This is a genomic window from Microlunatus spumicola (assembly GCF_039536445.1).
Lineage (GTDB): Bacteria > Actinomycetota > Actinomycetes > Propionibacteriales > Propionibacteriaceae > Microlunatus > Microlunatus spumicola.
Window position 1 is genome coordinate 319012 of the sequence record NZ_BAAAYR010000002.1, and the last position, 57671, is coordinate 376682.

At 74.5% G+C, this 57671-nt stretch carries 51 protein-coding genes, 1 pseudogene and 1 riboswitch (2 of these 53 only partly in view); of the genes and pseudogenes, 25 read left to right on the plus strand and 27 right to left on the minus strand.

Translation table 11 applies throughout. The features are described 5' to 3' along the window. The 4 genes from ABD665_RS10465 to ABD665_RS10480 form a co-directional block, all read left to right on the plus strand. Positions 1-97 carry the 3' portion of a precorrin-8X methylmutase gene (locus tag ABD665_RS10465; protein ID WP_425562141.1) on the plus strand. The gene continues 584 nt to the left of window position 1, outside the view, so only the last 97 of its 681 coding nucleotides appear in the window; its start codon lies off the left edge, out of view; it ends in the stop codon at positions 95-97. Continuing rightward, a complete protein-coding gene (locus tag ABD665_RS10470; RefSeq protein ID WP_344742225.1) occupies positions 94-1632 on the plus strand; it encodes a precorrin-2 C(20)-methyltransferase in 1539 nt (512 codons plus the stop codon). Before ABD665_RS10465 ends, ABD665_RS10470 begins: the two co-directional genes overlap by 4 nt. A 534-nt stretch (positions 1633-2166) precedes the next feature. Further along, complete coding sequence (locus ABD665_RS10475; RefSeq protein WP_204910709.1) at positions 2167-3993, plus strand: histidine kinase; 1827 nt, start codon at positions 2167-2169, stop codon at positions 3991-3993. Further along, positions 3984-4637 (plus strand): response regulator, encoded by a 654-nt coding sequence (locus ABD665_RS10480; protein WP_204910708.1) that lies wholly within the window; start codon positions 3984-3986, stop codon positions 4635-4637. The genes ABD665_RS10475 and ABD665_RS10480 overlap by 10 nt, the downstream gene beginning before the upstream one ends. A 21-nt stretch (positions 4638-4658) precedes the next feature. On the opposite strand, the gene ABD665_RS10485 is transcribed toward ABD665_RS10480, so the two are convergent. The 7 genes from ABD665_RS10485 to ABD665_RS10515 all read right to left on the minus strand — a co-directional run bounded on the left by ABD665_RS10485 (position 4659) and on the right by ABD665_RS10515 (position 15364). After that, positions 4659-5369, minus strand: coding sequence for a hypothetical protein (locus ABD665_RS10485; RefSeq protein WP_204910707.1), 711 nt, complete (start codon positions 5367-5369; stop codon positions 4659-4661). Positions 5370-5380: 11 nt separating this feature from the next. Further along, entirely contained in the window at positions 5381-10924 is a 5544-nt protein-coding gene (locus ABD665_RS10490) for a DUF6531 domain-containing protein (RefSeq protein ID WP_204910706.1), read from the minus strand. Between the two features lie 220 nt (positions 10925-11144). Next, complete coding sequence (locus ABD665_RS10495; protein ID WP_204910705.1) at positions 11145-11432, minus strand: pyrophosphorylase; 288 nt, start codon at positions 11430-11432, stop codon at positions 11145-11147. A gap of 164 nt (positions 11433-11596) precedes the next feature. Further along, positions 11597-12286: a GAP family protein gene (locus ABD665_RS10500; protein WP_204910704.1), complete on the minus strand. Its 690-nt coding sequence runs from the start codon at positions 12284-12286 to the stop codon at positions 11597-11599. 184 nt (positions 12287-12470) lie between these two features. Next, on the minus strand, positions 12471-13274 hold the full coding sequence (gene cobM, locus ABD665_RS10505; protein WP_204910703.1) for a precorrin-4 C(11)-methyltransferase: 804 nt from the start codon (positions 13272-13274) through the stop codon (positions 12471-12473). Next, entirely contained in the window at positions 13271-14497 is a 1227-nt protein-coding gene (cbiE, locus tag ABD665_RS10510; RefSeq protein ID WP_204910702.1) for a precorrin-6y C5,15-methyltransferase (decarboxylating) subunit CbiE, read from the minus strand. The genes cobM and cbiE overlap by 4 nt, the downstream gene beginning before the upstream one ends. 9 nt (positions 14498-14506) lie before the next feature. After that, entirely contained in the window at positions 14507-15364 is an 858-nt protein-coding gene (locus ABD665_RS10515; RefSeq protein ID WP_204910701.1) for an NmrA family NAD(P)-binding protein, read from the minus strand. Between the two features lie 82 nt (positions 15365-15446). Here ABD665_RS10515 and ABD665_RS10520 point away from each other — a divergent pair, with 82 nt between their 5' ends. The 13 genes and pseudogenes from ABD665_RS10520 to cobA all read left to right on the plus strand — a co-directional run bounded on the left by ABD665_RS10520 (position 15447) and on the right by cobA (position 31207). Further along, positions 15447-16163, plus strand: coding sequence for a TetR family transcriptional regulator (locus ABD665_RS10520; RefSeq protein WP_204910700.1), 717 nt, complete (start codon positions 15447-15449; stop codon positions 16161-16163). 28 nt (positions 16164-16191) lie between these two features. Beyond that, the gene (locus tag ABD665_RS10525) at positions 16192-17871 is read left to right on the plus strand and encodes a hypothetical protein (protein WP_204910699.1); all 1680 of its coding nucleotides are present in this window, start codon (positions 16192-16194) and stop codon (positions 17869-17871) included. 277 nt (positions 17872-18148) lie between these two features. Next, positions 18149-19300, plus strand: a complete 1152-nt coding sequence (locus ABD665_RS10530) for an ABC transporter substrate-binding protein (RefSeq protein WP_344742234.1) — start codon at positions 18149-18151, stop codon at positions 19298-19300. A 56-nt stretch (positions 19301-19356) separates the two neighbouring features. After that, positions 19357-20214 carry an ABC transporter permease gene (locus ABD665_RS10535; protein WP_344742236.1) on the plus strand — a complete coding sequence of 286 codons (858 nt, stop codon included), beginning with the start codon at positions 19357-19359 and terminating at the stop codon, positions 20212-20214. Further along, positions 20211-21095 carry an ABC transporter permease subunit gene (locus ABD665_RS10540; RefSeq protein ID WP_204910698.1) on the plus strand — a complete coding sequence of 295 codons (885 nt, stop codon included), beginning with the start codon at positions 20211-20213 and terminating at the stop codon, positions 21093-21095. Before ABD665_RS10535 ends, ABD665_RS10540 begins: the two co-directional genes overlap by 4 nt. A 61-nt stretch (positions 21096-21156) precedes the next feature. Further along, a complete protein-coding gene (locus ABD665_RS10545) occupies positions 21157-22227 on the plus strand; it encodes an ABC transporter ATP-binding protein (RefSeq protein WP_344742238.1) in 1071 nt (356 codons plus the stop codon). Between the two features lie 49 nt (positions 22228-22276). Then, complete coding sequence (locus ABD665_RS10550; RefSeq protein WP_204910697.1) at positions 22277-23080, plus strand: GDSL-type esterase/lipase family protein; 804 nt, start codon at positions 22277-22279, stop codon at positions 23078-23080. 258 nt (positions 23081-23338) lie between these two features. After that, complete coding sequence (locus ABD665_RS10555; protein WP_204910696.1) at positions 23339-24406, plus strand: PD40 domain-containing protein; 1068 nt, start codon at positions 23339-23341, stop codon at positions 24404-24406. A gap of 97 nt (positions 24407-24503) precedes the next feature. Beyond that, positions 24504-24595: riboswitch (adenosylcobalamin (AdoCbl) riboswitch) on the plus strand. 49 nt (positions 24596-24644) lie between these two features. Continuing rightward, the gene (locus ABD665_RS10560; protein WP_204910695.1) at positions 24645-26801 is read left to right on the plus strand and encodes a VWA domain-containing protein; all 2157 of its coding nucleotides are present in this window, start codon (positions 24645-24647) and stop codon (positions 26799-26801) included. Then, the gene (cobO, locus tag ABD665_RS10565) at positions 26801-27415 is read left to right on the plus strand and encodes a cob(I)yrinic acid a,c-diamide adenosyltransferase (protein WP_204910694.1); all 615 of its coding nucleotides are present in this window, start codon (positions 26801-26803) and stop codon (positions 27413-27415) included. Before ABD665_RS10560 ends, cobO begins: the two co-directional genes overlap by 1 nt. A gap of 208 nt (positions 27416-27623) precedes the next feature. Beyond that, positions 27624-30101, plus strand: a complete 2478-nt coding sequence (cobBC, locus tag ABD665_RS10570; RefSeq protein ID WP_204910693.1) for a bifunctional hydrogenobyrinic acid a,c-diamide synthase/histidinol phosphate aminotransferase CobBC — start codon at positions 27624-27626, stop codon at positions 30099-30101. After that, a pseudogene (locus ABD665_RS10575) lies at positions 30098-30376 on the plus strand (NAD(P)-dependent oxidoreductase); the annotation flags it as partial. The gene cobBC and the pseudogene ABD665_RS10575, both read left to right, overlap by 4 nt. A 3-nt stretch (positions 30377-30379) precedes the next feature. Beyond that, positions 30380-31207 carry a uroporphyrinogen-III C-methyltransferase gene (gene cobA / locus ABD665_RS10580; protein WP_344742411.1) on the plus strand — a complete coding sequence of 276 codons (828 nt, stop codon included), beginning with the start codon at positions 30380-30382 and terminating at the stop codon, positions 31205-31207. On the opposite strand, the gene ABD665_RS10585 is transcribed toward cobA, so the two are convergent. Genes ABD665_RS10585 through ABD665_RS10610 form a run of 6 tightly spaced genes read right to left on the minus strand, consistent with a single transcriptional unit; the run spans position 31122 to position 36585 of the window. Then, the gene (locus ABD665_RS10585; RefSeq protein ID WP_204910691.1) at positions 31122-31886 is read right to left on the minus strand and encodes a two pore domain potassium channel family protein; all 765 of its coding nucleotides are present in this window, start codon (positions 31884-31886) and stop codon (positions 31122-31124) included. The two genes, cobA and ABD665_RS10585, sit on opposite strands and share 86 nt — an antisense overlap. 53 nt (positions 31887-31939) lie before the next feature. Next, positions 31940-32281, minus strand: coding sequence for a 4Fe-4S dicluster domain-containing protein (locus tag ABD665_RS10590; RefSeq protein WP_204910690.1), 342 nt, complete (start codon positions 32279-32281; stop codon positions 31940-31942). Continuing rightward, positions 32278-33975 carry an FAD-binding protein gene (locus ABD665_RS10595; RefSeq protein WP_204910689.1) on the minus strand — a complete coding sequence of 566 codons (1698 nt, stop codon included), beginning with the start codon at positions 33973-33975 and terminating at the stop codon, positions 32278-32280. The genes ABD665_RS10590 and ABD665_RS10595 overlap by 4 nt, the downstream gene beginning before the upstream one ends. Next, positions 33972-34697, minus strand: a complete 726-nt coding sequence (locus ABD665_RS10600) for an ATP-binding cassette domain-containing protein (RefSeq protein ID WP_204910688.1) — start codon at positions 34695-34697, stop codon at positions 33972-33974. Before ABD665_RS10600 ends, ABD665_RS10595 begins: the two co-directional genes overlap by 4 nt. Beyond that, positions 34697-35563 carry an ABC transporter permease subunit gene (locus tag ABD665_RS10605; RefSeq protein WP_204910687.1) on the minus strand — a complete coding sequence of 289 codons (867 nt, stop codon included), beginning with the start codon at positions 35561-35563 and terminating at the stop codon, positions 34697-34699. The genes ABD665_RS10600 and ABD665_RS10605 overlap by 1 nt, the downstream gene beginning before the upstream one ends. Further along, positions 35560-36585, minus strand: coding sequence for an ABC transporter substrate-binding protein (locus tag ABD665_RS10610; protein WP_204910686.1), 1026 nt, complete (start codon positions 36583-36585; stop codon positions 35560-35562). The genes ABD665_RS10605 and ABD665_RS10610 overlap by 4 nt, the downstream gene beginning before the upstream one ends. A gap of 337 nt (positions 36586-36922) precedes the next feature. Between ABD665_RS10610 and ABD665_RS10615 the strand changes: the two genes are divergently transcribed. From ABD665_RS10615 to ABD665_RS10625, 3 genes are all read left to right on the plus strand, one after another. After that, on the plus strand, positions 36923-37909 hold the full coding sequence (locus tag ABD665_RS10615; RefSeq protein ID WP_344742248.1) for a ribose-phosphate diphosphokinase: 987 nt from the start codon (positions 36923-36925) through the stop codon (positions 37907-37909). A 116-nt stretch (positions 37910-38025) separates the two neighbouring features. Then, positions 38026-39174, plus strand: coding sequence for a nicotinate-nucleotide--dimethylbenzimidazole phosphoribosyltransferase (gene cobT, locus ABD665_RS10620; RefSeq protein ID WP_344742412.1), 1149 nt, complete (start codon positions 38026-38028; stop codon positions 39172-39174). Between the two features lie 2 nt (positions 39175-39176). After that, complete coding sequence (locus ABD665_RS10625; protein WP_204910685.1) at positions 39177-39944, plus strand: adenosylcobinamide-GDP ribazoletransferase; 768 nt, start codon at positions 39177-39179, stop codon at positions 39942-39944. Between the two features lie 23 nt (positions 39945-39967). On the opposite strand, the gene ABD665_RS10630 is transcribed toward ABD665_RS10625, so the two are convergent. Next, on the minus strand, positions 39968-40549 hold the full coding sequence (locus tag ABD665_RS10630; RefSeq protein WP_204910684.1) for a bifunctional adenosylcobinamide kinase/adenosylcobinamide-phosphate guanylyltransferase: 582 nt from the start codon (positions 40547-40549) through the stop codon (positions 39968-39970). 5 nt (positions 40550-40554) lie between these two features. Between ABD665_RS10630 and ABD665_RS10635 the strand changes: the two genes are divergently transcribed. Genes ABD665_RS10635 through ABD665_RS10645 form a run of 3 tightly spaced genes read left to right on the plus strand, consistent with a single transcriptional unit; the run spans position 40555 to position 42655 of the window. Then, a complete protein-coding gene (locus ABD665_RS10635) occupies positions 40555-41613 on the plus strand; it encodes a cobalamin biosynthesis protein (RefSeq protein WP_204910683.1) in 1059 nt (352 codons plus the stop codon). Beyond that, positions 41610-42365, plus strand: coding sequence for a cobalt-precorrin-6A reductase (locus ABD665_RS10640; RefSeq protein WP_204910682.1), 756 nt, complete (start codon positions 41610-41612; stop codon positions 42363-42365). Before ABD665_RS10635 ends, ABD665_RS10640 begins: the two co-directional genes overlap by 4 nt. Further along, complete coding sequence (locus ABD665_RS10645) at positions 42362-42655, plus strand: Dabb family protein (RefSeq protein WP_204910681.1); 294 nt, start codon at positions 42362-42364, stop codon at positions 42653-42655. Before ABD665_RS10640 ends, ABD665_RS10645 begins: the two co-directional genes overlap by 4 nt. An 18-nt stretch (positions 42656-42673) precedes the next feature. On the opposite strand, the gene ABD665_RS10650 is transcribed toward ABD665_RS10645, so the two are convergent. Beyond that, positions 42674-43219 carry an SbtR family transcriptional regulator gene (locus ABD665_RS10650; RefSeq protein WP_204910680.1) on the minus strand — a complete coding sequence of 182 codons (546 nt, stop codon included), beginning with the start codon at positions 43217-43219 and terminating at the stop codon, positions 42674-42676. 106 nt (positions 43220-43325) lie between these two features. Here ABD665_RS10650 and ABD665_RS10655 point away from each other — a divergent pair, with 106 nt between their 5' ends. Beyond that, positions 43326-44066 (plus strand): SDR family oxidoreductase, encoded by a 741-nt coding sequence (locus tag ABD665_RS10655; protein WP_344742252.1) that lies wholly within the window; start codon positions 43326-43328, stop codon positions 44064-44066. 17 nt (positions 44067-44083) lie between these two features. Here ABD665_RS10655 and ABD665_RS10660 read toward each other — a convergent pair whose 3' ends face one another. The 12 genes from ABD665_RS10660 to ABD665_RS10715 form a co-directional block, all read right to left on the minus strand. Next, positions 44084-45976: an ABC transporter ATP-binding protein gene (locus ABD665_RS10660; protein ID WP_344742254.1), complete on the minus strand. Its 1893-nt coding sequence runs from the start codon at positions 45974-45976 to the stop codon at positions 44084-44086. Continuing rightward, positions 45973-47787 (minus strand): ABC transporter ATP-binding protein, encoded by a 1815-nt coding sequence (locus tag ABD665_RS10665; RefSeq protein WP_344742256.1) that lies wholly within the window; start codon positions 47785-47787, stop codon positions 45973-45975. The genes ABD665_RS10660 and ABD665_RS10665 overlap by 4 nt, the downstream gene beginning before the upstream one ends. A gap of 72 nt (positions 47788-47859) precedes the next feature. Then, the gene (locus ABD665_RS10670; RefSeq protein ID WP_204910678.1) at positions 47860-48564 is read right to left on the minus strand and encodes a DUF6882 domain-containing protein; all 705 of its coding nucleotides are present in this window, start codon (positions 48562-48564) and stop codon (positions 47860-47862) included. A 25-nt stretch (positions 48565-48589) separates the two neighbouring features. After that, positions 48590-49159: a DciA family protein gene (locus tag ABD665_RS10675; protein ID WP_204910677.1), complete on the minus strand. Its 570-nt coding sequence runs from the start codon at positions 49157-49159 to the stop codon at positions 48590-48592. After that, positions 49152-50291 carry a DNA replication/repair protein RecF gene (gene recF, locus ABD665_RS10680; protein ID WP_204910676.1) on the minus strand — a complete coding sequence of 380 codons (1140 nt, stop codon included), beginning with the start codon at positions 50289-50291 and terminating at the stop codon, positions 49152-49154. The genes ABD665_RS10675 and recF overlap by 8 nt, the downstream gene beginning before the upstream one ends. A gap of 189 nt (positions 50292-50480) precedes the next feature. Continuing rightward, positions 50481-51329: an alpha/beta hydrolase fold domain-containing protein gene (locus ABD665_RS10685; RefSeq protein ID WP_204910675.1), complete on the minus strand. Its 849-nt coding sequence runs from the start codon at positions 51327-51329 to the stop codon at positions 50481-50483. After that, positions 51329-52996: an MFS transporter gene (locus tag ABD665_RS10690; protein WP_204910674.1), complete on the minus strand. Its 1668-nt coding sequence runs from the start codon at positions 52994-52996 to the stop codon at positions 51329-51331. The genes ABD665_RS10685 and ABD665_RS10690 overlap by 1 nt, the downstream gene beginning before the upstream one ends. Before the next feature lie 33 nt (positions 52997-53029). Then, complete coding sequence (locus tag ABD665_RS10695) at positions 53030-53266, minus strand: hypothetical protein (protein ID WP_204910673.1); 237 nt, start codon at positions 53264-53266, stop codon at positions 53030-53032. Beyond that, complete coding sequence (locus tag ABD665_RS10700; protein WP_204910672.1) at positions 53263-53685, minus strand: VOC family protein; 423 nt, start codon at positions 53683-53685, stop codon at positions 53263-53265. Before ABD665_RS10700 ends, ABD665_RS10695 begins: the two co-directional genes overlap by 4 nt. 329 nt (positions 53686-54014) lie before the next feature. Continuing rightward, the gene (gene gnd / locus ABD665_RS10705) at positions 54015-55103 is read right to left on the minus strand and encodes a phosphogluconate dehydrogenase (NAD(+)-dependent, decarboxylating) (protein WP_204910671.1); all 1089 of its coding nucleotides are present in this window, start codon (positions 55101-55103) and stop codon (positions 54015-54017) included. Between the two features lie 192 nt (positions 55104-55295). Next, complete coding sequence (gene dnaN, locus ABD665_RS10710; protein ID WP_204910670.1) at positions 55296-56456, minus strand: DNA polymerase III subunit beta; 1161 nt, start codon at positions 56454-56456, stop codon at positions 55296-55298. 126 nt (positions 56457-56582) lie between these two features. After that, positions 56583-56975, minus strand: a complete 393-nt coding sequence (locus ABD665_RS10715; protein WP_204910669.1) for a hypothetical protein — start codon at positions 56973-56975, stop codon at positions 56583-56585. A gap of 504 nt (positions 56976-57479) precedes the next feature. Between ABD665_RS10715 and ppk2 the strand changes: the two genes are divergently transcribed. After that, positions 57480-57671: the 5' end (the start) of a polyphosphate kinase 2 gene (ppk2, locus tag ABD665_RS10720; protein WP_425562142.1), read on the plus strand. 711 nt of this gene lie beyond the right edge of the window; the window shows 192 of its 903 coding nt (coding positions 1-192); it begins with the start codon at positions 57480-57482; its stop codon lies off the right edge, out of view.

Here is a 57671-nt window from a genome sequence, read left to right on the forward strand (position 1 = left end):
CGACCTGCCCTTCCTCGTCGTGCACGGGCGGCGCGGCGGTTCGGCGCTCTGCGTCGCGGCGATCAACGCGCTCGCGACCGAGGACGAGCTCGCGTGAGCGCCCCCGTCCCCATCCCGGCCCCGGGGCGCCTCCACGGCGTCGGCGTCGGCCCCGGCGACCCCGAGCTGATCACCCTCAAAGCTGCCCGGCTGATCGCCGCGGCCGACGTCGTGGCGTACCACTCGGGCACGGCCGGCCGGTCGATCGCGCGCACGATCGCCGGCGACCTCGTCAGCGAGGACGCGGTCGAGGAGCTGCTGATCTATCCCGTGACCACGGGGACGACCGACCACCCGCTGGGCTACTACGGCGCGGTCGACGACTTCTACGACGAGTCCGCCGAACGGCTGGCCAAGCACCTGGACGCCGGCCGGAATGTGGTGGTGCTCGCCGAGGGCGACCCGATGTTCTACAGCTCCTACTCCTACCTGCACGACCGTCTGGCCGACCGCTACGCCTGCGAGGTCGTCCCCGGCGTGACGTCGGTGAGCGCCTCGACCGCGGCGCTCGCGACCCCGGTCGCCCGGCACGAGGACGTGCTCACGGTCCTGCCGGGCACCCTCGGGGTGCCCGAGCTCGCGCGGCGGCTGGCCGGCACGGACGCCGCGGCGATCATGAAGCTCGGGCGGACGTTCCGTGGGGTGGTCGAGGCCCTGCGCCAGGCCGGCCGGCTCGACGAGGCCCGCTACGTGGAGCGGGCCAGCACCGGGCGCGAGCGCGTCCTGCCCGTCCGCGACGTCGACCCCGACCAGGTGCCGTACTTCGCGATGGTGCTCGTGCCCGGCTCGGACCGCCGCGCCGACGCGGCCGACCGGGCCTCCTCCTCCGCGCCGGCCACGGCCCTTGACCCCGAACGCCCGGCGGACGGCGGGCAGCTGCTCGTCGTCGGGCTGGGGCCCGGGCCGGACGCCTGGCTCACGCCCGAGGTCGCCGGCGCGCTCGGCACGGTCGAGCACGTCTACGGCTACGGCCCGTACGTCGAGCGCGTCGCGCCCCGCCCCGGCCTGGAGCTGCACGCGAGCGGGAACACCGTGGAGCTCGACCGGGCCCGCGAGGCCTTCGTCATGGCCGCGACCGGCGCCCGCGTCGCGATCGTCTCCGGCGGCGACGCCGGGGTGTTCGGGATGGCCGCGGCGGCGTACGAGGTGGCCGACGAGTTCCCGGCCGTGCGCGTCGAGGTGCTGCCCGGCCTCACGGCCGCCCAGGCCGTCGCGGCCCGCGCGGGCGCGCCGCTGGGCGCGGACTACGCGGTCCTGTCGCTCTCGGACCGGCTCAAGCCGTGGGAGCTGGTCGAGCGCCGCCTCCGCGCCGCGGCCGAGGCCGACCTGGTCCTCGCCCTCTACAACCCCGCCTCCCGCAGCCGCGACTGGCAGGTCGCCGCCGCCCGCGACGTGCTGCTCGAGGTCCGCGGACCGGAGACGGTCGTCGTCCTGGGCCGCGACGTCGGCCGGGCCGAGGAGTCCGTCGTCGTCACCACCCTCGCCGACCTCGACCCCGCGGCCGTGGACATGAAGACCCTCGTGATCATCGGCAGCAGCGCCACCCGCGTCACCGGCGCCGGCCAGGTCTGGACCCCGCGCAGCACGGCCTGAGCGGCAGCGCGCCGCGCCGCCACCCCGCTCGAGGCACACCGTTCCTCTCGAGGCACACCAAACTGCCCGAGGCACACCGTGCAGGGTGTGCCTCCACGAGGACGGTGTGCCGCGATGAAGACGGTGTGCCTTCTCAAGGAGGGTTTGCCGAAAGCGCCGGGCCTGGGCGCCCGACCAAGCTCGAGTGCCAAGGCACACCGTTCCTCTCGAGGCACACCGAACTGCCCGAGGCACACCGTGCACGGTGTGCCTCCACGAAGACGGTGTGCCTCCACGAAGACGGTGTGCCGCGAGGCGCAAGGTGTGCCGATCCGACCGACCCCGCGTACGCCGACGGGCCGCGGAAGTGTGGACCCAGGTCCATAGGCGGGCGGGCGCGGACGGACCAGGCTGGTCCAGGCCCGTCGACGCGGGCGCCGGTCCAGCCCGGAGGAGCCACGGTGTCCGATCCGCAGCCCCCTCCCCGCCGGACCGGTGGCAGGTGGGGGACGCGTCGGCGGCCGCCTCCGGGGCACGGGCTGCCATGCTGGCGCCATGCGGGTGCGCCAGGGTCGCGCGCCCGTGCCCCTGGCCCGGGCCGGTGCGCCCGGGGCCCGGCGCTTCCCCCGGAACCGGCGCGGTGACCCGACGACGGCGCTGATCGGGGCCCTGTTCGTGGCCCTCCTCGTGGTCGGCGGCGCGCTGGCGCTCGACGTGCCGGAACCCCGCCCCGACCAGGTGCTGCCCGTGCTGGGCACCTCCGCGCTCTACCTCACCGCCGGCCTCGTGGCCTGGCGCCGTCGTCCGCACAACCGGATCGGCGTGCTGCTGCTGGTGACCGGGCTGTCGATCTGGCTGACCGCGCTCGCGAGCGCCCCGACCCGGTTCCTCTCGACCACGGCGCTCGTCGCCGGCTCGATGCCGCTGGCCCTGACCCTGCACCTGATCCTGGCCTACCCCTCCGGCCGGGTCGAGGGCCGCTTCGCGAAGGTGCTGGTCGGCCTGGGCTACCTCGCCTCCACGCTGCTGCAGGTGCCCGTCGTGCTGGTCGGCAGCGGACCCGCCGCCGTGTGGGACCCGCCCGCGGCCGCCTCCGTCGTCCTCGTGGCGAGCTGGGTGCAGACGACGGTCGGCGTGTTCTCCGTGGTCGCGGCGGCCGCTCTCGTCGCCGTGCGCATGCTCGACGCGGACCCGTACGAGCGCCGCCGGCTCGGGCCCATGGTCTGGTACCGCGTGCTGCTGCCGCTGCTGATCGCCGTGGGCGCGCTCGCGACCCAGCTGGCCGCCGACCGGCTCGCCACCGGGCTCGGGCTCGTGCAGTTCCTCGGGGTGCTCGGGCTGCCCGTGGTCTTCCTGGTCGGGCTCCTGCTCGGGTCCTTCGGCCGCGCGGGCGAGGTCGACGAGCTGGTGACCCGCATCGGCGCCACCACCCCGCGGCCCCGCGAGCTCAGCGCGGCGGTGGCGCAGGCGCTGGGCGACCCGGAGGCGGAGGTGGTCTACGCGCGCACGGACGTCGGCGCGGACGGCTTCGTCGACGAGTCCGGGCTCCCGGTCCCGGCCCGGCCGCGGGGCCGGCGGATCCACCCGGTGGCGTACAACGGGCGGACGGTGGGCGGCATCCTGCACCGCGAGGACCTGGACGCGGACGCGTCGGTGATGGAGGTGCTCGGCGGGGTCGTGGCCATGGGGATCGACGCGCAGCGCCTCGCGGCCCAGCAGCTGGCGCTCCTCGCCGACCTGCACGAGCGCGAGGCGGACCTGCAGGCGTCGCGCCGGCGCCTGCTGCAGGCCGAGGACACCGAGCGCCGGCGGATCTCCCGCGACCTGCACGACGGGGCCCAGCAGCACATCGTCCTGCTCGGCCTCAACGCCCGCCGGCTCAGCCGCAGCGCGAGCGACCCCGAGGTGGCGGCCTCCGCGGCGGGCATCGCCGACGGGATGACCGGGCTGCTCACCGAGTTCCGTGACCTGGTCGCGGGGATCATGCCCGCCGCGCTGCTCGACCGCGGGCTGGTGCCGGCCGTCGAGCTGCTGGCGGGACGGATGCCGCTGCCGACGACCGTGGAGGCGGAGGCGCTGCCCGCCCGGCTGCCGGCCGAGGTCGAGTCGACGCTCTACTTCGCGGTGTCGGAGGCCCTGACCAACGTGGTCAAGCACGCGGGGGCGACCACCGTCCGGGTCCGGTTCGCGCGGCTCGTCGACGACGACCGCGCACGGCTGCTGGTGACCGTCACCGACGACGGCACGGGCGGTGCCGACCCCGCCGCCGGCACCGGGCTGCGCGGTCTGGACGACCGGCTCGCCGCGCTGGGCGGCACCCTCACCGTCGGTCCCGGCCCGGGCGCCGGGACCGTCGTCCGCCTGGAGGTGCCGTGCGCCTGATCATCGCCGAGGACGAGGTCCTGCTGCGGGCCGGCCTGACCCGGCTGCTGGCCGACGAGGGCTACGACGTCGTCGCCACCGCGTCGACCGGGCCCGACCTGGTCACCGCCACCCTCTCCCTGCGTCCGGACCTCGTGATCACCGACATCCGGATGCCCCCGACCCACACCCGCGACGGCATCGCGGCCGCGCTGCGCCTCCGCCGGGAGCTCCCCTCGCTGGCCGTGCTCGTCCTCTCGCAGCACGTGGACAGCACCGGCGCCACCGAGCTGCTCGCCGACGGGGCGCAGGGCGTGGGCTACCTGCTGAAGCAGCGGATCATGGACGTCGACCCCTTCCTGGAGGCCGTGCGCGAGGTCCTGGCCGGCGGCACCGTGGTCGACGCGTCCGTGGTCGACGGCATGATCGGACGGCGCCGGACCGACAACCCCGTGGACCGCCTCAGCCCGCGGCGCCGGGAGACGCTGGCGCTGATGGCCCAGGGCATGAGCAACGCGCGGATCGCCGAGGAGCTCGTCGTCACCGAGCACGCGGTGGCCCGGAACATCTCCGCCATCTTCGACACCCTCGGGCTGCCGCCCTCGACGAACGAGCACCGTCGCGTGCTGGCGGTGCTCCGCTACCTCGACCGCCCCGGTCCCTGAGGCGTAAGGAGCGCCGGGCGCTCAGAGCCCGGTCGCGCGCCGGGCCTCGGCGAGGCTGACGACGGCGGCGCCGGGCGGCGGGGTCGCCGGGTTCGTCACGAGCACCGCGGGACCGGGGTAGAAGTCGGCGTCGAAGGGCCGCAGGCCGAGAGCGGCGGCGTACGCGACGAGCAGCTCCGGGCTGAACCGGTCCGCCACCTTGCGCCGGCGGTAGGCGTCCTCGTCCTCGAAGTCCTGCACGGTCCCGTTCGCGTCGAAGCGCCACCGCGTCTGGTCGCGCACCACGGAGACCGTGCGGACGTAGTTCAGGAAGTCCGTCGCGATCGGGGCGAACAGCTCGAGCTGGCGCCCGCCGAACCGGTCGGGCACGCCCGGGGACGCCTTGCGGTCCGGGATCGAGAGCACGACCACGCCCTGCACCATCAGCCGGCGGGCCAGGAACCCCACCGTGGTCGTCTGGTCGCCGCCCTGCACCCCGCAGTCGAAGACGGCCGTCCACCCGGGATCGGCCGTCGCGACCAGCAGCTCGCGCGGGCGCACGCCGCCCGTCAGCGGCTCCAGCCGACCGAGGGCGTCGGGCAGCCCGCCGGCCAGCGGCTCCGCCCGGGCCGAGCCGTGGATCTCGGCCCGCCACGCCCGCAGGCCCTCGGCGGCCTCGTCGAGGGGCGCCCGGAGGAACCCGATCCGCGAGGTGATCGGCGCGTACGCGTCGTCGAGCAGGACAGCTTCCACGTGCCGGGACCCTACGGGACCGTGTGGAGGTGGACGGTCGAGCCGGGGTCGTTCGCCAGGATGCGCTGCTCGTGGATCGGCCCGCGGTTGGACGAGGGCACGTCGAACTCCTCGTAGACCCGCGTGCCCCCGTGCGTGTACTGCAGGTCGGGCCGGTTGATCCCGACGCGCGTCCCGTTGATGTCCACCTGCTGCTGGTTGACCCGGAAGTCCGACGCGCCCTGCGCCTGCAGCTGCCCGATCCGCTGCTGGACGAAGGCGTTCTGCGTCGCGCTGCCGCCGACGGGACGGTTCAGGGGCAGGGCGGGCGGTGCCTGCGGGTTGACGTTCAGGTCCTGCGGCAGCCGGACGGGCGCGGGGTGCGGCGAGGGCGCGGGGGCCGGGTGGACGTCGTCGAGCGTGCGACCGGCCGCGCTCGCGATGCCGTGGCCCGCCGCACCGCCCACCCCGCCGAACGCCAGCCCGGTCGCGCCGCCGCGGGCGGTGGCCCCGAGGAACCCGGCCGCGTCGTGCGGGCCGGGCCCGGACGCGTACTGGTACGCCCCGGTCGCCGCGCCGCCGACCCCGCCGGAGGCCATGCCGGCGACCACGGCACCACGGACGCCGGTCGCGCCGAGCCGGGCCGCCAGCGCGCCGCCGCCGAAGGCACCGGCGGCGAAGCTGACGCCGACCTCGCCCCAGTTGACCTCGCCGGTCGTCGCCTTCTGGATGATCGTGTCGGCCCCGGCCGAGATGAGCATCGCGCCGGCCGGGCCGCCGACGCCGGTCGCCACCAGGACCACGCCCCCGATCACCATGGCCCCGCCGGCGACGTACTCCCAGTTGTCCTTCAGCCAGCTGCCCGTGGCGTCCATCGCCGTGCTGACCGCGCTCGACACCGCGCGGTAGGTGCCGGCGACGCCGTTGCTGTCGCGGTAAACGGCGAGCTCGGCGTCGGTGACGGGCCGCAGGCCGGCCGGGTCGAGCGCGTGCAGCGGGTCGTTGCCGGCGAAGGCGTACGGGTTGCCGGCCCAGCCGGTCCCGGTGACCGGGTCGAGCGGGTCGACGGAGAGGAAGCCGCGCGCCGTCGGGTCGTAGACCCGGGCGCCCATCCACTCCAGGCCGTCGACGCCGAGCTCGCCCGACGTCCCGACCGTGGCCGGACCCACGTCCGTCGCCCCCGCGGTCGCCCACGGGTCCGCGCCCACGGAACGCGCGCTGCGCCAGCCGGGCGCCGTCCAGGTCCGGCCGATCCCGGTCAGCGGCCCGGCGGTCAGGACGTCCGTGTCCCCGACCAGCACGGGCGCGCCGGCGAACGCGGCGGTGTCCCAGAAGACCTCGGTCCCGTCGACCGAGGCGAGCTCGCCGAGCGCGTCGGCGTGCACGGCGGTCCGGCGCGAGCGGGTGCCGTCGTGGTGGACGACGCCGGCGAGGTAGCCCGTCGGGTTCCACACCAGCTCGCGCGCCGAACCGTCGTCCCCCACCGAACGGGTCCGGCGGCCCACGCCGTCGTACGCGTGGGTCGTGCGGCGCCCGTCCGAGGTGACGCTGGCGAGCAGCTGGCCGGCGGCGTCGTGCACGTGCTCGACGGCGGACGTCCCGGCCGCCCCGGAGGTCGTCTCGCCCACGAGGCGACCGTCGGCGTCGTAGGCCCAGCGCTGCGTCGACGTGCCGTCGGCGGTCCGGGTCCGGGCCTCGACCAGCTGACAGGCGCCGTCGTGCTCGTACGTGGTGACGACGTCGGTGCCGTCCGCAGCGGGTCGCACGACCCGCCGGACACGGCCGTCGGCGTCCCGCCCGATCTCGGTGCGGCGTGCCCCGTCGGCGTCGGTGACCGTGTGGGCGACGACGAACGCGTCGCGGTACTCCCAGGACTGGACGAGCCCGCCGGCGACGGCCGAGACGAGGCGCCCGGCGGCGTCGCGGTCGAAGGCCGCGCGGCCGAGGGTCGTGTGGTCGACCGTGGCGAGCCGGCCGGCGGCGTCCCAGCCGTAGGCGGTGACCTGGCCGTCCGGCGTCGTCATCGACGTGCGCCGGCCCTCGGCGTCGTAGGTCCAGGCGACCGTACGGCCGTCGCGGCTGCGCCGGACCAGGTCCCCGCGGCCGTCCCACGCCAGCTCGTGCTCGACGCGGCGCGGACCGGTGTCGTCGGCGACCCGGACGGTCCGGCGCCGCAGGTCCCGGGTCAGCGCGGTCACCGTCCGGCCGTCGACAGCCATGGAGGCGGGCCGACCGGCGGCGTCGTAGGTCCACGTCGTCCGGCGCCCGTCCGGCGACTCCTGCCAGGCGAGCCGCCCGGCCGCGTCGTAGCCCGCCCGCGTCGTGCGGCCCAGCGGGTCGGTCTCGGAGGTGCAGCGGTGCAGCGCGTCGAACGTCCGGTGCGTCACCGCGCCCGTCGGGGTGGTCGTCGTGACGGCGCGGCCGAGCAGGTCGTAGCCGAAGCGCGTGACGCCACCGTTGCCGTCGACCGCCTCCACCAGCTGTCCGGCCGGGTCGTACCGGAACCGCCGCTGACCGGCGCGCGGGTCGCGCGACTCCACGACCCGGCCGAGCAGGTCGTAGGTCCAGGTCAGCGTCCCGAGGCCCGGCTCGTCGTGGGACACCACGCGGCCGGTCGGGTCGTACGCGGTCCGCACGACCTCGCCGGTCGGCAGCGTCTGCGCGACCGGGCGGCTGTCGACGTCGTACGCGATCGTCGTCACCCCGCCCAGCGGGTCGGTCACCGACGTCAGCCGGCCGCACGCGTCGTGGGCGTAGCGCGTGCTCGCCCCGCTCGGCGTGACGGTCTCGACGACCCGGCCCGCGGCGTCGCGGCGGAACAGGGTCAGCCCGCCCTCGGGGTCGAGGCCCTCGACCGGGCGGCCGCAGCGGTCGTAGGTGTAGACGACCGCGGAGCCGTCGGGACGCCCGGCCGACGTCAGCCGACCGAGCGGGTCGAAGCCGCTGACCGTCGCGCCGCCGGCGTCGGCCACCTCGACCTTCCCGTCGGCCTGGTCGAGGTCCACCCCGACCCGGACGCCCGTCGGGTCGACGCTCGCGACGGCCCGCCCGGACCGGTCGTGCTCCTGCGTCCAGGTGGCGCCCGTGGGGTCGGTCGAGGCGACCAGCCGGGACAGGGCGTCGTGGGTGAAGCGCCACGTCGAGCCGTCCGGCAGCGTCACCGCGGCGAGGTTCCCGAGGTCGTCGAGCGTGCGCGTGACGGCGCGGCCGAGGGCGTCGACGGTCGCGACCTCCTCGCCGTGGCGGCCGTGCTCCAGGGTCGTGCGGGCGCCGTACGGGTCGGTCGTCGCCGCGAGGCGTCCGGCGGCCGTGTGCTCGTAGCGCCAGGTCGCGCCGTCCGGGTCGCACCGCTCGGCGAGCAGCCCGGAGACCGGGTCGTAGGTGAAGGTGGCGCGGTGCCCGGAGGGCGTCACGGCGGCGACGACGCGACCGAGGCCGTCCCGCTCGAGCCGCGCGGTGGCGCCGTCGGCGTTGGTGGTGGCGACGAGGTCGCCGCGCGCGTCGTAGGCGTAGCGGACGACGACGCCGGTCGGGTCGACGACCTCGGTCAGCACCCCGTCGGCCCAGGTCAGCCGGGTCAGGCCGCCCTCCGGGTCGACGATCGTCGACGGGTTCCGCTGGTCGCCCGCGTACGTGTACGCGGTGACGCCGCCCTGCTCCGCGACCACCGTGGTGACCCGGTCCAGCGCGTCGTAGCCGTAGGTGAGGTCGGCGCCCGAGGGCGTGACGGTGCGGATCCGACGACCGCGCGCGTCGTGCTCGTGCACGGTCGTCGCACCGTCGCGCTCGGTGAGGAGCACCGGGTTGCCCCAGCGGTCGTACGAGGTGGACTGGCGCTGGTCGTCGGCGTCGACGACCCCGACCAGCCGGCCGCGCTCGTCGTGGACCCAGGTGTTGGACCGGGCGCCGTCCTCGTCGGAGACGACCGTCACCCGACCGGGCAGGTAGGCGAACCGGGAGACCCGGCCGAAGGGCGAGCGCTGCCGGACGACCCGTCCGCGCTCGTCGTAGACGTTCTCGACCTCGACCACGCCGTCCGCGTCGACGACGGCAGCGACCAGGCCGTCCTCGCCCCAGCGGTAGGTCCGGGTCCCGTTCGGCCCCGTCACCGCGACCAGCCGACCGTCGGCGTCGTACGCGTAGCCGACCTCGCGCCCGTCCGAGGTCCGCGCGGCGACGACGCGGCCGTCCCCGTCCTCCTTCTCGAGATCGTCGGCCCGCTCCAGCTCCACCCACGGGCCGCGGGCGTGCGTCAGCCGGACGACCCGGCCGGCCGCGTCCCGGCCGACCTCGACGAACGACCGCGCGTCGCGGGGGCCGTGGCCGAAGGCGAGCAGGGCCCCACCGGCCCCGAGGCGCCACCAGGACCCCTCGTTGCCGGTGACGAGCAGGTCGCCGGTCCCGGTGCCGCTGGCGGGGTCGCGGTCGCGGTCGAGCCAGAGGTTCTCGCCGACGGCGCGGTCCCAGCCGTCGCCGAGGCGCGGGAAGAAGACCTGCCTGCCGTCGGTGAGCACGAGCCGGGCCCGGTCGGGCTCCAGGACCAGGCCGGCCTCGCAGACCGACGCCCAGCCGGGGCCCCACGCCCCGGCCGGGCCGTCGGCGGCGCGGAAGGAGTTGTAGGTGCGCGCGAGCACCAGGGAGCCCGCCGCCCCGGGGAAGACCAGGTCGGTCTCGGTCTCCACGAAGTTGCCGGTGGCCGTGTTCACGGGGTCGTCGGCGTAGCCGGTGGTCGGTGGATGCCCCTGGGCCTGGACGGGCTCGATCACGAGGTCCGAACGGGTGACGTTCACGCCGGCGGCGTGCAGGGCGGCGGCGACCGCGCTGTCCGACAACGTGGAGACCTCGCCCTCGCCGCCCGCGGCGGTGAACGCGTCGGCGACGGTCGTCGCCCAGGCCACGTCCTCGTCGTTTGCGGCCAGCCAGGCGTCGAACCCGCTGAACACGCCGGCGGCGCTCAGGGTGCCCCAGCGGCACCGGGCCTGGAAGTCGGCGTAGTCCGCGCGCAGCACGGCCGGGCGCGAGCGCAGCGCGTCGTTCGCGCCCGTCGAGCCGGTCGCGAACGCCCGGAGCTGGGACGGCCGCGCGGAGGACGTGCCCCCGCCGCCGCCGGAGGCACCGCCGGGGGCGGGCGTCTGGCGCGACCGGTTGACCGCGGGCGACACGGCGACAGACACAGGTTCGGCCGGCGGGCCCACGGGCGGGTCGTCCCCGCCGCTCAGCCAGTCACCGAACTGCTCGAGCGCGTTGCGGTCGTCGTGCTCCTTCTTCCATGCCCGCGCCTTCTCGCGGCGCTGCTGCTCCTTGCGCGCCTCCTCCTTGAGCCGCTCCGCGCCGGTCGCGACCTCGCGCAGCCGGTTGGCCAGCTCCACCGCGTCACCGGCCGCGGTGTCGGCGTTGGTCGAGAAGAGCTCGGAGAAGTGGCCGCGGAAGTCCGTCAGGGCCGTCGTCACGAGGGAGGAGCGCTGACCGGTCTGGGAGGTGATCGTCGAGGCCGCCGTACGGCACGCCGTGATCAGTGCGTCCGCCGTCCCCACGTCGAACGGGACGTCTTCCTCGATCGCACCCAGGTCAGCCATCTGAACCTCCGACTTCCAGCTTCCGCGCACCCGCGCGGGCCAGCAGGGGCCCGGGATGCGTACGACGACGTGCGGCAGGCGGGCACGACGGTGCCCGGTCGAGCGGTGGTGCGGGGTGGGGCCGGGTCGTGGCGCCTACGCCCCCTGAGCCTGTCGAAGGGCCTCGGAGAGGTCGGCTATGAACGATCGGCGTCGCCACGACCCGGCCGGTCGGGCTCTGCTAGCTGCCGCCACCCGCGGTCATGATGTTCGTGGAGATCTGCTGCAGCTGGCCGCGCAGCTCCTCGAGCTCGATCTTGGCCTTGTCGAGGGCCGCCTTCGTCTCCGGCCACGTCGAGCTGCGGAACCGCTCGGCCAGCGGGCCGTCCCAGTTGTTCGGGTCGGAGAGGGCCTGGCCCTGCGTGTTGAGGTTGTTGATCTCGTTCGTCAGACCGCCGTTGATGATCGACTGCATCTGCGTGATGGCCGACTTCGCCTGCTCGCTGGAGAGGACGCGTCCTGCTGGCATACCAACCCACTTCCCGGCCGGCCCACGCCGACCCCTTCGATGGACATCGAGACGCCGGGGACTCGGGACCCGACGAGCCCGATCCTGGCAGAGCGCGGGGTCAGCCCCCGACCCCTCAGCAGAACCACGGCAACTCTTCATCGCCAGGCCGTCGGGGGCGGTCCTCAGAAGCGCGCGAGCCCGTCGACGACGAGCACGACGCCGACCGCCGCGGCTACCACGGCCGTCAGCACGGACCCGTGCACGACGAGCCAGTCCTGGGTCGCGCGGAGCCAGCGGGACGTCCGCTCCGGCGCGGCGTACGCGGCCACGAGCGGCAGCAGCACCGACGAGGCGGCGACGGCCAGGTAGAGCACGACGGCCAGCACGGACTCCGGGACCGGCATCGACCCGGCCCGGACGACGACGCCCGACGCCAGCCCGAGGACCAGGCCCTTGGGCTGCAGGTCCACGACGACGCTGGTCAGGAACACGGCGGGGACCGACGCCTCGGCGAGCCGACGCTGCCAGGCCGGCGCGTCCCGCTCCCGGGCCCGGTGGCGCCGCAGCCAGGCGACGACGCCGACCACGACCAGCGCGAGCCCGGCCGTCACCTCGGCCCCGGCCACGAGCGGGCCCTCCATCGCCGGCGTCGACCGCGGGGCCGGCAGCGCCCGGGCACCCGCCACGAACGCCACGGTGATCAGCGCGAGCCCGAAGACCCGCCCCGCGACGAACGCCCACACGCGGGTCATGCCGCTGCCCGCCAGAAGCAGCACGACGAGACCGGTCACCGGCAGCCAGCTGAACGCCCCCGCGAGTCCCAGCGGGATCAGTGCGCCGAGCGTGTCCCAGAAGCCTTGGTCGTCGGTCATGGTCGTCGGTCGCGCTCGGTGGTGGCGTCTGGGGCCGGAGGGGTGGGGGACGACGGCGCTTCACAACCATCCGCCAGGGACGGCCGACGCTCGGTGCCGGTCGTGCGTCCCTGGCTCCCGCCAGACCCGTCCACGTTCAGCGCCGTCGTCCCCCACCCCTCCTTCAGCGTCACGTCCCGCGCGCTCACTCCGCTCGGGTCGATCCGACGGGCTCCTGGGACAGGCCCGGAGTGCCCTCCCCAGCGGCCGGGCGGGGGCGGTGGCTGTCGTAGAGGTGGGACTCGGTGAAGTCGCGCGCAGCCAACGCCGGTCCGACCATGATCACGGCGGCCTGGCGGAGGCCGGCGGCCTCGACCGCGTCGGCGATGTCGGTGAGGGTGCCGCGCAGGACGGTCTCGTCGGGCTGGGAGGCGTTGCCGACGACGACGACGGGGCAGTCGGGGCCGTACGGCTCGACGAGGCTGGCGGCGAGCTCGCGGGTGCGGCGGATGGCGAGGTGCAGGACGAGGGTGGCGCGGCTGCGGGCCAGGTAGGCCAGGGACTCGGTCTCGGGCATGGCGGTCGAAGCGGCCTGGGCGCGGGTGAGGATGACGGTCTGGGCGACCTCGGGGACGGTCAGCTCGCGGCCGACGCGCGCGGCCGCGGCGGCGTACGCGGGGACGCCGGGCGTGACGTCCCAGGGGACGCCGGCGGCGTCGAGGCGGCGGGTCTGCTCGGCGAGCGCGGAGTAGAGCGACGGGTCGCCGGAGCAGAGCCGGGCGACGTCCTGGCCGGCCTCGTGCGCGGCGACCAGGTGCGCGGTGATCGCGTCGAGGTCGAGGTGCTGGCTGTCGACGAGCGTGGCGCCGGCCGGGCAGTGGCCGAGCACGGCCTCGTCGAGGTAGGTGCCGGCGAAGACGCAGACGGCCGAGGTCTCGAGCAGACGGACGGCCCGCAGGGTCAGGAGGTCGGCCGCGCCGGGCCCGGCCCCGATGAAGTGGACGGTCACGCGTCGGCGTCCCGGTCGGCGGGGTCGATCTGCAGGCTCCACTGGGTGACCGGCCGGGCGGGGGCCCAGCCGCGGTAGCGGCCGAGCGGGCCGAGCGTCTCGACGTGGAGGCGGACGAGGTCGCCGCCGAGCCGGGCGTGCAGGTCGAGGACCAGCGTCTCGGTCTCGACCGTCACGGCGTGCACGACCAGGCGCCCGCCGGGCTTGATCATCGTGAGGACGGTGTGCAGCAGGTTGGTGTCGGCGCCGCCGCCGACGAAGACGGCGTCGGGCGCGGGCAGCCAGGTCAGGGCGTCCGCGTTCACGCCGCTGATCACCTGCAGGCCGGGGACGCCGAGGTGGCGGGCGTTGCGGGTGATGCGGGCGGCCCGCTCGCCGTCGCGCTCCACGGCGATCGCACGGGCCCCGCGGACGGCGCGGCACCACTCGACCGAGACGGAACCGGCGCCCGCGCCGAGGTCCCAGAGCAGGTCGCCCTCGGTGGGGCGCAGGTGCGCGAGGGCGGCGGCGCGGACGACCCGCTTGGAGATCTGGCCGTCGTGCTCGTACGCGTCGTCGGGCAGGCCCGGGACCGGCGAGCTGTCGGCGTCGGGCTGGTCGGTGGCGCAGGCGACGCAGACCACGTTGAGGGCGGGCACGTCGCCCTCGACGCCGGTCGCGGCCAGCGTCTCCCGCCGCGTCTCGGCCGGCGTCCCCAGGTCGCCGAGGACGGTGACGACGCTCAGCCCGTAGCCCGCCTCGGCCAGCACGGCGGCGATCGCGGCCGGGCTCCCGGCGTCGCGGGACAGGGCCACGAGCCGTCGGCCCGGGGCGACGAGTCCGCGGACCTCCTGGGCGCCGTCCGAGGTGATGCGGACGACGTCGACGGTCGCGGCGTCCCAGCCCATCCGCGCCCCGGCCAGCGCGACGGACGAGACGGCGGGGTGCACGCGGACGGCCTCGACGCCGAGCAGGTCGACGAGGGTGCCGCCGATCCCGGCGACGAGCGGGTCGCCGCTGGCCAGGGCGACGACGCGGCGACCGGCGAACCCGTCGAGGAAGGCGGGCAGCTGCGGGCGGAGCGGGCTCGGCCACGGGTGCCGCTCCTGGCCGGCGACCTCGGGAACCAGGCCGAGGTGCCGGGGGGCGCCGAGCAGGACCTCGGCGCCGGTCACCAGGTCGCGCTCGGCCTCGCCGAGGCCGGACCAGCCGACCGCGGGCAGACCCACGACGTCGACGACCACGTGCTCAGCCTAGGCGGGCAGCGACCGGGCCAGCTCGTCGTGGACGCTCTGCGGCTCACGACCGAGGAGCGTGGTGAGCAGCGGGTCGGTGCCCGCGAAGAACCCCTGGTGAGCGGCCTCGAACATGCCGAGCGCGAAGCGGGCCATGCCCTCCGGCCGCCCGGCGGCGACCTGCGCCGCGATCCAGGGCTCGACGCCGAGGACCTCGCTCCGGACGGTCCGCCCGGCCACCGCCGAGGCGATCTCGGCCACCTCGGCGAAGGTGGGCGCCGCGTTCGCGGTCAGCGTCGTCGGGCCCTCGTACGCGCCGTCGGAGGCGATGATCACGGCGGCGGCCTCGGCCTCGTCCTCCCGGGACGTCCAGGAGACCGGTCCGTCGACGGGCACGGAGACGACGCCGGTCTCGCGCCAGGGACCGACGAGCCAGCCGAGGCTGTGCGCGTAGAAGCCGTTGCGCAGCGAGGTCCACGGGACCCCGGAGGCCGCGAGCAGCTCCTCGGTCCGGGCGTGGTCGCGCCCCGGGCCGAACGGGGTGTCGAGGGCGGCGCCCTGGTGGCTCGTGTAGAGGATCCGCCCGACGCCGGCCGCCACGGCGGCGTCGATCGCCGTCCGGTGCAGGGCGACCGCGTCCGCGGAGGGGTCGCTCGACGAGACGAGGAGCAGCTGGTCAGCGCCGGCGAACGCCGCCGGGAGCGAGGCGGGGTCGGCGAAGTCGGCCCGGCGCACGGCGACGCCGGCGTCCGCGAACCGCGCGGCGCGGGCCGGGTCCCGTACGGCCACGACGAGCTCCGAGGCGGGCGTGGAGGTGAGCAGGTGGTCGACGGTGGCGCCGTTGAGCGCGCCCGTCGCTCCGGTGACGACGATCATGGGGTCTCCTTGGTAGCAGTGGAAGCAGTTCGACGGTAGCAGTGGAAACGCACCGCTATCAAGGTTCCGTTAGCATCGGTCCATGGCCGAGCCGACCGACGCCCGCAGCGCCACCCGCGCGCGCATCGTCGAGGTCGCCGCCGGGCTGCTGGCGGGGTCCGGGCCGGCCGCGGTGACCACCCGAGCCGTCGCCGACCGGGCGGGGGTCCAGGCGCCGACGATCTACCGGCTGTTCGGGGACAAGGACGGCCTCCTCGAGGCGGTCGCCGAGCACGTCATGGCCACGCACGTGGCGGCCAAGCAGGCCATGGAGGCGGCGGCCGTCGCCGGCGGCCACGACCCGCTCGACGAGCTGCGGACCAGCTGGTTCGCCCAGATCGAGTTCGGGCTGGCCAACCCGGCGGTGTTCCGGATGCTCAGCGAGCCGGGCCGCGTACGGCAGTCGCCCGCCGCGCAGTCGGGGCAGCGCGTCCTGGAGTCGCGCGTGCACCGGGTGGCCGCGACCGGCCGCCTGCGGGTCAGCGAGGCGCGCGCCGTGGGGATGGTCCAGTCCGCCGGGGTCGGCGTCATCCAGGTGCTGCTGACCACCGAGCCCGAGCACCGCGACCCGGACCTGGCGGAGAGCGTCTACGACGCCGTCCTCGCCCGGATCCTCACCGACCCCCCGGCGCACGCTGACGCGGGGCCGGTCGCGGAGGCGGTCGCCTTCCGGACGCTCGTGCCCCGGCTGGAGGCGCTGACCGACGCCGAGCGCGGGCTGCTGGTCGAGTGGCTCGACCGGGTGATCGACACCCCGTGACCGGGTAGAGCGTGATCGACTGCGGGGCATGACGAACCGGGGTCTCCGCTCGCTCGCGGCGGGACGGGCGGCGGCGCCGACGGAGATCCACCGGACCGCCTACCTGCGCCGGCACGACGCGCGGAGCGAGGCCGAGGTCAAGCGCCGCGCCCGTGCCGAGGGCCGCACGACCTTCCACGCGCACGTGGGTTCGACGGACTGGCCGGCGACGGCCCGGGCGCTGCAGGAGATCGAGGCGGGCCTCGCCGAGCACGGCCTGGCCTGCGACCGCTTCGGGCTGACGCTGTCGCGGGCGATGAGCGTCCCCGAGGCCGAGCGCGCGGGCGTGCACAAGGAGACCGGCCCGTCGCTGCGTGCGGAGGAGTGGGCCGTGCTCGGGGAGGCGGCCGCCATCCAGCCGCACCTCGGCGACTTCATGATCGGCACGCCGGCTGGTGCCGAGCACGCCCGGGCCGCGCTGGGCGCCGGGGTCACGACGATCGGCAACCTCGGCCAGTACTGGTCCTTCGAGGTGCCGGGCGGGCAGGACGCGCTGCAGGTGACCGAGGCGACCGTCCGGGCGATCGGCATGCTCGCCGCCTGGCGCGACCGCGGCGCGCTCGTGCACTCCTACCTCGACGATGGCGTCGCGATGCAGGCGAGCCACTACGGCTCGTACGTCGGCTGGGCGGCGCTCGAGCGCCACGTCGTCGAGGACCTCTGCGGCGCACGGCTCGCGCACTCGTACGGCGGCCTCGTCGACGACCCGTGGCACCGGGCGGTGGTGCACCTCGCGGTCGACGACGTGCACGACCGCGACCACCTCGGCTCGATGGTCTACGGCAACACCGTCGACATGCGGGCCCGCGACCGGGCGCACAACGAGGAGGTCCTGCGGCGCTATCTCACCATCGACCTCGCCGCCCAGCTCCGGCGCCCGACCGGCCACGCCGTGCACCCCGTCCCGCTGACCGAGGCCGAGCGGGTGCCCACCGGCGCGGAGAACCTCGAGGTCCAGCTCCTCGCCCACGCGCTCGACGCGGACGTGCGGCGCTCCGGTGCCGTCGTGGACTGGGACCGGGCCGAGCGGCTGGCGGGCGAGGTGGCGGCGTACGCGCTCGGGTTCCGGGACGCGGCGCTGCGGCTGCTGCTCGACGACGGCGTGGACGTCGCCGACCCGGTCGCCCTGCTGCTCGCCCTGCGGATGCTCGGCACCGCCGGCCTCGAGGAACGCCTGCGGCTGCCGGTCCCGCGCGCCGTCGCCGACCTGGTGCCCTGGAAGGCCCGGCACGTCCGGTCGCTCGCGGGCGACCTGGACGCCGAGCTGCCCGACCTGCGCGGGACCCGGCTCGTGCTCGCCGTCCTCGACGTCCACGACGTCGTCCGCGACGCCCTCCTGCACGCCCTGCCGAGGGCCGGCGCGGAGGTCGTGCTGCTGCCGAGCGACGCGACCCCGGCCGGCGTCGTGCACGCGGCCGTGGCCGAGGACGCCGACGTGATCGTGCTCGGGACGTACAACGGTGCCGCCCTCGCCGTCGGCCGCGAGCTCCGCGCCGCGGTCGAGGCGACCGGCTTCGAGGGCGCGGTGATCATCGGCGGCAAGCTCAACCAGGACACCGGCGGCGACTCCCCCGTCGACGTGGTCGAGGACCTGCGGGCCCTCGGGCTGCAGCCCGCCGCCACCCTGTCCGACGCCGCCCGCCTCCTCGGGCGGGTGAACGTTCCGTGACGGTTCGGGTGAACGCGGGATGACGCCGCGGGCGGGCGATGGGCGTACGGCCGGGCGTCCGTCCCGCCTGAACGGCCGCTGAGCAGGAGGTTTGATTCCTCCGGGCGCCGCACCTGCCGAGGCGGCGACGCCTGCGGCACAGCGGGGCCGTGCGCATCCTGCGCGGCGTGCGGCGGCGGTCGTGCCATCCTCAGCACCAGACCGGGCGTCGGGGGTCGACGCCCGCTCGAGCACGACCACTCCAGGCTGGCCCGCGAGGGCGGATCGGAACCACACCATGCGCACGACCAAGATCAACCTCACGAAGAAGATCACCGCGCTCGCCGCCATCACGACGGGGCTCGTCATGCTCGGCGCCGGCTGCGCCCCGCCCGCGCCGTCGTCGGGCAGCGCGTCGGGCAGCGCCGCCAGCGGCGCGGCCACCTGGACCTCGGCGCAGGGCGCCGGCGGGATGGACGCGCTCGTCGCCGAGGCCAAGAAGGAGGGCACGCTGAACGTCATCGCGCTGCCCCCGGACTGGGCCAACTACGGCGCGATCATCTCGGCCTTCACCACGAAGTACGGCATCAAGATCGACTCCGCCCAGCCCGACGCGGCCAGCCAGGACGAGATCAACGCCGCCGACCAGCAGAAGGGCACGGACCGCGCGCCCGACGTCTTCGACCTCGGCCAGTCCGTCGCCCTGGCCAACACGGCCAAGTTCGCGCCGTACCAGGTGTCGACGTGGAGCACGATCCCCGACGAGCTCAAGGACCCGAGCGGCACGTGGGTCAACGACTACGGCGGCTACATGTCCATCGGCTACAACACCGCCAAGGTCCCCGCCCCGACCGGCGTGAAGGACCTGCTCAAGCCGGAGTACAAGGGCAAGGTCGCGCTGAACGGCGACCCGACCCAGGCCGGCGCGGCCTTCTCGGGCGTCGTCATGACCTCGCTGGCCAACGGCGGTTCCGCGGACGACATCCAGCCGGGCATCGACTTCTTCTCGCAGCTCAAGAAGGCCGGCAACTTCCTGCCGACCGACCCGACCGCGGCGACGATCGAGTCCGGGCAGACCCCGCTGGTGATCGACTGGGACTACCTCAACGCCGGTGAGAGCGCCAAGCTCAGCACCTGGAAGGTCGTGGTCCCCAGCGACGCGCTGGTCGGCGGCTACTACTACCAGGCCGTCAGCAAGGACGCCCCGCACCCGGCCGCTGCGCGGCTGTGGCAGGAGTTCCTCTACTCCGACGAGGGCCAGAACCTGTTCCTCGGCGGCGGCGCCCGCCCCGTCCGCGCGGACGACATGGAGAAGGCCGGGACGATCGACAAGGCCGCGTACGCCAAGCTGCCCCCGGTCACCGGCAGCACGCCGACGATCCTGACGACCGACCAGACCAAGAAGGCCGCCGACGTCCTCAGCAAGGAGTGGAGCAAGGCCACGAGCTGAGCGCCCACGCAGGACCAGCAGCAGGCACGGAACAGCGGACAGAGGGAGGACGCCGGGTGGCGAGGTCACGGGTGGCACGGCTGCGGCCGGCCCTCGGCGTGCTCCCGTTCGGCGTCTACCTGCTGATCTTCCTCGTCGTCCCCACCGTGACGGTCGTGATCGGCGCGTTCGCCGACCAGGGCCGGCCCAGCCTGACGAACCTCGCCGGCCTCGTCGAGCCGAGCGTCCTCACCGCCCTGCTCAACAGCGTCCTGGTCTCCGCCATCACCGCGGTCATCGGCGCGGTGGTCGGGGCCCTGGCCGCGTACGCGGTGGTCACCGGCCGGCCGGACGGCACGCTGCGGCGGCTGGTGACCAGCGTCTGCGGCGTGCTCGCCCAGTTCGGCGGGGTGACGCTCGCCTTCGCGTTCATCGCGACGCTCGGCATCTCGGGCGTCGTCTCCACCTGGCTCGACGCCCACCTCGGCACCGGGCTGACCAGCAGCGTCTGGCTCTTCGGGCTGCAGGGGCTCGTGATCGTCTACGCCTACTTCCAGATCCCGCTGATGGTGATCGTCTTCCTGCCCGCCCTCGACGGCATCCGGGTGCAGTGGCGCGAGGCCGCGTCGAGCCTCGGCGCGAGCACCTGGCAGTACTGGCGCCACGTCGGCCTGCCGCTCCTGGCGCCGGCCTTCCTCGGCTCCCTGCTGCTGCTGTTCGCGAACAGCTTCGCCGCGTACGCGACCGCCGCCGCCCTGGTCAGCCAGGGCAGCCCGATCCTGCCGCTGTGGATCCGCAACGCCCTGACCAGCGAGGTGGTGCTGGGCCGGCAGAACTTCGCCTACGCCCTCGCGCTGGAGATGATCGTCGTCGTCGCCCTCGTCATGGCCGGCTACAGCCTGCTGGTCCGGCGCACCGCCCGGTGGGTCCGATGAGCGCGGGTCCGACCACGGCGGGTCGAGGCACCCCGGCGCGGGCCGCACGCCGTCGGCTGACGACGTTCCGGGTGATCGTGCTCGGCCTGGTCGGGCTCTTCTTCCTGGTCCCGCTGCTGAGCATGCTCGACTTCAGCACCCGGAACTTCCTCGGCGAGGGCCGGACGGGAGCGGCCTGGACGGCGCTGGTCACCGACCCGCAGCTGACCGGCGCGATCGTCACGTCCCTCGTGCTCGCGGTGCTGACCGTCGTGCTGATGCTCGTGCTCCTGGTGCCCACGATGATCTGGGTCCGCCTCCGGGTCCCGTGGGTGGCCCGGCCGCTGGAGTTCCTCTGCCTGCTGCCGCTGACCGTGCCGCCGCTGGTGATCGTCGTCGGGCTCAAGAACGTCGTCCTGTGGCTCAACTACCTCTTCGGCGACACCCCGTACATCCTGGCCCTGCTCTACGTCGTCCTCGTCCTGCCGTACGCCTACCGCGCGCTCGACGCGGGGCTCGCGGCGATCGACGTGACGACGCTCGCCGAGGCCGCGCGGAGCCTGGGCGCGGGCTGGGCCACGGTGATCGTCCGGGTGATCGTCCCGAACCTCACCACCGCGCTGCTGTCCGCCTCGTTCATCGCGGTCGCGCTGGTGCTCGGCGAGTTCACCTTCGCCTCGCTGCTCAACTACGACACCCTCCAGGTCGCGATCAACCTGCAGTCCAAGTCGAACGCGCAGGAGTCGATCGCCGCCTCGCTGGCCTCGATCCTGTTCGCCGCGCTGCTGCTCGTGGTCCTGTCGTTCGTGAGCGGCGGCCGCCGCCGTACGCGCGGCCGTCCCGCCGCCGCGCTCGCCGTGACGACCGGCAACCCGGCCCCGTCGGCCCCCACGGCCTCGTGAGGCCCCTCCCCATGAACCCGCACCGCACGAACCCGCCCCGCACGACCTCGAGAGGACGACCGTGAGCAGCGGCCAGACCAGCCCCGGCACCGACGGACGCGGCGGGGTCGAGGTGCGCTTCGAGGCCGTCGAGCGCCACTACGGCAGCGTCCGCGCTCTCGACGGGCTCGACCTGACGCTGCGGCCCGGCGAGCTCGTGGCCCTGCTCGGCCCCTCCGGCTGCGGCAAGACGACCGCCCTGCGGATCCTGTCCGGCCTCGACGACCCCACCGCCGGCCGGGTGCTGGTCGACGGCAAGGACGTCACGTCCGTCCCCGCGAACCAGCGCGACATGGGCATGGTCTTCCAGGCCTACTCGCTCTTCCCCCACCTGACCGCGCAGGCCAACGTCGAGTTCGGGCTGCGGCTGCGCAAGGTCGACCGTGCCCGCCGGGCCGCCCGGGCCCGCGAGATGCTCGAGCTGGTCGGGCTCGCCGACCGCGCCGAGCGCTACGCCTCCGAGCTGTCCGGCGGGCAGCAGCAGCGCGTGGCGCTCGCCCGGGCGCTGGCCATCGAGCCCGCCGTCCTGCTCCTCGACGAGCCGCTCTCGGCCCTCGACGCCAAGGTCCGCGTGCAGCTGCGCGACGAGATCCGCCGGGTCCAGCTCGAGGTCGGCACCACCACCCTGTTCGTCACGCACGACCAGGAGGAGGCGCTGGCCATGGCCGACCGGGTCGGCGTCATGAACCAGGGCCGCCTCCAGCAGCTCGACACCCCGCAGGAGCTCTACGCCCACCCGCGGAACGCCTTCGTCGCCGACTTCGTCGGGCTGATGAACCGCGTCCCCACGCAGGTGGCCGACGGCCGCGCCGTCGTGCTCGGGGTGGGCGTCGGGACCGTCGACGGTTCGGTGACCGCCGGAGCCGGGACCGCGCTGGTCCGGCCCGAGCAGCTCCTCGTCCGCCCCGACGACCAGGGCAGCGCCGAGGTCCTGGTCGTGCAGTTCTCGGGGGCGGTGTCCCGCGTCCGGGTCCGCGCGGCCGACGGCTCGGAGCTCGTCTCCCAGGTCACCGGCTCCGCCCTCGGCGGCCTGACCCCGGGCGCCCGCTGCTCCCTGGGCCTCGACGCGGACCGGCTGCTCGTCACCGCCTGAGTCGTGGACGCCCCGGCACCGCCGGTCCGGGCGACGCAGGGTGGGGGCTGTGACCTACGTGGCCCTCGGTGACTCGTACGCCTCCGGCGAAGGGCTCGCGCCCTCCCTCGCCTACCCCGTGCTGCTCCGCGAGGGCGGGGTCGAGCGGTTCTCCACGCTGACCCAGGCCGCCCGCTCCGGTGCGGTGACCGGGGACGTCCTCGCCACGCAGGTCTCGTCCCTGCGGGCGGACACCCGGACGGTGACGCTCACGGTCGGGGGGAACGACGCCGGCTTCGCCACGGTCGTCGCGGCCTGCCTGCACTCGCCCGACCCACGGCTGCAGGCCGTGCTCGACCAGGGCGCCCAGTGGCGGGCCGCGGCCAAGGCGGGGGCGCAGCGGCGGATCGCGTTTCTCGGCGGGCCGGCCGCCGCACCGCAGGACCGGACGGTCCCCCTGGTCCGGGTGCTCTCCGAGGTCGGGCGGCGCGCGCCCGACGCCGAGATCCTCGTGACCGGCTACCCCCGCCTGCTCGGCTCGCGGCCGACGCCCCAGGGCCACCGCGCGTCCGACGTCCTCCCGCTCTTCGTGGCCGAGCAGGACGCGGCCTGGATGAGCGCGCAGAGCGAGGCCCTCGACGCCGCGATCGCCTCCGGCGTCCAGCGGGCCCGCGCCGGCGGCGTACGAGCGCGGTACGTCGATGTGAGCGCGGAGTTCGAGGGACACGCGCTGTCGGACCGCCAGGCCCCCTGGGTCAACGGGGTCGTCCTGGCCTCGCTCGGCTCCCTCGTCCCGGACTCCTCGAGCTTCCACCTGACCGCGGAGGGTTCGCGGGCGTACGCGACCGCGCTGTCGGACGCGAGCGTTATCTGAGGGCGAGGTCCTTCAGCTGCCCCGGAAGGCGCCGCAACACAACGGCGAGCCTTCAGAACGCCGGTTGCCCTGACACCAGGTTGACGGTGCGTCTGATCACCTTCGGCTGAGGCAGGAAATCTCACCGAGCGAAACCTGAAAACTTCTCCCCGAGTATTACGGCGTTCGTACGGTTCACTGTTCGGATTGACAGCCGGCGTACGCGCTCACTGTCGTCCGACGCCGGGGGCGGCGTCGGCTGGGGGACAAGGGACTGCCGTGGACACAGCTGACGATCTGACGCGTCTTCGCTCTGACGAAAAGCCAAGACGTCGACCCCGGAGATCCTCACTCGCCGGCAAGATCCTGGTCGGCGTCCTCGCCGCCGTTCTTCCAAGCGTGTTCTTCCTGTCGGACGCGCCGCTCTGGTGGAACCGGGCACACCTGCTGTGGAACGAGTACGTCCATCCTCAAGCGCAGGCAGCGTCCGTCTCACCAATTCCTCTCTTCGCCGTTGTCGTGCCGCTGTCAGCGACAAAGGACCCGACGTATCTGGCTGTGATGGACGTGGGCTCGGGGCGCGTCTTGACACGGCTGACCGCTGATGGCTTCGGCGCCGGGACGCCCACCATCACGGCAGATCGTCGACTCGTCTACTTCTCCGACCCGAGCGGGAACGTGCACGTCTCGGACGCCGACGGGAACAACGGTCGGATCGTCTTCAGAGCGAACGACACCTGCAAGTACGTGCGCCATGTCTCGATCAGCAAGGTCGACAACGGCCACCTCCTGCTTCAATGCCGTGACAGGCCGGCTGAGAACCAGACCGACTACCACGACTTCTTCGAGCTCATCGATCTTCAGGGCCTCGTCGTCAGAAGGTTCGACACGACGTCAAGCAAGCTCGACGATCCTTCACTCTCCCCGGACGGCCGGTACCTGGCCTACTGGGGAAGCTCTGACACCGACGTCGCTGGGTATCCGGGCGGAGCGATCTTCGTGCTCGATCTTGCGTCGGATCGAGAGCCGAAGCAGCTGACGTCGATGTCCGGCTCCCGCGACACAGATCCCGCATGGGCGCCCGATTCCCGAACGCTGGCCTTCTCCCGCGAGAAGGACGACGAGAAGAGCGTCTTCAAGATCTCGGCAGCGGGAGGGAACCCGAAGCGCTTGGTCGGCAATGCTCAAAAAGCGAGCTGGTCAACAGACGGGAACTCTCTCGTCGCCGTTCGAGAGCGATCCGACGACAGAGATCAGCTGATCCGCTTCACGAAGAACGGTCACTCGGTCACGGTCTGTAGCAAGCCTCAGAGGACGATCTACGCCCCGGTCTGGTCCGGCAGGTAGGGCTGCAGCACGTCGGCTACGGGCTGAACCTGATCGTCGTTGGCCTGCTCATGCTCTTCGGTTCCGGAGGGCCTGTAGCCCTGTGACATGATCGGGCGCAGCGCGAGCAGAGGAATCCGGTGCGACTCCGGAGCGGTCCCGCCACTGTGACCGGGTGACCCCCGGAAGTCAGGACGTCTGCTGCGTGGCACACCCACGGACGCGGGCGAGGACACCCGCAGGAGGGTCCTACCCGCACATGCCTGCTCCCCCGACGGCGCGCACCGCCCGCGCCTCGCGCACGTTCCCCTTCTCCGCCGTCGTCGGCTCGGAGGACCTCGCCCTCGCCCTGGTGCTGACCACCGTGTCGCCCGAGGTCGGCGGCGTCCTCGTCCGCGGCGAGAAGGGCACCGCCAAGACCACGACCGTGCGCGCGCTCGCCGCCGTGCTGCCCCCGGTCGCCGTGGTCGAAGGGTGCCGGTTCAGCTGCGACCCGACCGACCCTGACCCCAGCTGCCCCGACGGACCGCATGACCCGGTCGTCTCCACGAGCCGGCCCGCCAAGCTCGTGGAGCTCCCGGTCGGCGCCACCGAGGACCGGGTCATCGGCTCGCTGGACCTGCGCCAGGCGCTCGGCGCGGGTGACGTCGTCTACTCCCCCGGGCTGCTGGCTGCGGCTCACCGCGGGCTGCTCTACGTCGACGAGGTCAACCTCCTCCACGACCACCTCGTCGACCTGCTGCTCGACGCGGCGGCGACCGGACGTTCGACGGTCGAGCGTGAGGGCGTCTCCATCGCCCACGCCTCCCGCCTGGTCCTCGTCGGCACCATGAACCCCGAGGAGGGCGAGCTCCGCCCGCAGCTGCTCGACCGCTTCGGGCTGACCGTCGAGGTCGCTGCACCCCGGGACCCCGTGCTGCGCGCCGAGGTCGTCCGGCGGCGGATGGCGTACGACGCCGACCCGGACACGTTCGTGGCGAGCTGGGCCGACGCGGAGACCGAGGTGCGCGAACGCCTCGCCCGCGCGCAGGCGCTGGTCGGGCACGTCGAGCTGGGCGACGCCGAGCTGCTGCTCATCGCGCAGGTGTGCGCGGCGTTCGAGGTCGACGGCCTCCGGGCCGACCTCGTCACCGCCCGCGCGGCCGTCGCCCACGCGGCCTGGCACGGCCGCGACCGCGTGACCAAGGCCGACATCCGCGCCGCGGCCCGGCTCTCGCTGCCGCACCGCCGCCGGCGCAACCCGTTCGACGCGCCCGGCCTCGACGAGGACCTGCTCGACCAGCTGCTCGGCGACGACGACCCTCCCCCGCCGGAGGAGCCGCCACCGGGCAACGCGCCCGACGACTCCGAGGGCACGGGCGACGCGACCGACCCGGGCGACGCCCAGGCCGGCGACCCGCCCGCGACCCCGCCGGGCCCCGGTCCCCAGGACGGACCGAGCAGCACCGGCGACGGGAACGGCCAGCCGCAGGACCGTGAGCCGGAGCCCTCCACCTCACCGGCCGAACCGTCGACACCGGACGAGCAGGCCCCCGCGCCGCAGGCCGTCGCGCTGTCGGTCGCCGCGCCGGGCCAGGCCTACCGCACGCGGTTGTTCACCGCGCGCGGCGTCGGGACGGGCACGGCCGGACGTCGCAGCCGGGCCGTGACGACGACCGGGCGCACCGTCGGCTCGACGCTGCCCGACGGCGAGCACCGGCCGCTGCACCTCAGCGCGACCGTCCGGGCCGCGGCCCCGCACCAGGGCGTGCGCGGGCGTACGCCGGGCGGCCGGCTCCAGCTCGTGGGGACCGATCTGCGGCACGCGGTGACCGAGGGGCGTGAGTCCAACCTCGTCCTGCTGGCCGTCGACGCCTCCGGTTCGATGGCCGCCCGCAAGCGGATGGCGGCGGTCAAGACCGCGGTCCTCTCGTTGCTCCTCGACGCCTACCAGCGCCGCGACAAGGTGGGGCTGGTGACGTTCCGCGGGAACGAGGCCGTCCTCGCCCTCCCGCCCACGTCCTCGGTCGAGGTCGCCGCCCGCCGGCTGACCGACCTGCCCAGCGGGGGGCGTACGCCGCTGGCCGAGGGCCTGCTCCGCGCCGCGGAGACGCTGCGTCTCGAGCGGTTGCGCGACCCGCGCCGCCGGCCGCTGCTGGTCGTCGTCACCGACGGTCGCGCCACCTCGGGCCCGGACGCGGTGGCGCGTTCGCGCCAGGCCGCCGAGCTGCTCCGGGCGACCGGCGTCAGCGCTCTGGTCATCGACTGCGAGACCGGCCGGATGACCCTTGGCCTCGCCGCGGACCTCGCCGTACGCCTCGGCGCCGACCACGTGAAGCTCGGCGAGGTCGCGGCCGGGAGCCTCGTGGACGCGGTCCGCACCGAGCGCGCGGCGCTCGACCCCGCCCTCCGCAAGACGCAGGGAAGGGCCGCCTGATGCCCGAGGGACGCGTCGAGCAGACGCCGGACGACGGGCTGACCACCAAGCAGCGCCGGAACCGGCCGCTGCTGGTCGTCCACACCGGCGACGGCAAGGGCAAGTCGACGGCCGCGTTCGGGCTGGCGATGCGCGGGTGGAACCAGGGCTGGTCGATCGGGGTCTTCCAGTTCGTGAAGTCGGCCAAGTGGCGGATCGGGGAGCAGACCGTCCTCGAGACGCTCGGCGAGCTGCACGCGCAGACCGGCCAGGGCGGCCCCGTGGAGTGGCACAAGATGGGCGCCGGCTGGTCCTGGACGCGCAAGGCCGGCACCGAGGACGACCACGCCCGCGCCGCCGCGGAGGGCTGGGCGGAGATCAAGCGCCGCCTCGCCGCCGAGACCCACACGCTCTACGTGCTGGACGAGTTCACCTACCCGATGCAGTGGGGCTGGGTCGACACCGACGACGTGATCGACACCCTCGCCAACCGCACCGGGCAGCAGCACGTGATTATCACCGGCCGCCGCGCCGACCCCCGCCTCGTCGAGGTCGCCGACCTGGTCACCGACATGACCCAGGTCAAGCACCCCTTCGAGCAGGGCCAGAAGGGCCAGCGAGGCATCGAGTGGTGAACCCCGCCGTCGTAGCGAAGCCCCTCGCCCCTCCTGTCCCAGGACTTTCACGTAAACGTGAAAGTCCGGTACTGACCACGGCAGATCTGCCGTGGTGAGTACCGAGCTTCCGGGCACAGTGCCCGGGGACGCCAACCCCTCCGGGGCCGCCTTCGACGAGCTCAGGACACCGCTTCGACAGGCTCAGGGAACGTCTGCAGGCTCACCGGTGGCCACCGTCCTCCCCCGCCTCGTCGTCACCGCCCCCGCCTCCGGGCACGGGAAGACGACCGTGGCGACCGGGCTCATGGGCGCGCTGCGGGCGGAGGGGCTCGAGGTCGCGGGGTTCAAGGTCGGGCCGGACTACATCGACCCGGGCTACCACGCGCTCGCGACCGGCCGTCCCGGACGGAACCTCGACCCGCACCTCTGCCGGGCCGACCAGCTCGCGCCGCTGCTGCTGCACGGTTCCGCCTTCCCTGAACCCGCCGACGTCGCCGTCGTCGAGGGCGTCATGGGGCTCTTCGACGGCCGGATGGGGGGCGAGGGGTTCGCGTCCACCGCCCACGTCGCCGGGCTGATCGACGCACCGCTGGTCGTCGTCGTCGACATCTCGCGGATGGCCCGGACGACCGCCGCGCTCGTGCACGGCCTCCACACCTTCGAGCCGGGCACCCGCCTGTCCGGCGTCATCCTGAACAAGGCCGGCTCGGCCCGGCTGGTCGACGAGATCACCGCCGCGCTCGAGGCGACCGGCCTGCCCGTGCTCGGCGTGCTCCCCCGCGACGCCGGCATCGAGGCCCCGTCGCGCCACCTCGGGCTCGTGCCCGCGGGCGAGCGCGAGCAGGCGGCCGAGACCGTACGCCGCCTCGCCGAGCAGGTCAGCGCCCAAGTCGACCTCTCCGCGGTCCTCGCCGTCGCCCACGGCGCGCCGCCGCTCACCGCCACGGCCTGGGACCCGGCCGCCGAGGTCCACCCGCCCTCCGCGGCCCGCCCCCGGATCGCCGTCGCGGCCGGCCGTGCCTTCACGTTCCGCTACGCGGAGACCGAGGAGCTGCTGCGCGCGGCCGGCTGCGAACCGGTCGAGATCGACCCCCTCGTCGACCAGGCCCTGCCCGAGGGCACCTCCGGGCTCTACCTCGGCGGCGGCTTCCCGGAGGTCCACGCCACCGAGCTCAGCGCGAACGCAGCCCTCCGCGCCGACATCGCCGAGGCCGTCGCGGCCGGCCTGCCCACGGTCGCCGAGTGCGCCGGCCTGCTCTACCTCTGCCGCAGGGTCGACCGCGTGCCGATGGTCGGGGCGCTGGACGCCGAGGCCGTGATGACGCCGAAGCTGACCCTGCGCTACCAGGCCCTCGTCGCCCCGGAGGACGGCCTGCTCGGCCCGGCCGGCACCCGCGCGACCGGGCACGAGTTCCACCGCACCACCGTCACCCCGGAACGGGGTGACGCGACCCGGGGCGAGGGGGCCGCCTGGCTGGCGGACGGGCACGCGTACGGCTTCAGCCTCGACCCCGCCGGCCTCGGCGGCGCGACCCTGCACGCGTCCTACCAGCACATCCACTGGGCCGGGCACCCCCGGCTCGCGCAACGGTTCGCGGACGCGGTCCACGACCACCACGCCCGGACGACCCCGCAGCCCGAGGCCCGGAGCAACAGCGAGCACAGCGACGAGCACGACCTCGACCACCACGGCGACCGGGACGCGACCGAGGGCCTCGTCGACCTCGCCGTGAACGTCAGCACCGCGGCTCCCCCGCGCTGGCTGCAGGACGTCGTGAACGCGGCGACGGCCACGCTCGGGAGCTACCCGCGGACGGACGAGGCGAGCAAGGCGATCGCGGCCGCGCACGGCGTCGACCTCGACCGGGTGCTGCCCACGGCCGGCGGCGCGGAGGCGTTCACCCTGGTCGCGCGGGCCTTCACGCCCCGGCGGGCGGTCGTCGTCCATCCCCAGTTCACGGAACCCGAGGCCGCCCTGCTGGCCGCCGGCCACCGGGTCGAGCGGCTGCTGCTGAGCGCAGACGAGGGCTTCGTCCTGCACGCCGACCAGGTGCCGGAGGACGCCGACCTGGTCGTGGTGGGCAACCCGACGAACCCCACGAGCGTGCTGCACCACGCCGACACCCTCCGGGCGCTGGCCCGGCCTGAGCGCGTCCTCGTCGTCGACGAGGCCTTCATGGACGCCGTGCCCGGCGAACCCGCCTCGCTCGCCGCCGCCGACCTGCCCGGCGTGCTCGTGCTCCGCTCGCTGACCAAGACCTGGGGGCTGGCGGGCCTGCGGGCGGGCTACGTGGTCGGCGACCCGGCGCTCGTCGAGCGCCTCCGCGCGCAGCAGCCGCCGTGGTCCGTGTCGTCCCCGGCCCTGGCCGCCACCGCCGCCTGCCTGGCCCCGGCCGCCCGCGCGGAGGCGGCCGACGCCGCCTCCCGCCTCGAGGGTCGCCGCCGGGCCCTCGTCGACGCCCTCGCCCCGCTGGGCCTGGAGCCGGTCGCGGCGTCCCGGGCCCCGTTCCTCCTGCTCGACACCAGCGGGCTGCGTCCCGACCGCCCGCGCGGCTGGCTGCGGCTGGCCCTGCGGGACCAGGGGTGGGCCGTGCGCCGGGGGGAGACGTTCCCGGGGCTGCACGCCGACTGGCTCCGCGTGGCCGTCCGCGACGCGGAGACCAGCGCCGCCTTCGCCGCCGCCGTGGCACGGTGCCTGGCATGAGCTTCACCGCGAACCTCGAGCTGACGGGCTGCGCCGTGCTCGTCGCCGGCGCGGGCGCCGACGCCCTCGGCCCGGTGCGCTCGCTGCTGAACGCCGGCGCCGTGGTCCGGGTCGTCGGTCACGCACCCGTCGACTCGCTCGTCGACCTGGCCGAACGCGGTCAGATCGGCCTCGAACGCCGCTCCCCCAGCCCGGTCGACCTGGGCGCCGCCCACCTCGTCGTCGTCGCCGACCCCGCGCTCGACGAGGCCGTCCGCGCGTGGTGCGTCGAGCTCGGGATCCCGCTCGTCGGCAGCCGCCGGTCCGAGGCGCCGTCGCCCGTACGCCGTCAGGGCTCCGTCGTGCTCGTCGGGGGCGGCCCGGGTAACCCCGGCCTCATCACGGTCGCCGGGCTCGCGGCCGTCCGTGGCGCCGACGTGGTCGTGACCGACCGACTGGCCCCGCTCGCCGTGCTCGACGAGGCGCCCGCGCACGCCGAGGTCATCGACGTCGCCAAGATCCCGCGTGGGGCCTTCACGTCGCAGGAGCGCATCAACGAGCTGCTGGTCGAGCACGCCCGCGCCGGCAAGCGCGTGGTCCGGCTCAAGGGCGGCGACCCCTTCGTCTTCGGGCGCGGCGGCGAGGAGTGGCAGGCCTGCGTGGAGGCGGGGCTGCCCGTCGAGGTGATCCCGGGGGTGTCCTCCGCGCTGAGCGGGCCGGCCCTCGCGGGTGTGCCGCTGACCCACCGCACCCTGACCCAGGGCTTCACCGTCGTGTCCGGGCACCTGCCGCCCGGCGACCCGGGCTCCACCCTCGACTGGGGCGCGCTGGCCCGCAGCGGCACGACCCTCGTCGTGCTGATGGGCATCGCGACGCTGCCCGCGATCACCGCGGAGCTGGTAGCCCAGGGGATGACGGCCACCACGCCGGCGGTCACCGTCATGGAGGCGGGGCTGCCCGGTCAGCGCTCGGTGACCGGGACCGTGGCCGACATCGCCCGGCTCGGCGAGGAGGCGGCCGTCCGCGCCCCCGCCGTGACCGTCATCGGCCAGGTCGCGGGTCTGTCCCTGCAGTCTCCCGCCGCACCTGCTCCCCCGCCTCGGGATGCGTCATCCGCTTCCGGTTGAGCGTCAGCCCGACCACCCGCGAGACGAACAGCGCCACGTAGGCCAGCCCGGCCAGCTGCTCGATCATGACCACGGCGCGCGCCTGCGGCAGGACCGGGACCACGTCGGACAGGCCGGTGCTCGACAGGTTGGTGAAGCTGAGGAACAGCAGCTCCAACCAGGTCCGCGGGGCGTCCGGGTCGACCGCCGCCGTGAAGCTGCCCGGCACGACCTGCTGCAGGCCGGAGAAGACGTACGCGAACGCCCACGCCACCAGGGTGAACGTCGCCCCGACCGCCCACAGCTCGTCGCGCGTGACGTCGCTGTCGGACAGCATGTAGCCGAGCATGCTGCTGGCGGCCCAGAAGTAGAACAGGGCGTGCACGACCGCGCCGGCGAGCGTCAGCCCGCCCGAGCCGGTGACGGCGGCCGCGATCGACAGCCCGGACGCGGTGACACCGAGGACGACGGCGAGCCAGGTCGGGCCCGGCTGGTCGCGCACGGCCCAGATGGCCAGGCCGAGGACCAGGGCCCCGAACACCTCGAAGGTGACGCGCCAGCCCGCGGCCTGCGCGTCGTTGGTCGCGTAGAGCAGCACGCCGACCAGCTGCGTCACCAGCAGGATGGCCGACGGGTGCCGGACGAGCTCGCGCTGCAGGAACAGGTGCGGGACCGTCGTGCGCGGCGGCACCTCTCTCATGGGTGCGACCCTAGGGCGTATCTCCCCGCTCCACCGGGAGCAGGCGGCACGCGCTAGCCGCCGCCCGCCGTGAAGAGGTGGTTCTTGTCCCGTCGTGCCCCGGCCGTCCGCCCGCGTCCCCAGCCGAGCACCTCACGGTAGGAACCGAGCGCGCCGGAGGCCACGAGCGCCTCCTCGTCGGTGTGGACGCTGCCCGCCGGCGCCGGTCCCGCCAGGGGCGCGACGTAGAGGGCGTCGGTCGGGCAGTACGCCTCGCACATGAAGCAGCTCTGGCAGTCGGACTGCCGGGCGATGACCGGCACGCCGTCCTCACCGCGCTCGAACACGTCCGTCGGGCACACCTCGATGCAGACGTCGCAGGCGACGCACCGGCTGCTGCTCACCACCTCGATCACGAGGCCCTCCGCTGCTCGTACGCCGTCGGGGCCGCGGCCTGCGGAGCCGGGACCGCCACGGGCGTCCCGTCCACCAGCCGCGGCAGGACCGGGTCGGGCCGGGTCCAGACCCGGTCGAGCCCGCCGACCAGGAGCCGGTGGCCCCAGCCCGGGTCGACGTCGGGCCGGTCGGTGCGCCGGTGCATGCCCCGGGTCTCGGGGCGGGCGAGCGCGGCCGCCGTGACCCACCGGGCGTTCGCGGTCAGCGCGGCCGCCCGCCGGGCCCGCAGGGCGTCCCGGCCCTCGCCGCCGAGCGCGTCGCCGGCCTGCGTCCACACGGTCTCCAGCCGACGGCCGGTGACCGCCAGCCGTACGCCGTCGCGCCGGGCCGTCAGCGCGGGCGGGAGCACCTCCTCCTGCACCGCGGCGACGACGGCGTCGGCGGCCTCGGGGTCGACGCGACCGCCGGGCCGCAGGCCGACGCGGCCGAGCGGTTCGCCGGGGGCCACCGGACCGCGACGGGCGCGGGCGGTCGCCGCCGCCCCGCGCCCCGCGAAGGTCCCGCTCGAGATCGCCCAGGCGCCGTTGTGGCTGCCGCCGCCGCTGATCGAGCCCGTCACGAGCTCGCGCGTCGCCGCGTCCCCGGCCACGTGCAGGCCGGGCACCGTCGTCGCGCAGCCCTCGTCGACGACGCGCAGCCCGCCGGTCCCGCGGACCGTGCCCTCGTAGACCATCCGGAGCGGGTAGCGGTCCTCGAACGGGTCGACGCCCGCCTTCTCCAGCGGCACGAAGTAGTTCGGCTGCGCCTCGCGCATCGCCGCCCGCAGGTGCGGCGGGGCCTGGTCGAGGCGGGCGTGCACCTCGACGCCCTCGGTCAGCAGCCGCGCCGCGAACGCCCGGCCGTGCACACCGGGCGGCGGCTCCAGCCGGGTGCCGTCGGCGTCGTAGTAGGAGGCGAACTTGAGCATCAGACCCTTCGTGTGGACGCCCCAGGCGGCCGAGAGGGCGTACGCGGTGGAGAACTCCATCCCCGACAGCTCCGCCCCGGCCTCCGCCGCCATCAGCTGGCCGTCGCCGGTGTCGACGTTCGTGCCGAAGCCGCCGGACAGGAAGGCGCAGCCCCCGGTCGCCAGCACCACGGCGCGGGCGCGGACCCGCCAGGGCGCAAGGCCCTGCTGCCGGGCCAGGCCCGCCGCGCCGACCACGGCCCCGTCGGCGTCGGCCAGCAGCTCGAGCGCCGGGTGGTGGTCGAGGATCGTCACGCCGCTGCGGTGCACCCGCCGGCGCATCCGCCGCATGTACTCGGGGCCCTGGAGGCTGGTGCGGTGCTCGGTCCCGTCCGCTTCGCGGGGGAAGGGGTAGCCCCAGGTCCCGAGGTCGTCCAGGCGGCGCCAGGTCTGGTCGAGCACCCGGTCCATCCAGCCGACGTCGGTCAGCCCGCCCGCGATCGCCTCGCGGGCCCGCAGCGCGTCCTCGCGGGCCGCGCCGGGCGGGACGGCCCACAGGTTGTTGCCCCCGGACGCGGTCGCGCCGCTCGTGCCGCACCAGCCCTTGTCGGCCAGCACGACCCGGACGCCCTGCTCCGCCGCCGACACGGCGGCCCACGTGCCCGCCGGTCCCCCACCGAGCACGAGGACGTCCGTCTCCAGCTCGTGCGCGGGCCCGTCGGCGACGCCGGCCGGCCGGGTCGCCCCGCGGCCCCGGGTGCCGCTCACGCGGCGTCCTCCGCGGGCGCCCCGACCTGCTCCTCCACGCCGAGCTCGGCGAGCAGGCGGTCGCGCAGGGCACCGAAGCCGGGCGCCGTCCGGCTGCGCGGGCGGGGCAGGGCCACCTCGAGGTCGAGGCTGATCCGGCCGTCGGACAGCACCAGCACCCGGTCGGCGAGCAGCACGGCCTCGTCGACGTCGTGGGTGACGTGCAAAACCGCCGGGCGGTGGGCGTCCCACAGCTGGCGCAGCAGCCCGTACATCTTCAGCCGCGTCAGCGCGTCCAGCGCGCCGAACGGCTCGTCGAGCAGCAGCAGCCGGGGCTCCCGTACGAGGGCCCGGGCGAGCGACACGCGCTGGGCCTCGCCGCCCGACAGGGTCAGCGGCCAGGCGTCGGTCTTGCCCGCCAGCCCGACCTCGGCCAGCGCCCGCCGCGCCCGGTCCGCCGGGTCCGGCCCGTCGAGCGCGAAGGCGACGTTCGCGAGCGCGCGGCGCCAGGGCAGCAGGCGGGGGTTCTGGAAGACGACGGAACGGTTCCGGGGGACCTCGACGGTCCCCGAGAACTCCCGGTCCAGACCGGCCAGGACCCGCAGCAGGGTGCTCTTGCCCGAGCCGCTGTGGCCGAGCAGGGCGACGAACTCGCCGGGCGCGACATCGAGGTCGAGCCCGGCCAGCACGTGCTGCTCGCCGAACGTGCGGCCGACGCCGCGCACGGTCACCGCGCCGGTCATCAGACCCCCTCGAAGCCGAGGCGCCACGACAGCAGCCGCCGCTCCAGCAGCTTGACGAACGCGTAGCTCAGCAGGCCCGCGACGGCGTAGATCACGATCACGAGCAGCGACACGTCGAACTGCAGCAGCGTCTGCGCGCGCGACATCAGGAAGCCGATGCCCTCGGTCGTGTTGATCGTCTCGGCGAAGATCAGGCTCAGCCAGGCGCTGCTGAGGCCCAGCCGCAGCCCGACCAGGAAGCCGGGCATCGCGCCCGGCAGGATCACGTCGCGCACCAGGCGCGAGCGGCCGGCGCCGAGCACCTGCGCCATCTCGACGAGCTGGCGGTCGACGTTGCGGATGCCGCCGTACGTGTTGACGTAGATCGCGACGCCCACGCCGAGCGTGATCAGCAGGACCTTCGGGCCCTCGCCGATCCCCATGAAGATGATCAGCAACGGGGTCAGGGCGAAGTTCGGCACGGCCTTGAGCACCTGCATGGTCGAGTCGAGGAGGTCCTCGCCGATCCTGCTGAACCCGGCCAGCAGCGCGACGGCCACCCCGAGGACCACGCCGAGCGCGGTGCCCTCGGCGACCCGGACGAGCGAGCGGCCGACGTGGCGCTGGAGCTGCCCGCTGGCCAGGAGGTCCCAGCCGGCCCGAAGCACCTCGCTCGGCGGCGGGATCAGGTCGCGGTCCAGCAGCCCGAGCAGCGAGCCGAGCTGCCAGACGACCAGGAGCAGCAGCGGCCCGGCCAGCCGGCGTACGCGGCGGGGCACGGTGAACCGCGGGGCGACCGTGCCGACGGTGCCCTGCAGCGCGACGGTGTCCGGCGGCGGCACTCGGCGGGCGGCGCGCGCGGCGGTCGAGGGCCAGGTGAGCGTCATGCCTGGCCCACCCACTGCTGCAGGTCGAACGGCTGCTTGAGCGTCCCGTCCGCGGCGAGGAAGTCGTACGCGGCCTGCAGCTCGGCCAGCCCGTCGGCCGGGAGGGCCTCCCTGTTGAAGGTGTCGGCCGTGGTGACCTGGCGGACCAGGGCGACGTCGACGCCGTCGTTCTGCGCGACCCAGGCGGTGTAGTCGTCGAGGTGGGCCCGGACGTCGGCGTTCGTCGCGGTGAGCCCGGAGCGCCAGGCGTCCTCGAAGCCCGGGTGGCCGTCGACGAAGGAGGACAGCGCCACGGTCGTCCCGACCGCGCCGAGCCCGTGCGCCATGGTCTTGTCGAGCACGGGGTAGCCGCGGTTGGCCAGGTCGGCCGCGCCCGTGCCGGTGACGATCGTCGCGTCGACGCTGCCCGAGCTCAGGCCGGCGATGGACTCGGGCGTCGGCACGTCCTTGACCTCGACCTTGCCGGTGAGGCCGGCGGTCGCGATCAGCTGGCGGGCGGCACGGTCCCGGATGGTCCCCTGCGGCGCGGTCACGGAACGTCCGGCCAGGCCGGCGATCGTGGTCGGGCCGTTCTTGGCCCCGATCAGCCAGGCGTCCTGGTGGACCTGGTCGAAGGCCAGCAGCCGCAGGTCGGCGCCGTTGCCCTTGGCCGTCAGGGTCGGGTTGTCCCCGACGACGGCGACGTCGACGGCACCGCCGAGCAGGGCCGCGACGACGTCCTTGCCGGACTGGAAGTAGCTGTACTCGATCTTCTTCACCCCGGCGGCCTTGAGCCGGTCGCCGAGGATCCCGGTCTTGTCGCCCCACCCGAGGCTGCCGGACGGCGTCCCGGTGACCGAGGTGGCGCCGACCCGCAGGGTGAAGGTCGGCGCGGACCCGGCGTCGGTGGTGGACGACGACGCCGGGGTGCAGGCGGCGACGACCACCGTGACCAGCAGCGCGAGGAGCGCCAGCGCGGGTCGGGGACGCGCGGACGGGGTCCGCGACGGTCGGTTGGGCAGGGCGGTGGCAGTGGCAGGCATGGCGGGGCTCCGGAGGCAGGGCGAGCGGGCGGGGAGGACGGGTGCGGCTCGGTGGACCACGGGCCGGTCGGGAGCGACCGGGAGCGGGTTCAGGACCGCGAGCGGGACCGCGGACAGCAGCGGCGCAGAGACATCGGGCTCACGTCCTACATATTGCCTGTAGTGATACTAGGGAATAGCCCTTGTCTCACGTGCTGGTCGGTCCATCCGCGCCTCGGACGCGGGGAACGGGGCTCGGGAACGGTTCCCGGCGCACCGCGGCGGAGCGCGGCCGGGCCGCAGGAGAGACTGTCGCAGCACCGGCGGACGGGCGGGCGGGGTCCGCTGTCGCCGACGCGTGGACGACCAGCTCGAGGAGAACGACGTGACCGGCGAGATCACCGTGTTCAGCGGTTCGGCCCACCCGGAGTTCGCGGAGGACCTCTGCCGCATCCTCGGCGTGGAGCTCAGCCCGTCGCGCACCAGCCGGTTCAGCAACGACTGCCTCCAGGTGCAGCTGCGCGCCAACTGCCGGCTCCGCGACGTGTACGTCGTCCAGCCGCTCGTGCCCCCCGTCCAGGAGAACCTCTTCGAGCTGCTCCTCATGCTCGACGCCGCCCGCGCCGCCTCGGCCGCCCACATCACCGCGGTGATCCCGCACTTCGCGTACGCGCGCTCCGACAAGAAGGACGCGCCGCGGATCTCGATCGGCGCGCGGCTCGTGGCCGACATGCTGCAGACCGCCGGGGCGACGCGCGTCCTCACCATGGCCCTGCACGCACCCCAGGTGCACGGCTTCTTCTCGGTCCCCGTCGACCACCTCAGCGCGACCCTCGAGCTGGCCGCGCACTTCCGCCGCTTCGACCTGACGAACACGGTCGTGGTCTCGCCGGACCTCGGCAACGCGAAGGTCGCGACCGAGTTCGCGCGGAACCTCGGCGTGCCCGTCGCCGCCGGCTCCAAGCGGCGCCTCAGCGACGACACCGTGGTGATCGACAGCATCGTCGGGGACGTGGCCGGCAAGGACGTGATCGTGCTGGACGACGAGATCGCCACGGCGGGCTCGATCGTCGAGCTGCTGCGCGTCCTGCGCCAGGCCGGCGCGGGCCCCGCGTCCGTGGTCTGCACGCACGGCCTGTTCACCGGCCGGGCCATCGAGCGGCTCCTCCACGAGCCCGGCATCACCCAGATCGTCACCACGGACACGGTCCCGCAGACCGGCAGCCGCGAGCTGCCCAACCTCGTCGTCCGCTCCGTCGCCCCGCTCTTCGCCGAGACCATCCACCGGATCCACCACGGCGAGTCCGTCAGCAGCCTGTTCAGCGACGTCGAGACGTACGGCTGACGGCACCGGACGGCCCGGACGGCGTCGACCCGGGTGGGTGCCGGGCCGCTACAGTGCACGGGTTCGCGGAGAACAAGCGGGAAGCCGGTGCGAGTCCGGCACGGTCGCGCCACTGTGTGGACCGGTCCTCCCCCGGGAGGGCTCGTCCGAGCCAGACCCCTCCTCCGCGGGCTCCGTCGACGGGTCGCCGAAACCCAGGAGGACCACATGAACGACCGCTGCGTCAGGCCGGCCCGCTGATCACCCCGCCGTCGGCCGCCGCGTACGCGTCGGCCCGGGAGCGCCTGGCCGCGCTGGCCAAGCCGACCGGGGCGCTCGGCCACCTCGAGGACGCGGCCGCCTGGGTCGCGGCCTGCCAGGGCGTCAGCCCGCCCCGCCCGCTCGACCGGGTACGCCTGACCGTCCTGGCCGGGGACCACGGCGTCTCGCACGCCGGCGTCTCCGCCTACCCGCGTGAGGTCACGGGCGCGATGGTCGCGGCGATGGTCGGCGGCGGTTCCGGGGCGAACGTCCTCGCCCGCCAGCACGGCGTCACCATGCAGGTGCTGGACGTGGGCGTGGACGCGGACCTCACGGGGCTGCCGGCGGAGGTCCGGCGGCACCACGTCCGCCGCTCCTCCGGCGCGATCGACCGCGAGGACGCGCTGAGCGCGGCCGAGGTGCACCGGGCGCTGGCCGTGGGTGCCGCTATCGCCTCCGAGGAGGTCGCCGCCGGCGCGGACCTGCTGGTGCTGGGCGACCTGGGCATCGGGAACACCACGCCCGCCGCCGCGCTCGTCGCCGCGACCTTCGGCGTCGGGGCCGACGAGGTCACCGGGCGCGGGACCGGCGTCGACGACGCCGCGCTGGCCCGCAAGACGCAGGTCGTCGCCGCGGCGCTGGCCCGGGCGGGCGACCGGACGAACGACCCGTACGAGCGCCTCGCCGCGCTGGGGTCGGCCGACCTGGCCGCCGGGGTCGGGTTCCTGCTCGGCGCCGCCCGGGCGGGGGTGCCCGTGCTGCTCGACGGCATCGTCACCGTCGCCGAGCTGGCCGTCGCCGCCGACCTCGAGCCCGGGGTGGTCGCGTGGTGCGCGGCCGGGCACCGGTCCACCGAACCCGCGCAGCAGCTGGCCCTCGACAAGCTCGGCCTGGTGCCGCTGCTCGACGTGGGGCTGCGGCTGGGCGAGGGCACCGGCGCCCTGACCGCCCTGCCCGTGCTGCGCTCGGCCGTGCTGCTGCTGCGCGAGATGGCGCTGCTCGCCGACCTCGCGCCGCCGGCCTGACGATGGCTCCGGAGTCCCTGCGCCTGGCCGGAGGGTTCCTCAGCGTGCTGCCGGTGCGGGCGGTGCTCGACCCGTCGCCCCGTACGGTCAGCCGCGCGATGGTCCTGGCGCCGGTCGCCGTCGTGCCCCTGGCCGCGCTGGCCGGGCTCGTCTGGTGGGCGGCCTCCGCGGCCGGGCTGCCCGGCCTCGTCGGCGGCCTGCTCGTCGTCGGCACCCTGGCGCTCGGGACGCGGGCGATGCACCTCGACGGCCTGGCCGACACGATCGACGGGCTGGGTGCGAGCTGGGACCGGGCGCGGGCGCTCGAGGTCATGCGCCGCGGGGACGTCGGGCCCATGGGCGCGGTGGCCCTCGTCGTCGTGCTCGCGCTGCAGGCGGCCGGGCTGGCCGTCTCCGCGCCGGGCTGGGCGGGCGGCCTGGCGGTCGCCCTCGTCGTCTGCGCCTCCCGCGGCGCCCTCGCGCTCGCCTGCCGCCGCGGGGTGCCCGCCGCCCGGCCGGACGGCCTGGGTCGCGTCGTCGCCTCGTCGGTCGGACCTCTCGGCCTGACCGCCGGGGTGCTGCTGCTGCTCGCGCTCGCCACCGGTGCCGCGGTGCTCGGGGCCCGGCCGTGGTGGCAGGGCCTGCTCGCCGGCGTCCTCGCCGTCGGCGTCGTCCTCGCGCTGGTCGGCCACGCCGTCCGCCGGCTCGGCGGCGTCAGCGGCGACGTGCTCGGGGCGGGCGTCGAGGCGGCGTTCGCGACGCTCGTCGTCGTCCTGGCGGCACGACCGTGACCGGGTTTGTCGAGGGACCAGGGTCAGACGTAGAGCGCGCGGCCCGCGACCATGAGGACGACGTCCTCGCTCGCGCCGGCGACGGCCGCGTTGACCTGGCCGAGCAGGTCGGTGAAGACGCGGCCCGAGCGGTGCTCGGACACGAGGCCCCAGCCGACCTCGTTCGTGACCGCGACGGCGATCTTCGGCGTCGACTGCCAGGCGTCCACCAGGTCCGTCACCTGCGCGTCGAAGTCGCCCTGCCAGTCGCCGAGCGGCACGTCCCACGTGCCCATCCGGTCGATGACGGCGGTGACCCAGGTGCCGAGGCAGTCGACGAGGTAGGCGGCGTCGCCGCGCCGCAGCACCTCCGCGACGTCGGTGGTCTCGACCGTCGTCCAGTGCTCGGGGCGACGCTCCTGGTGGGTCCGGACGCGTGCGGCCCACTCGGCGTCCGCGACAGGGTCGGGCACCGGGCCCGGCGCCACGTAGGTGACGGCCTCCTCGCGAGCCAGCAGACCCTCGGCGAAGCGGGACTTGCCCGAGCGCGAGCCCCCCGTGACGAGCGTGCGCTGCGCGGGGGCGGACGCGGGGAGCGACGAGGGTGTCGAGGCCGGGAGAGACATCGCCGATGACCCTAGCGAACCTGCGCTCTCCCGCCCTGGGGACCGCCGCCGGGCTGCTGCTCGGCTACGCCGTCGACGCCCTCGTCGGCGACCCGCGACGCGGGCACCCGGTCGCCGCCTTCGGCCGAATGGCCTCGTGGGTCGAGCGGCGCACGTACGCCTCCCGCCGCGGGGCCGGCGTGACGCACGTCGGCCTGCTCGTCGGTGGTTCCGTGGTGCTGGGGACGGCCCTGGGACGCGCGCCCGGCGGGCAGGTCGCCCGGGTCGTGGTCACGGGAGCGGCGACCTGGACGGTGCTCGGCGGCCGGTCGCTGCGGCGCGAGGCCGCGGTCCTCGCCGGGCAGCTCGAGGCCGGTGACCTGGCCGCCGCCCGCGTGCAGGTGACGCACCTCGTCGGGCGCGACCCGAGCCGGCTGGACGCGGACGAGCTGGCGCGGGCCTGCGTCGAGTCGGTCGCGGAGAACACCTCCGACGCCGTCGTCGCCCCGCTGCTCTGGGGAGCCGTGGCCGGGGTGCCCGGGCTGCTGGCCTACCGCGCGGCCAACACCCTCGACGCCATGGTCGGCCACCGGTCCGAGCGCTACCTCCGGTTCGGCTGGGCGGCCGCGCGGTTCGACGACCTCCTGAACCTCGGTCCGGCCCGCGTCGCCGGCCTGCTCGCCGCGGCCGCGGCGCCGCTCGTCGGGGGTTCGCCGAGGGCCGCGCTCGCCGCGGTCCGTCGCGACGCCGCGCGGCACCCCAGCCCGAACGCGGGCGTGGTCGAGGCGGCCTTCGCCGGCGCCCTCGGTGTCCGGCTCGGCGGGGTCAACGTCTACGGCGGCGAGGTCGAGGACCGGGGCACGCTCGGCGACGGACGGACCGTCGAGGTGGGCGACGTGCAGCGCGCGGTCCGGCTCTCGCGTGCGGTGTCGGTGCTGAGCCTGGCCGTGGCCGTCGGCCTCACCGCGGTCGTCGGCCGGTTCCCCTGGGATCCGCTCACTCGATCGCGCGCCGGTCTGCGGCTGAGCGTGCCGGACGGCCGCTCGCGCCGTCGAGTGAGTGGATCTCAGGGCAGGACGCCGTGACCGTCCTCCTGCTCGGCGGGACCGGCGAGGCCCGTTCCCTCGCGACCGCGCTCGTCGACGACGGCGTGGACGTGCTGTCGTCGCTGGCGGGCCGGGTGTCCCGCCCCGCGCTGCCGGTCGGACGCGTCCGGGTCGGGGGGTTCGGCGGGGTCGACGGGCTGGCGACGTTTCTCGTGGAACATCGCGTCGCCGCCGTGGTCGACGCCACCCACCCTTTCGCCGCCACCATCTCCGCCAACGCGGCCCGGGCCTGCGGGACCACCGGCACCCCGCTGCTCCGTCTCGCCCGGCCGGGATGGTCGACGCACCCGGACGCGGGCCGCTGGACCTGGGTCGACGAGGTCACGGGCGTGCTGGACGTCCCCGGCGACCGGCCCGTGCTGACCACCGGCCGGCAGTCGCTGGAAGCGTTCCTGCCCTGGGCCGAGCGCACGGTCCTGGTCCGGGTCGTCGACCCGCCCGACCTCGCGCTCCCCCCGGCCTGGCGCGTGGTCCGGTCGCGGGGACCCTACGACCTCGCGAGCGAGCGGGCCCTGCTCGCCGACCACTGCGCGGACCTGCTCGTCACGAAGGACTCCGGTGGCCGGCTCACGGAGGCCAAGCTCGACGCCGCCGCGGAGCTGGGCGTCCCGGTCGTGGTGGTCCGCCGACCCGAGGCACCCGTCGGCGTGGAGACCGTCGACGACGTCGAGGCGGCCCGGGCGTGGGTCCTCCGCCGCCGCGACCGCCGACCACCTACGGTGCTCGGGTGACCACAACGCACGTCGTCCTGGTGTCCTGGCGAGACGGGGAGGCCGACGAGGCCGAGGCGGCCATCCGCCCGCTCGTCGCCGACTTCCCCCGGAGCATCCCCGGCGTCGTCGACGTCGTCCAGGGACGTTCCACCAGCCCGGAGGGCAAGGAGGAGGGCTACGACTACGCCCTGATCATCACCTTCGCCTCCCCGGAGGCCCGCGACGCCTACCTCCCGCACCCGGCGCACCAGCCCGTCGCGGAGGGGATCGGCGCGCACGCCGACAAGGTCGTCGTCTTCGACGTCTGAGGCTCCGCCCCGGCCGCCTCAGCCGACGGTCGACGCCGCCAGCCCGGCCATCACGACGTCGAGCATCCGTGCCGACCGCTCGTCACGGTCCGGCGTCAGCTCCAGGCGCCACAGGAAGCCGACCATGAGCAGCAGCTCCTCGCCGCCGACGTCGGCGCGGACGAGCCCCTGCGTGCGACCGGCCTCGAGCAGCCGGTCGATGGCCCCGACGACGGGCGCGTAGCCCTCGCCGGCGAGCTGCTCGAGCATCGCCGCGTGGATCGCGGTGCCCAGACCCTTCTTGAGCCGGCCGTACTCGGCCAGCCGGTCGAGCCAGGTCCGCAGCGCGCGGTCCGCCGGCTCCCGCTCCAGCAGCCCCGGGACCATGTCGACCAGCTCGGCGACGTCCATGCGGTGCACGGCCATCACGAGGTCGTCCCAGGTCGGGAAGTTCCGGTAGAGCGTGCCCTGCCCGACGCCCGCGGCCCGCGCGACCGCGGCCATGGTGGGCGGCGGCTCGGTCTCGAGCGCCTCCCGCGCGACGTCGACGAGCCGCTGCCGGTTCCGCTCCGCGTCGCTGCGCACGCATCCCTCCTCGCCTAAGCGGACATCTGTCCGGTATGGTTCGAGGCGAACCGGACATGCGTCCACATCGTACGGGTCCCACTCGGGACCAGACCAGGAGACCACCGTGCACGAGCAGGTCGCAGGAACCGTCGTCGCCCTCACCGGCGCGAGCAGCGGGATCGGGGAGGCCACCGCGCATCACCTGGCCGCGCGCGGCGCCCGGCTCGTCCTCGGGGCGCGGCGGCAGGACCGCCTCGACGCGGTCGTCGGGGCGATCACCGCCGCCGGGGGCGACGCGGTCGGCGTCGTCGTGGACGTCACCCGCCGCGACGACCTCCGCCACCTGGTCGACACCGCGGTCGAGCGTCACGGCCGCCTCGACGTCCTGGTGTCGAACGCCGGCACCATGAACGTCACCCCGTTCGACCAGCTCGACCAGGACGGCTGGGACGCGATGGTCGCGACCCACGTCACCGGCCTCCTGAACGGCATCGCCGCCGCGCTGCCCGTCTTCCGCCGGCAGGCCTCCGGCCAGTTCGTGAACGTCGGTTCGACGGCCGCGTACGTGGTGAAGGCCCCGCAGGGCGTCTACGCGGCGACGAAGACCGCCGTCAAGATCCTCACCGAGGGCCTGCGCCAGGAGTCCGGGCCGGACCTGCGGGTCACGCTCGTCTCCCCCGGCTTCACCGACACCGAGGGCGTCGGCAAGGGCACCACCGGTGACGTCGCCGCGTGGATGGAGCAGCAGCGCGTCGCGATCGCCATGCCCCCGTCCGCCGTGGCGAACGCGATCGGCTTCGCCATCGAGCAGCCCGCGGGCGTGGACGTCAGCGAGATCGTCGTCCGCCCCACCGCCCAGGCCTGACGCCCGTCCGGGGAACCTCAGGCGAGCGACGCCTCCCAGGCCTCGTGCAGCGCCGCGTAGCGGCCGTCGTCCTCGCGCAGCAGCTGCTCGGGCGAGCCCTGCTCGACGATCTCACCGCGCTCGACCACGAGGACGCGGTCGGCGATCTCGACCGTGCTGAGGCGGTGGGCGATGATCACGGCGGTCCGGTGCGCGAGCACGGTCTGCAGCGCCTGCTGCACGAGCCGCTCGCTGGGGACGTCCAGGCTCGACGTGGCCTCGTCGAGGACGAGCACCGCCGGGTCGGCGAGGAACGCCCGCGCGAACGCGACGAGCTGGCGCTGGCCGGCGGAGAGCCGGCCGCCGCCCTTCGCCACGTCGGTGTCGTAGCCCTCGGTCAGCGCCTCGATGAACGTGTGCGCCCCGACCGCATCGGCCGCGGCCACGATCTCGGCCCGCGTCGCCTCCGGCCGCCCGAACCCGATGTTGTCGGCCACCGAGCCGGAGAACATGACGTTCTCCTGCGTCACCATGACCACGGCGCGCCGCAGGTCGGTGTCGGAGAGGTCGCGCAGGTCGACGCCATCGAGGGTCACCCGACCGCCCGTCGGGTCGTAGAAGCGCGCGAGCAGCTTGGCCAGCGTCGTCTTGCCGGCCCCGGTCGTGCCGACCACGGCGACGGTCTCGCCCTCGCGCAGGGTCAGCTCCAGCCCGGTGATGACCGGGCGCCGGGGGTCGTAGCCGAAGTCCACGCCCTCGAAGTGCACCTCGCCGCGGGCACGCGGGAGCGGCACCGGGTGACGGGGCTCGACGACGCTCGGCTTCTCCTCGAGCACGCCGGACAGCTTCTCCAGCGCGGACGAGGCCGACTGGAAGGTGTTGAAGAACTGGCTGATGTCCTGCATCGGCTCGAAGAACATCCGCAGGTAGAGCAGGAACGCCGTCAGCACGCCGACGGTGATGTCGCCCTCGAGCGCCCGCAGGCCGCCGAACAGCAGCGCGACGCCGATGGTGACGTTGCCGATCACGCGCACGCCGGGCATGAACAGCGCGACGAGGCGGAACGAGTCGGTGTTCGCGTCCTTGTAGCGGTCCGCGATCTCGTCGAAGATCTCCGAGTTGCGCGCCTCGCGCCGGTAGGCCTGCACCGCGCGGATGCCGGTCATCGTCTCCACGAACTGCACGATGACCAGGGCGGACAGCTCGCGTACGCGGCGGTAGACCTGGGCCGAGCGGCGCGCGAACCAGCGCACCAGGAGCAGCAGCACCGGGAAGCAGACCAGGCAGACCAGGCCGAGCTCGACGTCCAGGCTGATCATGAGCGCGGCGACGCCGACCATCGTCAGCACCGCGGTGACGAGCCCGTCGAAGCCGCCGACCAGCAGCTCGGTGATGGCGTCGATGTCGCTGGTGAGGCGCGACGTCACCCGCCCGGAGGTGAACCGGTCGTGGAACGCCACGTCGAGGCGCTGGAAGTGGGTGAAGACCCGTCGGCGCAGCTCGAGCAGCACGTCCTGGCCGATCCGGCCCGAGACGCGCAGGAAGGCGATCCGACCGAGCGACTGCAGGACGACGGCCACGAGCATCGCCGCGACGATCTCGAGCAGCGTGCGGGGGCTCCCGCCGGCCATGACCGGCGGCAGGCCGCGGTCGATGCCGCGGGCGACGAGCAGCGGGATGGAGAGCCGGGCCGCGTTCTCGACGAGGACGACCAGCACCATGACGGCGAGCCAGCCCTTGTACGGGGCCAGCAGCGACCACAGCAGCGACCGGCTCCGGCGGCGCAGGAAGGCGTTCCCGGTCGCATCGACCGGCCCCGACTCCAGGGCGACGCCGCGCCAGCGCTCGTGCTCGTCGACGACGACCGGCTCGACGGTGCCCGCCGTGGAGGTGCCCGCCATGGAGGTGCCCGGGGTGGAGGTCGTGCTCACGACGCCACCTCCAGCAGCTCGCCGCTCGGGTCGTACTCGGCGGACAGCAGCTCGCGGTAGGCGGGGACGGTGTCGAGCAGCTCGTTGTGCGTGCCGACGTGGGTGATCGTGCCGTCCTGCAGCAGCGCGACGCGGTCGGCGAGCAGCACGGTCGAGGCGCGGTGCGCGACGACGATGCCGGTCACGCCGACGAGGACCCGCTGCAGGGCCTCCTCGACGAGGGCCTCGGTGTGGATGTCGAGCGCGGAGAGGGTGTCGTCGAGGACGAGCACCGCAGGCTTGGCCAGCACGGCCCGGGCCAGCGCCAGGCGCTGCCGCTGCCCGCCGGACAGGCTCATCCCCTGCTCGCCGATGCGGGTGTCGAGGCCGAACGGCAGCTCATGGACGAACTGCGCCTGGGCGACGTCGACCGCCTCGGCGATCTCCTCGTCCGTCGCGTCCGGCCGCCCGAGCGCGATGTTCTCCCGCGCGGACATCGAGAAGAGGACGGGGTCCTCGAACGCGGTCGCCACGAGCTGGCGCAACCGGTCGAGCCGGAGGTCGCGCACGTCGACGCCGTCGAGGGTGATCCGGCCGCCGGTGACGTCCCAGAGCCGGGCCACGAGGTTGGTGAAGATCGTCTTGCCCGAGCCGGTGGCCCCGACGAGCGCGACGGTCTCGCCCGGCGCGAGGCGCAGGTCGATGTCGTGCAGGACGTCGGTGTCGGCGTCGGGGAAGCGGAAGGCGACGCCCTCGAACACCAGCTCGCCGCGGACGTCGTCGAGCTCGACGTCGCCGTCGGTGATCGTGATCTCCGCGTCGAAGACCTCGGCGATCCGGTCCGCCGCCGTCATGGCGTCCTGGGTCATCGACAGCAGGAAGCCGAGCGAGGTGACGGGCCAGACCAGCGACACCATCAGCGTGGTGAAGGCGACGAGCGTGCCCAGCGTGACCCGGTCCTGCGCGACGGCCAGCGCGCCGAGCGCCAGGACGATGATCAGCGTGACGCTCGGGATGACCTCGAGGAAGGTCCAGAAGGTCGACTGCACGCGGACGCGCTCGACGGCGGTGTCGTGCAGCCGGACGCTGCGGCGGTCGAAGCCGGTGAAGACGTGGTCGGCGCGGCCGAAGGACTTGATCACGCGGTGCGCGTGGGCCATCTCCTCCACGCTGGAGGCCACGTCGCCGCCCTGGTCCTGCACCTGCCGCGACAGCTTGGTGTAGACGCGCTGGGTCCGCAGCGACACCCAGGTCACGGGGACCGTGCTCGCCACCACGACCAGGCCGAGCGGCCAGTAGAGGTGCACGAGGATGGCGACGACGACGATGATCTGCAGGACGTTGACCAGCAGGAACACCAGGCCGAAGCCGAGGAACCGGCGGATGACCGAGAGGTCCGACGTGATCCGCGAGAGCAGCTGGCCCGAGGCCCAGCGCGAGTGGAAGGCCAGCGGCAGCTGCTGCAGCTTGGCGTACATCTGGACCCGGATGTCGGTCTCCACGCCGAGCGTCGCCTTGGAGACGATCCAGCGGCGGATGAACATCAGCAGGGCCTCGACCACGCCCACCACGACGGCGACCGCGCCGAGCGCGTACAGGCCGGGCCGGTCGGACTGGGCGATCGGTCCGTCGATCACCCGTCGGGTGACCAGCGGCACGAGGATGCTGGCGCCGATGCCGAGCAGGGAGACCACGAGCATGACGACGAAGCGCCAGCGGTAGGGGAGCAGGTAGGAGCGGAAGCGCCAGATCGAGGTGGCCGCCCCCGTCCGGACCCCGCCGTCGCGACCGTGCGCGGCAGCGCGCAGCGAGATCGTCGGCTGGGTGGGCATGGGTGTGCCTTCGTTCGTCAGGGTTTGGCTTAGTCCGAGTATGCAAGAGAGGCAACCGGGACGGCCACCCGATTAGTCCTTCGCCAGCCGCGCGTCCATGGACGCGACCCGGCCGAGCCCGTCGAACCGCACGACCAGCCGCCCGTCGCCGGCCTGCAGCACGACCTCGTCGCCCGCCTGCTCCAGCCCGAACCCGCGCAGCTCCGCGTACGCGGTGACCGCTCGGCGGTGGTTCACCACGCCGCCCATCAGGGCCTCGCCGATCACCGTGGCCGCTGTCGCGCAGCTCGGGGCCGGCAGCGACGCTTGCGGCTCGTCGAGGACGAACGCGACGACCGTCCCGTTGCCGGCGTCAGCCGTGTAGTGCGGGAGGCCGCCGTTCACGAGGCCCGCGACCATCGCGTACTCGACCGCGTCCTGCCGGGGCTCGCCCCGCAGCGGGGTCTCCGGCGCGGTCAGCTCGGCGAGGCCGAAGCGGGCGCCGAAGTCACGCACCGCGGCCGCGCGGGCGACGACCGGCGGCGGGAAGCCGTTGACGTTGCTCCAGCCCCACATCCACGTGCCCGGTCCCGGTGCGGCGGACCCGACGAGGTGCGCCGGCGTCTCGAGGGTGCCCGCGCGTCCGCCGAACCGCAGCACCCCGGTCGCGAGGTCGACGTCCCAGCGGTCCGCGTACGGTCCGCCCTCGCCGAGGAGCTCGGCCAGGCGTCGCTGGCGCTCCACGCTGACGACGGCACCGTCGTCGAGGACGTCGGTCAGGCTGGTGATCGGCTGCACCCGGTCACCCTAGGCAGGGTCCGGCTCAGCCGTACGTGTCGCGGGGGCCGCGGCCGTCGCGGACGGACCGGCCGCCGTGCTTCCAGGACGGGGCGTCCGGTCCGAGCACCCGGACGAGGCGCACGGTGTCCGTGCCCAGCTGCTCGTTGAGCATCGCCACGAGCTGCGGCGCCATCTGCCGGAGCTGGGTCGCCCAGGCCGTGGAGTCCGTACGGACGGTCAGCTCGGCGTCCGCGTAGCGCTCGGGGCGGGAGTGCGCGGCGAGCGTCGGACCGACCAGCAGGGCCCAGCGGGCGAGCAGGGTGCGGACGTTCACGTCGGCGGCCCAGCCCTTGGCGTCGATCAGCCGGTGCACCGCCCGCGAGAGGGTCTGCGGGTCCCGGTCGTCGGCGTGCGCACCCGACGACACCGGGTCCACGCTCCGCCGCGGGGTCGTGCCGGTGGGCGGGCGGCGACGACGCCCCCGCGCCCCCAACGCCCGGGCGGTGTCGCGGGCCAGGCTCAGCCCGGTCGGGTCGTGCGGCTCGGCCTCGGGTTCCGCCGGGACCGGCTCGTCGGCCGGCCCGTCCGGCCGGGTGCCGTCGGGTTCAGTCATCCTCGGTCACCGTCCCGCCCGCGACCCGGAACCGTCGCCCGGACAGCACGGCGGGCACGTCGCCGCCCACCGCCGCCGTCACCATCACCTGCTCGGCACCACTGACCATCGACGCGAGCCGCTCGCGCCGGGTGGCGTCGAGCTCGGCGAACACGTCGTCGAGCACGAGCACCGGCTCGACCCCGTCCTCGCGGAGCAGCGCGAGGCTCCCGAGGCGCAGCGCGAGGGCCAGCGACCACGACTCGCCGTGGCTCGCGTAGCCGCGCGCCGGCAGCACCCCGAGCGACAGCAGGACGTCGTCGCGGTGCGGCCCCACCAGCGACACCCCGCGGGCGACCTCGTCGTTGCGCCGGGCCGCCATCGCCGCGGTCAGCGCGGCCGTCAGCTCCTCGCGGCCGGCGCCCGGCTCGAACGTCGTCGCCGACGTGTAGGCCGCCGTGGCGTCGCTGTTGGTCGGGGCGATGTCCGCGTACGCCTTGGCCAGGTGCGGCACGACGTCGGACAGCGTGGTCAGCCGGGCCTCGAGCAGCTCCGCCCCCGCCGCCGCGAGGTGCGCGTCCCACACGTCGAGCGTCGCGGCGACGTCCGCGCCGGGCGTGGCCCCGCGCATCCGGCCGCTGAGCGACTTGAGCAGCGTGTTCCGCTGCCGCAGCACCCGGTCGTAGTCGGCCCGGACGCCGGCCATCCGCGGCCACCGGTTCACGACGAGGTCGTCGAGGAACCGGCGGCGCTCCCCCGGGTCGCCCTTGACGACCGCCAGGTCCTCCGGCGAGAAGACCACCGTGCGCAGCACGCCGACGATCTCGCGGGTGCGCTTCACCGGCGACCGGTTGAGCCGGGCCCGGTTGGCCTTGCCCGGCGTGATCTCCACCTCGAGCTGCAGCTGGCGCGGGTCGTCGAGCCCGGCCTGCACCCGCGCCCGCGCGACCGCGCGCTCGGCCCCCGCGCGGACGAGCGGCACGTCCGAGGAGACGCGGTGGGAGCTCAGCGTGGAGAGGTACTCGACGGCCTCGACGAGGTTCGTCTTGCCCTGACCGTTCGCCCCGACGAAGACGACCACCCCGGCACCCAGCGCCACGTCGACCCCGGTGTACGACCGGAAGTCGACGAGCTGGAGATGGTCGACGAACACGCACACCAATCTAGGGGCGGCTTCGCGCACCCGGCCTTCACCGTCCCGTCTTCCTCCCTGCGGATGACGACGGAGAAACGTGTCGTCATCCTCCGGTCGTCCAGACGTGACGCGGCCTGGTGGCGACGCTCAGCCGCCGGTGGTCACCACAGGCTGGTCGAGCGGGACGGGTTCGCGCGCGGGTGACGCTCAGAGCACCTGGCGGAGGAACTCCAGGGAACCGCCGATGGCCTGGGCGGTGTAGCCCTCGGCGTGGTGGTGGCCGGGGACGAGCTGGAGGGTGCACGCGACGCCCGCGTCGGCGTACGCGCGCTGGAGGGCCATGGCGTCCTCGACGGGGACGAACTCGTCGAGCGAGTTGGCGAGGTAGGCGGGCCCGGTGGTGCTGACCACGTGCCGGTTCGTCGAGGCGGCGGGCAGGAGGGAGCGGTCGCCGCCGACCTCCTGCAGGATCGTCCAGCGGAGGAAGGGCACGTCGGGACCGGTCTGGTCGATGTTCGCGCTCTGCAGGGCGTCGAGGTCCTGGGTGGTCGGGGCCGAGGCGGTCGCGTCCGTGCTCTCGATGATGTGCTGCAGGTCGAACATCCCCGACCAGCTGACCGCGGGGCGACCGGTGGCGATGGCCGCCTCGATGACGAGGTTGCCGCCGGCGGAGCCGCCGAAGAAGGCGACCCGCGCCCGGTCGAAGGCGTAGCCGGAGGCGAGCGCCCAGGTGGCGGCGGCCAGGACGTCGTCGCGGCTGGCGGGGAACGTGTGGGCGGGTGCCTCGCGGTAGTCGGGCACGAAGACGAGGTAGCCCGCGCGGGCCAGCGTGGACGCGAGCGGCGGCTCCTTGGCCTTGTCGCCGCGGAACCACCCGCCGCCGTGGACGAGCACGACCGCGGCCCGCGCGTCGTCGACCGGGCCGGGCGGGGAGTAGACGTCGAGAAGCAGCGTCACCCCTCCGACCTCCCCGTACGTCACGTCGCGCTCGACCGCGACGTCGGTCGGGGACGGGTCGGCAGCTGGAGCGGGAGCGGGAGCGGGAGCGTTCGACATCAGGTGTCCTTCCTGGAGGGGACCGGGGGACCGGCGGGCTGACCGGGGTCGGTCGGCACGTCGTGCGCCGCCGGCCGTCGTCCGGCGTCGTCCGCGGCGAAGTAGTGCCGCTCGGCGGGGTCACCGGTGCGGTAGCCGAGGACGGCGGCACGGACGTCCCGGTCGCGGCCGGTGAGGCGTTCGGTCTGCTGGCGGCGGTACTCGCTCCACGACGGGACGACGAACGACTCGAGCTGCACGTCCTGGTCCTCGCCGCTGCGGTACAGGCTCCAGCGGGTCGCGCCGGTGCGCCGCCGTGAGGCCTCGACCCGGCGCATGGCCGAGCGGAACGCAGCGAGCGCGGCGGTGTCCACGGCGTACGTGACCTGGACGAGCACCGGTCCGTCGGCCGGGTCGGGCTCGAAGACGAGGTTCGGGGTGGCCCACGTCGTCGTGATGCTGCGGTCGATCGTGCCGGTGCCGTGGAGCAGGGGGAGCACCCGGACGCTCGCGGCGACCAGCACCAGCAGCACCCCGGCCGCGAGGAGCGCGACCGACGTCCCGAACGTCTCGGCGGCGAGGCCCCAGGCGAACGACCCGACCGCCATCGTGCCCATGAAGACGAGGATGTAGATCGACGCGCCGCGGGAGCGGACCCACTGCGGGAGCGTGAGCTGCAGGGCCGCGTTCAGCACCGTCAGGGTGCCGATCCACGCGACGCCGGTGACCACGAAGAGGACCAGTGCCGCCGGCAGCGGCAGCACGGCCGCAGCGACCATCCCGAGGGCGAACAGGAGAGCGCTGGCCGCGATCACGGTGTTGTCGGAGAACCGTCGCCGCACCACGGGGAGCACCACGACGCCCAGCACCGCACCCAGACCGACGGCGCCCAGGAGGAGGCCGTACCCGCTCGAGCTGAGGTGGAGCCGCTTCGCGGTCACCGGGAGCAGCGCCCACAGGGCGCTCGCCGGGAGCGCGAACAACGCGGAGCGGAGCAGGATCCGACGCACCAGCCCGGCGGACGCGACGTACCGCACGCCGGCCCGCAGCGCCGCCGTGAAGAGCTCGCGGTCGTCGAGCCCCGCCTGCGGCGGGCGCTTCCACCACAGCAGCGCGACGACGGCGCCGACGAAGCTGAGCGCGTTGATCGCGAAGACCACCGGGACCCCGGTCACGCTGAGCAGGACGCCGGCCAGGGCCGGGCCGACGGCGCGCGCACCGTTCACCGTCACCCCGCCCAGGGCCGAGGACGCGCCGATCAGCGACCGCGGGACGAGCTCGGGCTGGACCGCCTGCCACGCGGGCGAGGTCAGGGTCGAGGTGATCCCGAGCAGGAACGTGAAGCCGAGGATCGTCCACGGCGTGAGGTCGTTCAGCGCCGCGACCACGGTCAGCACGGCGGCGATCGCCGCGCTGGCCGCCGAACCCACGATCAGGAGCCGGCGCCGGTCGAGCGAGTCGGCGAGCACGCCCGCGGGGAGCGAGAAGAGCATCGCGGGCGCCAGGCTCGCGGTCTGCACGAGGGCGATGACCGTCGGCCCGGCCGCCGCCTCGACCAGGAACCACTGCGCGCCGACCGTCTGCATCCAGCTGCCGATGTTGCTGCCGAGCTGGGCGAACCACAGCACCCGGAACGCCGTGATGGCCATCGGCGCCCACGCCGAGACCTTCGACGGTTGCTCGCTCATGCGTCCGCCTGGCCGGTCATCGGTGAACGCCGGTCACGGGAGCGATCCACCGGCGATCCAGCGACGCAGCAGGTCGACGGAGGACGCGGGCCACGCGCCGTCGCAGGGCATCGTCCCGGCGCTGAGCCGGGCGAGGATCGCGTCCCGGTGGTCGAGGACGTCCTCGTACCGCCAGAGGTCGAAGGCCTTGAGCATGCTGTTCCGGTCGAGCTCGCGGAAGAGCGGCCGGATCGACGTGGCGTAGCCGACGGGCAGGGCGGGCTCGGTCATCGGTGGTCCTGGTGGTCGGCGTGCGACGACGCGGGAGCACCGGGACCCGTGGGAGCGGCCTGCCGGATCCCGATGAGGTTGCCGAACGGGTCGAGGAGCTGGCAGAGCCGTTCCCCGGTCATGATCGTCTTGGGCCCACGGTGGGCGACCGCGCCGTGCGCCACCCACTCCTCGGTCAGGCGGTCGACGTCGGTGACGTCCCAGTACGCGACGCAGCCCCCCGGCCCGCCGTCGTTGAAGTCGTCGATCGTGTGCACCGTGAGGCGGCTGCCGCCGAGGTCGAACCGGGCGAGCTGACGCGCCGTGAGCGTCGGCGCGACCCCCAGACGGTCGGTGTACCAGGCGGTCGCCGCACCGAGCTCGGGGACGAAGCAGAACACGTCGACGACGTGCTGGAAGGGACTCGCAGACTCGGGCACGTCACCAGCCAACAGGGCAGGACCCGTGCGCGCCTCCGACGATTGACGCAACCTCGCCGAACAACGGTGGTGCGGCAGACCGCCTACCGCACCCGGGCAGTTCGCCGAAACCTGAAGCGGCAGGCCGGCGCGAAAGACCACCGCGAGAGCCGCTACCCGAAGGCGGGCGCTCGGACCACGGCCCCGAGCGTGGACGGGCCTGGCGGGAGCCCGGGCGCTGCGCCTTCACACCCGGGGCAGAGACGGAGACGGCGCCCGGGCGGATGGTTGTGAGGGGCCGTGGTCCGAGCGCCCACCGGCGCAACACACGACCCCTGACGAGAAGAGACCTAAGCGGTGTCGGACTGACCCGAGTTCTTCCCGCCGGCCTGGTCGGCGTTCTCGCCACCGGCCTCGAGGGAGTCGCCGGCCGGGAGCTCGTGGTGGCCGCCGAACTGCTGGCGCATCGCGGAGAGGACCTGGTTGGCGAACTTGTCGTTGTCGCGGGAGGCGAAGCGCTCGAAGAGCGAGGCGGCCAGCACCGGGACGGGGACGCCGACGTCGATGGCGGCCTTGACGGTCCAGCGGCCCTCGCCCGAGTCGGAGACGCGGCCTGCGAGGCCGTCGAGCTGCGGGTTGGCCTGCAGCGCGGCGGCGGTGAGGTCGAGCAGCCAGGAGGAGATGACCGACCCGCGGCGCCAGAGCTCGGCGACCTTGGCCGTGTCGATGTCGAACTGGTAGAACTCCGGCTCCTCCAGCGGCGCGATCTCCGCGGAGTGCTCGGCCTGCTTCTCGCCGGCGTCGGCGTTGTGCAGGATGTTCAGGCCCTCGGCGTACGCGGCCATGATCCCGTACTCGATGCCGTTGTGGACCATCTTGACGAAGTGGCCGGCGCCGGACTTCCCGCAGTGGAGGTAGCCCTGCTCCTCCTGCGCGAGGTCGCCGCTGCGCCCGGGGGTGCGGTCGATCTCGCCCGGTCCCGGGGCGATGGTCTTCAGCACCGGGTCGATGTACGAGACCGCCTCGTCGGGGCCGCCGACCATGAGGCAGTAGCCGCGCTCGAGGCCGAACACGCCACCGCTGGTGCCGATGTCGACGTAGTGGATGCCCTGCTCGCGCAGCTTGGCCGCGCGGCGGACGTCGTCGTGGTAGTTCGAGTTGCCGCCGTCGATGATGATGTCGCCCTCGTCGAGCAACGGCGCGATCTGGTCGACGATCCTGCCCGTGATGCCGGCGGGGATCATCACCCACACGGCGCGCGGGGTGCTCAGCTTGCCGACGAACTCCTCCATCGAGCCGGAGCCGACCGCGCCCTCGCCCGCCAGCTCGGTCACCGAATCCGGGTTGACGTCGTACACGACGCACTCGTGCCCGTCGCGCATCAGGCGGCGGACGATGTTCGCGCCCATCCGGCCCAGGCCGACCATTCCCAGCTGCATGACAAGACTCCTTCGCCGACGACTTCGCGGATCAACCTAGCGGTGACGAGCCGCGCCCCGCGGTTCGGGTCTTGCCGCGGAAACGCCCCCTGAGCCTGTCGAAGGGCCTCGCAGAGGTCGGCTCAGCGCGGTGGCCGACCACTTCGTGGCCCTTCGACGAGCTCAGGGGGCGTTCCTGGAGGGTGAACGAGATCAGGACGGCAGGCGCATGAGCATGATCACGTGCCGGTAGTCGGTCAGCGCCTCGCCGTCGAGGGCGGGGACGCCGGTCAGCTGGCACGGCTTGCTCGGCGCGGTGAAGGCGAAGTTCACGTACGGGGTGTCGAAGGCCCCCAGCGCGTCGAGCAGGTAGCTCGGGTTGAATCCGGCCGCGGTGACGGCGAGCTCGCCGCCGTCGGGCTGGTCGACGACGGCCTCGATGGCCTCGGACGCCTGGGCCTGGTCGCCGGTCGCGGCCTCGAGGGTGATCGAGCCGTCGGCGATGAGCATCCGCAGCGAGGTGTTCCGCTCGGCGACGAGCGCCACGCGCTTGGCGGCGGAGATGACCTCGGCGGTGCTGACGCGGACGTTGAGCACGGCCGCGGTGTTCATGATGTGGCGGACCTTGGGGAACTCGCCGTCCAGGAGGCGCGTCGTGGTCTGGCGCTCCCCCGCCGCTCCGTGGCCCTCGAAGCCGATGATCCCGTCCCCGGAACCCGCGCTGGCCAGGCTGAGCGTGACCTCCTCGCCGGCGGTCATCGAGCGGGAGGTGTCGTTGAGGACCTTGGCGGGCACGAGCGCCGTGGCCGAGAGCTGCGGCGATCCCGGGTTCCAGGTGAGCTCCTTGAGCGCCATCCGGTAGCGGTCGGTCGCGAGCAGCGAGATCGTGTCGCCCTCGATCTCGACGCGGACGCCGGTGAAGACCGGCAGCAGCTCGTCACGGCCGGCGGCGACGACGACCTGCGCGACGGCCTGGGCGAAGACCGTGCTCGGCACGGTCCCGCTCGACTCGGGCATGGAGGGCAGCGTCGGGTAGTCGGCGACCGGGAGCGTCTGCAGCGTGAAGCGGGCGCTGCCGCAGACCAGCTCCATCCGGCTGTCGTCGCTCGTGATGTCGACCGGCTTGGCCGGGAGGCTCTTGGAGATGTCCGACAGCAGCCGGCCCGAGATCAGGGCCTGGCCCTCGTCGGCGACCGCGGCCTTGACGCTGATCTGCGCCGAGGTCTCGTAGTCGAAGCTGGAGAACGTCACGCCGTCGGCGTCGGCCCGCACGAGCAGGCCCGCGAGGATCGGGACGCTCGGCCGGACGGGCAGGCTGCGGGCCGCCCACTGCACGGCCTCGGCCAGCACGTCGCGCTCGAGCCTGATCTTCACGCGTCCTCCTCGACAGACTGCTCTGACCACCAGCAGCAGGCGCGACCGGGTCGTGAGCACGCAGAGCATAGCGAGGACGCGCACCCACGGCCGACCCGCGACCGGACGGACCCGGCCGGACGAGCGTCAGGCCTTCTCGCCGGGGCGCAGCTGCCGGAGCTCCTCGGCGGCCGCGAGCACCTCGTCCTGCAGCGGGCCGAGCACCTCGAGCCCCTCCGGCGCCGCCCCGGTGTAGACCGGCCGCACCTCGAAGACCAGGTCGAGCACGCCCTCGCGGGTCGGCGTCCCCCGGCGCATCACCGAGCAGTCGCCGGCCAGCCGGCTGTACTCGTTCACCCGGCCGCGCCACCCCGGGTTGTCGACGCTCTGCACCTCGCGCATCGTGCGGGACAGCGCGTCGAGCGCCTGCTCGAGGCGGAGCAGCTGGGGCCGCCGGGCCTCGACGTCGAGGGCGATGACCGTCTCCTCGCCGTCGTCGTCGTCGGACCCACGTCGGAACAGCTTGTCGAACAGACCCACCGGTCGATCTCCGCTTCTGGTTCGTCGAGACCCCGCTGTGCACAGCGCGAGGACCTTCTGACTCAGACTCATCTTTTCCTATCTCTCTCTTCATCGTCTTCGTAGGTGCTGTGCGCACTGTGGAGAACTACACGTCCGCGCTGGTCAGCCCGGCGATCGGCCTCGGGAGCCAGGTGTGGAAGACGTGGAACTACACGGGAAGGATTTGCGGACACGCTGCACGGCCCGAAGAGCTGTTCACGTGCCGTCCCCGGCGAAAGTCCTGGCATCCACATCTGTCCACACCGTTGTCCCCAGGTGTGGGTCGTGCGTCACCGGATCGTGACCGGGCGACCGGTAACGCTCCCGGAGCCCTCTCCGGGGGTCCTGGAGCCACCCTGGCGGCGGTGTCACCCGCTGTTCATCCAGGCGTCGCCCGACCCCACCCCGAGGGGGCCGACACTGGCCCTCGAGAGCGGCGCGACGCACCCGTGTGCGACGGCCGCGGCAGGGAAGGAGCAGGACGTGACGATCATCCGCGAAGGTTTCCGGGAGTACCTCGACGACCTCATCTCGTCGGGCTACACCGTCCGGCACGACGAGCACGGGTCGGACCCGGACCTCATCGGGCCCGACGGGGACCCGATCGAGAGCTGGCGCGAGGGCTACCCGTACGCCGAGCGCATGGAGCGCGACACCTACGAGGAGCAGAAGTAC

What these genes read in the sequence shown, in the direction of transcription:
- ABD665_RS10500 (WP_204910704.1), bottom strand. Translation starts at nt 12,286, where the DNA reads ATGACCGACGACCAAGGCTTCTGGGACACGCTCGGCGCACTGATCCCG.
- ABD665_RS10675 (WP_204910677.1), bottom strand. Translation starts at nt 49,159, where the DNA reads ATGACTGAACCCGACGGCACCCGGCCGGACGGGCCGGCCGACGAGCCG.
- ABD665_RS10610 (WP_204910686.1), bottom strand. Translation starts at nt 36,585, where the DNA reads ATGCCTGCCACTGCCACCGCCCTGCCCAACCGACCGTCGCGGACCCCG.
- ABD665_RS10695 (WP_204910673.1), bottom strand. Translation starts at nt 53,266, where the DNA reads ATGACCGAGCCCGCCCTGCCCGTCGGCTACGCCACGTCGATCCGGCCG.
- ABD665_RS10630 (WP_204910684.1), bottom strand. Translation starts at nt 40,549, where the DNA reads ATGTCTCTCCCGGCCTCGACACCCTCGTCGCTCCCCGCGTCCGCCCCC.
- ABD665_RS10635 (WP_204910683.1), top strand. Translation starts at nt 40,555, where the DNA reads ATGACCCTAGCGAACCTGCGCTCTCCCGCCCTGGGGACCGCCGCCGGG.
- ABD665_RS10515 (WP_204910701.1), bottom strand. Translation starts at nt 15,364, where the DNA reads ATGATCGTCGTCACCGGAGCGACGGGCGCGCTCAACGGCGCCACCGTC.
- ABD665_RS10490 (WP_204910706.1), bottom strand. Translation starts at nt 10,924, where the DNA reads ATGGCTGACCTGGGTGCGATCGAGGAAGACGTCCCGTTCGACGTGGGG.
- ABD665_RS10495 (WP_204910705.1), bottom strand. Translation starts at nt 11,432, where the DNA reads ATGCCAGCAGGACGCGTCCTCTCCAGCGAGCAGGCGAAGTCGGCCATC.
- ABD665_RS10520 (WP_204910700.1), top strand. Translation starts at nt 15,447, where the DNA reads ATGGCCGAGCCGACCGACGCCCGCAGCGCCACCCGCGCGCGCATCGTC.
- ABD665_RS10685 (WP_204910675.1), bottom strand. Translation starts at nt 51,329, where the DNA reads ATGTCGAACGCTCCCGCTCCCGCTCCCGCTCCAGCTGCCGACCCGTCC.
- ABD665_RS10585 (WP_204910691.1), bottom strand. Translation starts at nt 31,886, where the DNA reads ATGAGAGAGGTGCCGCCGCGCACGACGGTCCCGCACCTGTTCCTGCAG.
- ABD665_RS10600 (WP_204910688.1), bottom strand. Translation starts at nt 34,697, where the DNA reads ATGACCGGCGCGGTGACCGTGCGCGGCGTCGGCCGCACGTTCGGCGAG.
- ABD665_RS10540 (WP_204910698.1), top strand. Translation starts at nt 20,211, where the DNA reads ATGAGCGCGGGTCCGACCACGGCGGGTCGAGGCACCCCGGCGCGGGCC.
- ABD665_RS10605 (WP_204910687.1), bottom strand. Translation starts at nt 35,563, where the DNA reads ATGACGCTCACCTGGCCCTCGACCGCCGCGCGCGCCGCCCGCCGAGTG.
- ABD665_RS10690 (WP_204910674.1), bottom strand. Translation starts at nt 52,996, where the DNA reads ATGAGCGAGCAACCGTCGAAGGTCTCGGCGTGGGCGCCGATGGCCATC.
- cobO (WP_204910694.1), top strand. Translation starts at nt 26,801, where the DNA reads ATGCCCGAGGGACGCGTCGAGCAGACGCCGGACGACGGGCTGACCACC.
- ABD665_RS10625 (WP_204910685.1), top strand. Translation starts at nt 39,177, where the DNA reads ATGGCTCCGGAGTCCCTGCGCCTGGCCGGAGGGTTCCTCAGCGTGCTG.
- ABD665_RS10475 (WP_204910709.1), top strand. Translation starts at nt 2,167, where the DNA reads ATGCGGGTGCGCCAGGGTCGCGCGCCCGTGCCCCTGGCCCGGGCCGGT.
- ABD665_RS10530 (WP_344742234.1), top strand. Translation starts at nt 18,149, where the DNA reads ATGCGCACGACCAAGATCAACCTCACGAAGAAGATCACCGCGCTCGCC.
- ABD665_RS10665 (WP_344742256.1), bottom strand. Translation starts at nt 47,787, where the DNA reads ATGCCCACCCAGCCGACGATCTCGCTGCGCGCTGCCGCGCACGGTCGC.
- ABD665_RS10525 (WP_204910699.1), top strand. Translation starts at nt 16,192, where the DNA reads ATGACGAACCGGGGTCTCCGCTCGCTCGCGGCGGGACGGGCGGCGGCG.
- ABD665_RS10560 (WP_204910695.1), top strand. Translation starts at nt 24,645, where the DNA reads ATGCCTGCTCCCCCGACGGCGCGCACCGCCCGCGCCTCGCGCACGTTC.
- gnd (WP_204910671.1), bottom strand. Translation starts at nt 55,103, where the DNA reads ATGCAGCTGGGAATGGTCGGCCTGGGCCGGATGGGCGCGAACATCGTC.